The organism is Yimella radicis, assembly GCF_054778255.1.
This window is the reverse complement of sequence record NZ_BAAGZR010000006.1, coordinates 1-57,476: the sequence shown is the minus strand read 5'-3', so window position 1 is coordinate 57,476 and position 57,476 is coordinate 1. Positions and strand designations below refer to the sequence as shown.

Here is a 57,476-nt window from a genome sequence, read left to right as displayed (position 1 = left end):
CTGCATCTCGACACGCAGTCCAGCTGTCGAGATGCAGCGAGGACTGACGATGACACGCCTTGAAGATTGACCAAATTGCATCGTCTCACTCGGCCCAGCCAATCTGGCTCTTCGCCGTTGAGCGTGGGTCATAGGTTCAGCCCGCCGCCGATGAGGAGCATGCGCAGGCGGTAGTTGTCGCGGTTGCGGAAGCCGCGGGCGATACGGCGGTGGAGTTCGATGAGCTCGTTCATGGCTTCGGTGCCGCCGTTGCTCGCGCCACCGGTGTCGAAGTAGCCGAGGAACTCGGTACGCCACTGCTTGAGGGTGCGGCCCAGGCGGGCGACCTCACCGATCGGGCAGGTGGCGAACGTGTCCAGTACTTGTTCGGCGATCTTGCGGCCGGCCGCGTGCGTGGGCTGGTGGTACACGGATCGGACCTGCTGCGCGCACTGCCACGCGAGTTCAACCTCGACGTGCGCCTCGTGCGCGGTGAACGCCGCGGCGAGACGTGCGCGTTGCCGGTCGGTCAGGTTCTCCTGCCCGGCGCGCAGGATGTTCCGGATCCGGTACAACGGGTCGTCACGACGGCCTCGGTGCCCGTGGAGTTGCTGCTGAACCCGGCGGCGGACCTCATCGACCATGTGGGTGGCGAGCTTGACGACGTGGAACGCGTCCAGCACCGCGCGGGCGTCCTCGCGACGATCATCGATCGCGTTCTTGTACCCGTGGAACGGGTCCAACGTCGCGACCTGCACTCGGTCACGAAAGTCTTCGCCGCGGTCGGTGAGCCAGTCGGTGTACACCTTCCCGGACCGCCCCGGGACGAGGTCGAGCAGGCGAGTTCGGTTGTGCCCGTTGGCATCCGGGGTCAGGTCGACCATCCCGGTCAGTTCTTTCGGGCCACGGCCGCCGTGCTCGACTGGCTTGGTGCTGACGTGGTGCCAGACATGTTCGTCAACACCCAGGATCGTGACGCCGGAGGTACGCGTCCGCGTCCTGACGGCCTATCGCGCGATCGCGTGGCGCAGCCGCGACCTGACCCGACCGGTGCCGGAGGGGCTGGACGACGCGGAGCTCACGGCGGGGTCGGACCTCACGACCGATCCGGTCGAGTGCGTCGATCTGGTCGCGCGTGACGTAGAGCAGATCCTCGGCCTCGCCAAGGACGTCATGACGTACGGCGACCACGAGGCGCGCCTGGCCGCGCACACCGTGCTCGGCCTGATCTCCTATTACGTCACCCGAGCGGACTCCGCCGGGTGGCAGGAGCTGCTCGAGCTGGCGCTGAGCCGACTGCCGGAGGACGCCGAGACCGAGCGCATCTGCCTGCGGCTCGACCTCGCGCTGTTCCACGCCGTCCGCGGACAGGTCGACCGGACGACCGCGCACACCGCCGAGGTCACCCGGCTGGCCCGCGCGAAGGGGCGCGCGGCGGCGGAGGCCGCGGCGCACTCCGCCAACGCGATCGCCTGGCGACACGTCGGCGAGCTCGGCGAGGCCGAGCGCAGCTGCGGGCTGGCGCTCGAGGCCGCGCAGCGGGGTGGCGACGAACGCGCGATGGCGGCGGCGTACCGCGACCTGGGGCTGGTGCGCTCCCGCAACGGACAACCCGACGCCGGGCTGGACGCCGAGGAGGAGTCGCTGCGGCTGTACCGCCGGCTCGACGTCCCGCGCGGGGTCGCGATGGCGCTCGTCAACGTCGGCGTCATGCTGCGCGATCGCGGGCGGATGGCCGAGGCGCGTGCGCACCTGGAGGAGGCGGTGGAGGTCGCCCATCGTGTCACCGACCGGGCGCTGGAGGCGGAGGCCCTGGACGAGCTCGGCTACTGGCACGTGCTCGCGGGCGAACCGGGCCGCGGGCTGCAGGTGCTGACCGACGGGCTCGCCCTCGTCGACGTCCGCGGCGGCGGGCACGGCGAGGCGAGCATCCGGCACCGGCTCGGGCTCGCGCTCGACGGGCTCGGTCGGTCCGCGGAGGCCGACACCCACTGGCAGATGGCGCTCCGGCTGCACGAGCAGCGGGGGGAGCACGAGGCCGCCGACGAGCTGCGCCGCTCGCTCGGCGGTCGGCTCGCCGGGTCGTGAGGGGCCGCGCCGGCCCCGAGTGACGGGAAACCGGGGCCGACGCGGACCGGGACACCTGGACGTCCAGGCAGCTGCGGGATCAGCTGCGCAAGAGGTACGACCAGGTGACCTGACCGACCACTCCGTCCGCGACCAGCGCGGTCGCGCGCTGGAACTCCTTCACGGCGGTGGCCGTGACGCCGCCGAACACTCCGTCGACCAGGAGGTTCTTGCCGCGTCCGTTCAGGGCGACCTGAGCGGCGCGTACGGCCTCGCCGCGCGCCTCTTCGCGCAGCGTGACCGCGAGCGGCGACTCCCAGGTGAGGCGACCGATGACGCCGTCGGCGACCAGGCCCTTGGAGGTCTGGAACGCCTTGACCTTCGGCGTCATCGCGTCGTCGTACGTGCCGTCGGCGGTGACGCTCTGGCCGGCTTCGCGCAGCAGGTGCTGGGCGGACGTGACCCGGAACCCGCTCGCGCCCGGCCGCACGGTCGGCCACGGCTTCTCCCCGCTCAGTCGTGCCGCGACGTCCTTGCGCAGCTGCGGCAGCCTCGCGTAGAAGGCATCGCCGGGGCACGCGGTGGCTCTGAACTGGCGATGGCCGTAGAGCGCGTTCGCGCTCAGCCGGTACGTCTGGCACAGATAGGCGCACAAGCCGACGAGGGCGTTCCACTGCGCGCTGGTGGGCAGCGCGGTCGTGTAGATGCCCTGGTTCTCGATCCCGAGCGAGGTGTCGTTCTCGCCGGTGCAGTGCGCGCCGCGCGGGAACTGCCCCTGCCCGCCGGTCATGCCCTCGAGGGTGCGGTGCCGGCCCTCGAGGACGTACCCGCCCCGGCTGACGGTGAAGTGCTGGCCGGTGTCGGCCCAACCGCGCCCGAAGTGCCAGGTCTGGATGTCGCGGGCGATGGCGTACGCAGCGTCACGCGAGTAGTCCGTCACGTTCGCCGAGGCGGTGTGATGAATGAGGATCTTGGTCGGCGGCCCCACCATGGTGATGGTGTTGCGGGCCGGGGCGGCGCCCCAGGACGCGCAGCTGATCACCGACGGCCGCGCCACCGCCGCCGCGGCCGGACGGGCACCGGCCACGCCGAGACCGGCGGCCGCGGCCGTGCCCGCGAGGAGGGTACGGCGGCTGAGGACGGGCGTCATGGCGACTCCTGGGCGGTGTGGCCCGGCCGGGGCGACGTGGACGGTCTCGCCCCGGCCGGAGGTCGGTCAGCGGTAACGGATGTGCAGGTGGTTGTCGTGATTCTGGAGCGGCCTGGTCAGGCCCTCGTCGATCAGGGTCTTGTCGTTGAAGTAGATGAGCACCACCTGGCCGGGCGCCGCGGCGCGGATCGCCTTGACCAGCTGTCGCGTCGCGGCCCGGTCGTACGTCGACGACCTCCAGGTGATGCGCCCCGCCGAGCACTGAGCGCTGTCGGTGCGAATCGGCCACACGTCGACATCGACGCCCTTCTCGTGGCTCGCGTGACCGTCGATGTCGCCGCCGTGCTCATGGCTGATGTCGCCGAGCGGGAGCCTGCCCTGGCCGGTCGTGCGGAACCGGGCGGCGGCGGCCTCCAGCTGGCCGATCGTCGAACCGGTGCCCCAGTTGGCGGCGCCGTTCTGGTCCGGGTCCTGGTCGCAGATGTTGCTCCACGACGGTGCCGCGTAGTGCCATGCCAGGTTGCGCCAGGTCGTGGCGCCGACGACACCGTCGGCCGTGATGCCGGCGTGGCGCTGGAACGTCACGACCGCGGACTTGGTGCCCGAGCCGTACACGCCGTCGACCGTGAGGCCGCTGCCACGCTTGGTGTTGAGCAGGGTCTGGATCGCCTTGACCGCCGCTCCGCGGTCGCCCGGTCGGATCGTCGGAGTGAGCGCACCCCAGGTCTTGGCTCCGACCTTGCCGTCGGCGTCGAGGCCCGTGCTGCGCTGGAAGGCGACGACGGCGTCGCGAGTCCCGCTGCCGAAGACGCCGTCGGCGGTCAGGGAGTGACCGCGGGCCTGCAGCAGGTACTGGACGGCTCGCGCGTCGACGCCCCGGTTGCCTTGGGAGAGCAGCGGATAGGCGGCCTGGCTGAAGGCGTGCGCCGAGGGGGTCGTGGCTCCGATCGCGCCGACGCCGAACGCCAGGCCGACGGTGAGAACGAGCGCGGTGCGTCGCATCGGGGTCTTCTCGCTCAGAAGCACTGGGAGGCCGACCACCTGATGTAGGACCGGGTGTCGACGTGCACGTGGTTGCTGTGCCCCGGGTAGCCCGGGCCGAAGATGCCACCGAACCCGGCGGAGCGCGCGCCGCGGGCGATCCCGCACATCGTGTTGCCGGACAGCGGCGCCAGGTCGATCGCCTGACCGGTCAGGTGCCGGCTGGACGACGCGCCGTCGACCGAGGCGTTGCACGCCTTGTCGCGGTAGCCGGACGTCACGTTGAGGGGATGGCTGCCGAGCTGCTTGCGCAGAGCCTCGGCCTGCCAGAGCGCTCGCCGCAGGTTGGCCTTCTCGCTCGCGCCCCCGGTGAATCCCTTGCCGCAGTTGTTGCTGGCCTCGGCATAGGAGAAGTGGACCGGTGTGCAGTCCGGGTCGGTGAGGGAGCGCAGCTTGGCGAACGTGTTGCTGCCGGCGACGCCGTCGGCGGTGAGGCCGTACGCCTTCTGGAAGCGGGCGACGGCGGCCTTGGTCTGCTCGCCGTACACGCCGTCGGTGGCCATGACCGTGCCGGACTTGACCCAGCCGGCGACGCGAATCTGCAGCTCGGTGACCGCGCCGCCGCGGCTGCCGACCTTGAGCGTCGACGACCAGCTGTCACACCCGGCAGCCGACGCGCTGCCGGAGGCGGACAGGCCGACGCCCAGGGCGGCGGTGGTGGCGACCGCGGTCGCGGCGGCGAGGCGGGTGAGCCGGTGGAGAACCATGGGAGCCTCCTTCATCGGGAGTGGTGGCTCCCACCGTGGCGGCCCCGGCGTCGCGCGACCACGAACAAACCGGCAGTCCGGGCATTGTCCGGGTTGTCCGGGTCGGTGCGGCGGACGACGCGATGCGCCGGACGCAGTCAGGCGGCCGGCCCGGCTCCTTCGACGTCGGCCGCCGCGGACGCCGACGCTCCCTCGACGAGGCGTACGGCCGCCGCGAGGTTGTCGACCTCGCGCACCGTCATGCCGCGCGGCGTCGGCTCGTTGCCGAGCGAACCGGTCGGCACGATGGCCCGCACGAACCCGATGCGCGCGGCCTCCGCCAGACGGCGGGGGATGCCGCCCACACTGCGCAGCTCGCCCGCCAGGCCGATCTCACCGATCGCGATGCAGCCGGGCGGCAGCGGCTGGCCGGAGCCCGCGCTGACCAGGGCGAGCGCGATCGCCAGATCGGTCGAGGGCTCGGCCATGCGGACGCCGCCGACGGTGGAGACGTAGCAGTCGTGGTCGCGCACCCTGGCGCCCTCCCGCTGATCGAGCACCGCGAGGATCATCGCGGCGCGCGAGGAGTCGATCCCGCTCGTGGTCCGCCGGGGCGACCCGCCGCCGGACGGCGCGAGCAGGGCCTGCACCTCCGCGACGAGCGGACGCCGGCCCTCCAGGCTCACCGTCACGCAGGTGCCGCTCACCGGCTGGTCGCGGCGCGACAGGAACAGCCCGCTCGGGTCGGGCAGGCCGACGATGCCGACCTCGGACAGGTCGAAGCAGCCCACCTCGTCGGTGGGCCCGAACCGGTTCTTGAGGGCGCGCACCAGGCGGAGCCGGGAGTGCCGCTCGCCCTCGAACTGGATCACCACGTCGACGAGGTGCTCCAGCACCCGGGGCCCGGCGATCGCGCCGTCCTTGGTGACGTGACCGACCAGCATGACCGCGATGTTGCGCGCCTTGGCGTGCTGGATCACCGACGCCGCGACCTCGCGGACCTGCGCGACGTTGCCTGCGGCGCCTTCGATCTCGGCGCTCGCGATGGTCTGCACGGAGTCGATGACGACCAGGTCCGGCTCCACCTGGTCGATCTGGGCCAGCACGGTGGCGAGGTCGGTCTCACTGGCGAGGTAGAGGGTGCGGGCCAGAGCCTCGATCCGCTCGGCGCGCATGCGCACCTGGGCGGCGGATTCCTCGCCGCTGACGTAGAGCACGTCACGCGACTCCCGGGCCGCGCGGGCGGCGACGTCGAGCAGCAGCGTCGACTTGCCGATCCCGGGCTCGCCCGCCACCAGCACCACCGCGCCGGGCACCAGCCCCCCGCCCAGCACCCGGTCGAACTCTCCGACGCCCGTCGACCGCGCCTCGGACCGGGTCACGTCGATCTCGCCGATCGGCTGCGCCGGCCGCTCGATCACCCGCGCGGGCGCGGTGCGCACCGGGGCCGAGCCGGCTTCGGTCACCGTGCCCCACGCCTGGCACTCGCCGCAGCGGCCGACCCACTTGACGGTGGTCCAGCCGCAGTCGGAGCACTTGTAGGTGGCGCGGGAGCGGGACTTCGAAGCCATGGCGAGAACGCTAGGCGAGGGCACCGACACTCGTGCCAGGACGTGCCCGACCGGGTGGCAGTTCAGACGCGCTCAAGACCCGAATCCGCGGCGTTCCGGTGGTGGGTGTCCACGCTGAGCTCGAACTGCCACCCCGTCGGGCTCGCTCGACGGACGGGCGGAGCAGGCCCCAGCATCTCGCTCACGGGTCAGTACTTCCGCCAGCGCAGCGCGACGGCGTAGTCGACGGCGGTCCCCGGGTGCTCGCGCAGGATCGCGCGGGCCAGCCGCGGGGCGAACTCGATCCGCACCACCCGCTTGAAGTCGGCGCGGGAGGCCATCTGCCAGCGGATCAGCAGCGGGACGGTGGCGAACCCCTGATCGTCCCAGAACCGTTGCACGGCAACGGGATCGTACGAAGGCAGCGCCCGCCGGAACCACCCGCCGAAGGTGGAGCGCGTCGCGTCGTTGTCGATGAGGAACGCGACTCCGCCGGGCGCCATGACCCGCTCCAGCTCGGCCAGCCCGGGCTCGCAGCCGGGCCCGAAGAAGTACGCCCACCGCGCGTGCGCGACGTCGACTGAGCCGTCGGCGACGGGCAGCTCCTGGGCGAGCCCGTGCCGGACCTCGACGTTCGGCACCGGGCCGACGCGGCGCCGCGCCGCCGCGACCAGGGGTGGGTGCGGCTCGACTCCGACCACCGACGCGGCGGTGCGGGAGAAGGAGGGGAGGTGGAAGCCGCTCCCGCAGCCGATGTCGAGCACCCGCAGCCCCGCCCAGTCGCGGACCGCCCGCATCGCGACGTCGAGCACCCCGTCCGGGTCGACCGAGCGGTTCTCCAGCTCGTACGCCTCAGGGTGCTCCCAGATGTTGGGAGAGGGGATGACCCCTCCCTCTCGCCGCGCCGCCACCGGAATCCGTCAGGTTTCGCGAGATCGACGGTGGGCCCGGGCCATGGGCCATACACTAAGGGTCCTGGCATCGGTCAGGATCGTCGCGGGGCGGGGAGCTCGGCGACGGGGGGAGTCGGCGGGGGCCGACCTGGACGAAGGACAACAGCATGTCGAGAGGGTTGCGTACGCGCATCACGCGTCGTGGGGTCAGGGCCATGGCTGGGGTGGGGGCGACGGCGATGCTGCTGTCCGCATGTTCCGGGGGCAGTGATGAGGCTGGGTCGTCAGGGACGACGGCGAGCCCTGGCACGACGAGCACCTCCTCGTCCGCGGCGGACAGCCCCACGTCGTCGGCGCCGACGACCGCGGCCGATCCGAGTGGGTCGGGCGCGTCCACCGCGGGATCGGTCGATGCGTGCAGCCTGCTCACCGACGCACAGGTCAATGCGGCCTCCAGCAAGCCGGCGACCTCGCACCGGGCGGGCATGATGGACAAGCCGGGCGAGGCCACCTGCTACTGGAACGCCGGCGGCTCCACGATGGTGTCGGTCACCGTGATCACCGACCCGGCGAAGGCCAAGGCCAAGCATGCCGAGCTGAAGCAAGGCCTCTTCTTCAACGACAAGGTGCCTGGTCCGGCGATCGGGAGCGGTTCCTACTGGAGGCTCGCCGGCCCGGCGCGGGGTCCCGAGCTTGTCTTCCTGCACGGCACCACTCTCGTCCGAGTGGACAACGACAACCCCAAGGGCGGCGACCTGTCCTCGGCCGACGAGGCGCGGCTGCGTACGAAGGTCGAGGCCCTCGGTCGCGCCATCGACGGCAAGCTGCCCTGAGCCTTCTCGGTCAGGCGAACCGGCGGCGGTTCTGCTTCTCCGCCGCGGCGGTCGCGGGATGCACGAGGAGCGGCAACAGCTTCCGCCCGCCGGGCCGTCGCGCCGCCCGGACCGCCGCGAGGTGTGCCTCGCAGTGCTCGACGAGCAGCGCGTACGCGTGCTCACCCATCAGGTGCACCAGCTCGCCGCGGTTGGAGGCGTAGACCGGATCCTTGCCGACGTGCGCCTCCGGGTTGCTGGAGCAGTACCAGTCGAGGTCGTGGCCGCCGGGTCCCCACCCGCGGCGGTCGTACTCGCCGATCGAGATCTCCAGGTAGGAGGAGTCGTCGGGAAACTCGACCGTGCGGAAGGTGCGCCGGATCGGCAGCTGCCAGCACACGTCCGGCTTCATCGTGTGGGGCTCGACCCCTTCGGCGAGTGCGTGCTGGTGCAGCGCGCAGCCGGCGCCGGCCGGAAACCCGGGCCGGTTGTGGAAGATGCAGGCGCCGTCGACGACCCGCGTCTTGGTCTCGCCGTCCTCCTTCTCCCGCCATCCGTCCGGGCCGTGGCCCTCGTCGTAGTACTGCCACTCGTCCGGCCCGAGCTCGGCGACGACCCGTTTGACGTTCTTGACGTCGGCCTTGTCACTGAAGTGGGCGCCGAGGGTGCAGCACCCGAAGTCGGGCGCGTCGGCGTAGATCCCCCGGCACCCGGCGCCGAAGATGCACGTCCAGCTGGAGGTCAGCCAGGTGAGGTCGCAGCGGAACCGCTCACCCGGGTCGTCCGGGTTGGTGAACTCCGCCCACGTCCGCGGGCCGTCGTACGGCATCTCGGTCACCTCCGCGAGGGTAGTTCCCTCGGCGTGGCGCCGCCGGTTCGGTCGCGGCGCGGCGCGCGGCGGTCGCTACTGTGAATCCATGCGCCTTGGGGTCATCGACGTCGGATCCAACACGGTGCACCTCCTGGTGGTCGATGCCCATCGCGGGGCGCGCCCGTTCCCGGCGTCGTCACACAAGATCGCGCTGCGCCTGTCCGAGCACACCGAGCCCGACGGCAGCATCGACGAGCACGCCGCCAAGAACCTCGTGGCGTTCGTCGGCGAGTGCCTGACGATTGCCGAGGACGAGGGCATCGAGGACCTTCTTGCCTTTGCCACCAGCGCGATTCGCGAGGCGCCGAACGGCGACACCGTGTTGCGTCAGGTGCGGGAGGAGACCGGCGTCGACCTCCAGGTGCTCTCCGGCGCCGACGAGGCGCGCCTGACGTTCCTCGCCGCGCGACGGTGGTACGGCTGGTCCAGCGGCCGGTTGCTCTGCCTCGACATCGGCGGTGGCAGCCTCGAGCTGGCGACGGGGATCGACGAGGAGCCGGACGCCGCGATCAGCCTCCCGCTCGGGGCCGGCCGGGTGTCGCGGCTGCTGCCGGGCGACCCTCCGGCCGCCGACGTCGTGCGCCGGGTGCGGCGCAGGGGCCGGATCGATTCCCACACGGTGCGCCACCCCGTGCGCCACCCGGTGCCGAGCTGCCGGCGGATCCCGTTGACACTGGCGTGCTCACGTCGGATCTGAGCGATCGCCCACCAACACGCACGCGTGGTCAGCTTGGCCCGTGGCGCCGCAACCCGGTCGTCCTGTTCGACGAACACCGTGCGGGGACAGGAAGGTTCCAGGCATCGCCAGCGTCGCTTACGCCACCGCACTCGGACCGGTCGCCCGAAACAGGGTGCGTCGACCAAGGTCACCACGTCCCGGCCGTGCCCGATCGCGACCACCCCGCATGCCGGGCACCCGACCGGTCCTGGTGCTGACTCGACCGTCACGACCACCCGGCCGGCGGTGTCGTGCTCAACGCCGATCACGTGCAACCCGGGCAGATCAACGAGCAGGTCACACCGGTCGCAGTAGCCGCCGGCAGCGCCGCAGCAGAACGTAGGCTCATCCATGTCGAGGTCCTTGCGGTCAGGGAGGTAGAAGTCCTCTGATCCTCAAGGACCTCGACCCACACCCACCGCACCCCACTCGGCGCGCCGCCTACTCACCCACGCTCAACGGCGAAGAGCCAGTTGTGCCTCGATCACGAGGCACCGAAAGGGGATTCACGATGTCCGACCAGACCGCCGCACCCGCCCGCCGACGCGGTGCTCTCCCGACCCCGCGGCACGTGCTCGCCGCCGCCCGGGCGTTCGCGCCGCCGGTGGCCGCGCCGCTGCAGTTCCTCACTGTGCCGGCCCAGATTTCCATGTGGGGCAACGATGTTCACGGCGACTGCGTGACCGCCGAGGAGGCGTTCGCCAGGGCATGCCACAACCCGGAGATCTTCATCACCGACGCCGAGGTGATCGGCTGGGCGACCTCGCACGGTGTGCTCGAGGGTGCGTACCTGCCCGACGTACTCACCTGGATGCAGCACGACGGTTTCCGTCGCGGCAGCACCGTCTACGACGACGGCGCTCACCTCGCGGTCGACTGGACGAACGCGTCAGCGCTGCGCGGCGCGATCACCCAGGGCCCGGTGAAGATCGGTGTCGCGGCCGACCAGCTCGACACCGCCTGGCCGACCACCGGCGGCAGCAACGGGTGGTTCGGCACGGGCTTCCAGCCCGACTCGAACGAGGACCACTGCGTGTCGCTGTTCGGCTACGGCACGACCGGTTGGCTCGCGTCGCAGTTGCACGTGGCCGTGCCCGCAGGTGTCGACCCGAACGCACCCGCGTACGCGTTGTTCACCTGGAACTCGATCGGCATCATCGACCACCCGTCGATGGTCAACATCACCCACGAGGCGTGGGTGCGGCAGCCGACGACGGTGGTCCCGAGCAACCTGCAGCCGTGGCCCGTGCTGCGCCGCGGCGCGAACGGTCATCCTGTGCCGACGCTGCAGCATCTGCTCAACGCGCACGGTGCGACCTTGACCGCCGACGGCTCGTTCGGTGCGCTGACCGACGCAGCGGTGCGGCACTTCCAGCAGGGTGCCGGCCTCACCGTCGACGGCATCGTCGGCCCGATCACCTGGTCGCACGTGATCATCACGTGCCGGTCTGGCAGCCGCGGCTCGGCCGTCAAGGGAGTGCAGGTGGAGATAAACTTCCGCAACCTGTCGGGCAACCCGGCCACCGAACTCGCGGTCGACGGGCAGTACGGCCCACTCACGCAGAGCGCGGTGCGGGCCTTCCAGCAGGCGGTGCACGCCGACGTCCCGAACATCACGGCGGACGGCGTGTGCGGCACCCTCACCTGGCAGGCGCTGGTCAGCGGAATGCTGGCGGGCTGATCGCTTGTGGCGCAACGGGGCCTCGGGGCCGTGCCGGCTCCGAGCCCTAGGCCTGCCACTGCGGGTCGCGCCCGGCCCGCGCGAGCACCCGGTCCAACTCGGTGGCGTCGTCGCCGACCTCCACCGCCGGACCGAAGATGCCCGGCGTGCCGCCGGTGTCGAAGCCCTGCACGTAGCCCGACAGGACGGCGAGCGTCGCGTCGTCGACGTCGAAGTTCTGGCCGGTGGCCTTGGCGAGATCCCACCCGTGCAGCGTCACTTCACCGAGGGCGACCAATCCCATGACCTCGGCGGGCAACTCGACTCCGCCGGCCCTGGTCATGCCGTCCCATGCGTCGGGCGCGACCCAGGCCTGCGCGAGGGCGTCGGCGCGGGCCGGGATCTGCTCGCGCCAGCCGGACGGCGCCTCGGGCCAGCCGCCCGCGTCCGGGTTGGTGTCGGTGAGCGGACCGAAGTCCTTGTCGGCGGCGGCACGGAAAGCCGCGGTGAGGCCGTCGATGTGGGCGAGCAACTGGGAGACGGTGCGCCCTTCGCACGGCGTGGGCCGCGCGAGGTGATCATCGGTGACTCCGTCGAGCAGACCGGTGAGGCGGTGGGCGGACGGGAGCAGGTCGGGCCGAGTGTCCATGACGCCCACGCTCCCACAGCGAGCACGATCGCAACAGGCCTCGCGGTTCAGCCGCCGACGCCGATCTCGTTGCCGTCGGGGTCGCGGTAGATGGTCTTGCGCACCCCGTTGTCGTACATCTCCTGCGACTCCGGCTCGACACCGCGCGCGGTTGCTTCCTGCACGAACCGGTCGAGGTCGTCGACGAACAGGGTGACCATCGAGTGCCCCGCCTGCTCGGGGCGGACGTCGACGTAGAGGTGCCTGTGTTCGGCGATGGTCCAGACCCATTCGTCGCTGTTCGGCTCGAACGACTCGACCTCGCCCAGCAACCGGTCGAACCACTCGACGGCACGGTCGCGGTCACTCACGGCGACACCGGCGAAGAGGTCGGCTTCCATCCGTCGATGCTCCCACCGTCGACCGGCGCGCGGTCAGCCGACGCATCCTCGAATCCGCGCGGCCGGAGCGACTCGGATGCCCTCGGCGCGCATCGCCGCCAGCGCACGATCGTGATCGCGGAGGGTCGACGACGCGCACGCATCACCCACCACGGTCACGTCGTAACCGAGTCGATGAGCCGAGATTGCGGCGACGAAAACGCCGTGGCCGGTGAGCAGTCCGTCGATGACGACATTGCGGACGGCGCGCAGTTGCAGGTTGGCATGCAGGTCAGGGTTGTCAAACGCGTTGCGCGTCGCCTTGCTGAGCACGATGTCGCCGGGCTCGGGCGCCAGCGCCGGGTCGAACGCGGCGTCGCGACTCGTCGGATCGGCCCTCGGTCCGTCACCAGCATCGAGGTAGCGCAGGCAGAACACCGACGCGCCCTGTGCTCGCCAATGGTCCCTGGTGGCTCTTGCCCGTTTCGTCACTGTGCGGTCGTGCGCGAGGTCGACGATCCAGCCTTGGAAGTCGACCTCGAGCAGCGCCGTAGCGCCCATCAGTAGCGCGATCCCGTTGCTGCCGGCAGGTTGTCCAGCGACTGCAGGTCTTGCTCCGTCAGGTCGATCGCGGCCGCGGCCAGGTTTTCGTCGAGTCGGCCGAGCTTCGTCGTGCCGGGGATCGGGATCACGTGTTCGCCCTGCGCCAACACCCACGCGAGCGCGATCGTCGCCGGGCTGCAGGAGTGCCGGCGCGCGACGTCCCGTACGACCTCGACGATGCGCTCGTTCTGGCGCGCGCTGTCACCCGAGAAGCGCGGCAGACCTGCTCGAAAATCGTTGTCGGGCAACGTATTCACGTCGAGCTTGCCCGTGAGGAAGCCGCGTCCGAGTGGGGAGAACGGCACGAAGACAGCGTCGTGATCGGCACACCACGAGACGACATCGCCGCTGCTCGCGCCGTCGGAGTTCGTGCCCTCACCCAGCGCGTCGCGGGTCCAGAGCGACAGCTCCGACTGGACCGCCGCCACCGGGTGGAGCCGATGGGCCAGGTCGGCCTGCTCGACCGTGACCTCGCTCAGACCGATCGCCGCCACCTTCCCGGACGCCACCGCGTCGGCAAGAGCACCCCAGCTCTCCTCGAGCGGAACGGAGGGGTCGACCCGGTGCAGGTAATAGAGGTCGATCCGGTCGACGCCGAGGCGCTCCAGGCTGGCATCGATCGCGGCGCGCAGATGGTCGGGTCGGCCGTTGCGCTCGAGGTGCGGCTTGCCCTCGACGTAACTGGAGACGAGCCCACCCTTGGTCGCGACGATCGCCTCGTCGCGGCGTCCGGCGATTGCTTGCCCGACGAGTTGCTCGTTGTGGCCGGCCGCGTAGGCGTCGCTGGTGTCGAGCAGGGTGATCCCGCGGTCGAGCGCGCCGTGGATCACGACGGCGGCCGCGCGCGGGTCGGCCGACTCGGGCGTGTTGTAGGCCCACGACATGCCCATGCAGCCGAGACCGATCGCAGCCGTGTCGCGACTCAAGGCGGGAATTCGCCTGGTGTTCAAGAGATCTCCTTGGTGAGTGTGCGGTCGGTGGAGCGTTGGAGTCGGCGCACCGACGCCGCAACGGGACGGTTGTCGCAGTCGAGGCCGGCGTCGATCAGCTGCCGATAGTGGTCGACCTTGGCGTCGAGAGCGGCCAGCGCTTCGTCGATCTCGCGGCGGCGCGATTCCAGGCGTTCGCGCGACTCCTGCAGGACGTCGATGCGACGGCCGTGACTCGCAGCGCCCTCGGCGATCAACGCGACGAACTCCTTCATCAGCGAGGTCGGCATACCGGTCGCACGCAGTGCGGCCAGCAACCGGACGAGGTCACGGTCACGACCGCTGTAGGCGCGCCGTCCGTCGACGCCGCGACCGACCGGCGGCAGCATGCCTTCCTTCTCGTACCAGCGCAGCGTGTCCGGGGTCAGACCCGACATCTGCGCCATCTCCGCGATGCCGATCTCTCGGTCTTCGGTTGCCTCGACGAGCTCCATGCGTCGAACGTACGTGCTGGAGTGCACTCCAGCGCAAGTAACCTGCAGCGCCCACACCCTGGATTCGGCGCGACAGGTGGCCGCTTGTGCCCGGCGCAAACGACCATCTGTCGCGCGGATTCGGTGAGGAGGGCGGGCGGGCGGGTCAGGGCAGGCGCAGGTCGGTCCACCCCACCACGTCGCACCGGCCGTCATCTCTGCAGCCGGCCGCGAGCGCGATGCCGTCGCTGCGCCGGCCGATGGTGTGCTGCGATCCGGCGGCGATCGCGACGATGCCGGTCCAGTCGCCGACGTCGCACTGCCCGGCGCTGTTGTCACCGGCCGCGACGACGCGTCCGGACGATGTGAGTGCGACGCAGTGGTGGCTGCCGGCTGCGATCGCGGTGACGTCGCGCCACTCGTGCACCTCGCGCAAACCGGCCGACGGAGCGCCCGCGGCCACCACGCGACCGGCTCGAGTGAGTCCGAGGGTGTGCAGGTAGCCGGCTGCCACTGCGGCCAGGTCGCGCCACGTCTCGACCGCGCACTGTCCGCGGCGGTCGGCGCCGACGGCGACCGCCGAGCCGTCGGACCGTAGCCCCACCGAATGCCAGTCGCCGCACGACGCAGCCACGATGTCGGCCCAGTCGTCGACATCGCATGCGCCTTCGTCGCGGCGTCCGGTGGCTCGGACGGTGCCGTCGGCCAGCACCGCGAGCGTGCGCCGCCATCCGGCCGCGACACCGACGACGTTCGACCAGAAACCCACATCGCACTGGCCGTCGCCGTTCCAACCGGTGGCGCGCACCGTGCCGTCGGCGATCAGCCCGACGGTGTGCGACCGCCCGGTGTTGCGGAAGGTGTGCACGTTGCCGGCGGCGACGGCTTGCACGGTGGTCCAGTCGCCGACGTCGAGCTCACCGGCTCCCCCGTGCCCGACGGCCAGCACGGTTCCGTCGCGGCGCACGCCGACCGAGTGGCGGCATCCGGCGGCGATGGTGGTCACCACTCGATCCTGTCAGCCGGCCGCAGCCACCCCTCGAATCGGCGCGACAGATGGTCGCTTTCGACCGGCGCAAACGACCATCTGTCGCGCGGATTCGGTCAGGAGGGCAGCGGTCGAGGTCGGCGAGTGTCAGACCGAGCCGCTCGGTGCGATCCACCCGGCGGTCACGCCCTGCACGCGGCTGCCGTCGAGGTCGGCGAGCGAGATGCCGGCGAACCGTTCGGCGGCCTCGGAGGTCTGCCAGCGGAAGCGGTAGGTGTCGGAGGTCGCGGCGTCGGCGATGGCGCGTCCGGCGTCGGCGGCCTGCTGTGCGGCGGCGAACGACACCTTGGTGCGGGCCAGGTAGGCGTCGAGCAGCGCGGCGTACGGCCCCTCGCTCGACGCTCCGGTGACGACTGCGGTGGTGGTCATGCGAACTCCTCGAGCCGGGCGGGTGCGGACTCCGATCAACCTAGTGCCGCGCGGCCGCCTCCGGCTGGTGCTTCTGGGGCGCCGTCGAGCCGGGGCGCAGGTCGAGCCTGCGCAGCAGCTGAGCGTTGAGCGCGACCACGACCGTCGAGGCCGACATCAGCAATGCCCCGACCGACATCGGCATCACGAAACCGATGGGCGCGAGCACACCGGCCGCGAGCGGCACGGCGACCAGGTTGTAACCGGCGCCCCACGCGAGGTTCTGCACGCTCTTGCGGTACGTCGCACGCGACAGCTCGATCACTGACAGCACCGAGCGCGGATCGTCGGACGCCAGGATGATGCCCGCCGAACCGATCGCCACGTCGGTGCCGGCACCGATCGCGATGCCGACGTCGGCCGTGGCCAGTGCGGGCGCGTCGTTGACGCCGTCGCCGACCATGGCGACCTTCCGTCCCTCGCCCTGCAACTCGGCCACCTTCGACGCCTTGTCCTCGGGGCGGACGCCGGCGAAGACTCGGTCGATGCCGAGCTCGGCGCCCACGGAGTGCGCGACCGCCTCGGCGTCGCCGGTGATCATGACGACCTGCACACTGCGCTCGTGCAGCGCTTGCACCGCGGTGCGCGACTCTTCGCGGATCTCGTCGGCCAGGCGCAACGCACCGGCCACCGCACCGTCGACGACGACGTGCAGGATGATCGCGCCCTCCTCGCGCCAGTCGTCCGCGACGGCGAGTTCGTCGCCGCCGATCTGATCGAGCAGGGCCGGCCCACCGACGCGGACGGTGCGTCCGTCGACGTCCGCCGACACTCCGACTGCGGGGTGGGAGGTGAAACCGTCGGCCTTCGGCACGGTGAGCTCGTGCTGCTCGGCGGCCCGCACGATCGCATGGGCGAGTGGGTGTTCGGAGTCGGCCTCGGCCGCCGCAGCCAGCGCCAACAGGTCGTCGGCGGAGAGCGGTTGCAAGTCGGCGGGCTGCACAGCGGTGACCGTCGGCTGGCCCTTGGTGAGCGTGCCGGTCTTGTCGAAGAGGACGGTGTCGACCGAACGCATCGACTCCATCGCGAGGCGGTCCTTCACCAGCACGCCGGCGCGCGCGGCGCGCTCGGTGGCGATCGAGATCACCAACGGAATGGCCAGGCCGAGAGCGTGCGGGCAGGCGATGACGAGCACGGTGATCGTGCGCACGACGCCGTCTTCGGGCAGGCCAACGAGGGCCCACACCACGAAGGTGATCAGGGCCGAGCCGAGCGCGAACCAGAACAGCCAACCGGCAGCCGTGTCGGCCAGCCGCTGCGCCCGCGAACCCGACGCCTGTGCGTCGGCCACCAACTTCTGGATGCCGGCGAGCGTCGTCCGGTCGCCCGTCGCCGTCACCTCGACCCGCAGACCGGAGTCGGTCGCGATCGTGCCGGCCACCACCGCGTCGCCGACCTCGCGGCGCACGGTGCGCGACTCACCGGTGATCATCGCTTCGTCCATCGCCGCCGAACCCTGCACGACGCGTCCGTCGGCCGGCACGCTGCCGCCCGGGCGGACGACGACGATGTCGCCGGCCCGCAGGTCGGACGGCGAAACGGTGGAGATCTCGTCGCCGTCGACACGCTCGGCCTCGTCGGGCAGCAACGCCGCGAGCGAGTCGAGAGCCGACGTCGTGCGGGCCAGCGACCGCATCTCGATCCAGTGACCCAGCAGCATGATCACGACCAGCAGCGCGAGCTCCCACCAGAAGTCGAGATGGTGCGGCAGCAGCCCGAGAGTCGCGCCCCACGACGCAACGAACGCGACCGTGATCGCCAGCGCGACGAGCAGCATCATGCCGGGCTGACGCGCCTTGACCTCGCCGACGGCACCGGTCAGGAACGGCCGCCCGAACCACACATAGAGGACGGTGCCGAGCACCGGCGGGGCGGCGTCGATCAGGACGTTGTGCGGCAGGTCGTAGCCGACGAGGTCGGCGAACATCCGCGACAGGAGAACGGTGGGAATCGCAACAACGAGCGAGCCCCAGAAGAGCCTCCGGAACATCGCGACATGGTCGCCGTGACCGCCGTGGCCGCCGTGGCCGCCATGTCCGCCATGCCCAGCGTGGTCGGCATGCCCAGCGTGACCGGCGTGTTCTTGGCTCGACTGCTCGGCACTGACGGCGCCGTGGTGTTCATGGTCGGCGTTCTGCGGTTCCGTACTCATGTCATCCTCTCGCATAATACCCCCTGGGGGTATTTGGTCATGCCTCGTGCAACCAACGACCGCTCGACACCATTCCCGAGAACCATGGAGATTTCACGAAGATCGTGTGACGTGTCGATCGCTTCGGCACGGTCCTTCCCCCACGGACCCGACCGTGGTCGAGACTGGCCCGATGAAGGCGCCCCCGAATGACCACCGGACGCGGGTTCTCGTCGTTGACGACGAAAAGGCCCTGGCCGGCATGATCGCCAATTACCTCGATCGCGCAGGGCATCGGGTGCGCGTGGAACACACCGGCACCGACGCCGTCTCGGCCGCGCGCGACTGGGTGCCCGATGTCATCGTTCTCGATCTCGGGCTGCCCGGCCTGGACGGCGTCGAGGTATGTCGTCGGGTGCGCACCTTCTCGGACTGCATGGTCTTGATGGTCACCGCTCGGGACGACGAGACCGACACCCTGATCGGCCTCTCGGTGGGCGCCGACGACTACATGACCAAGCCTTTCAGCGTCCGCGAACTGGTCGCACGAGTGGGTGTGCTCCTGCGTCGTCCGCGCGGTGCATCCACACAAGTCGCGGCAACGCTGCGACTGGGCGACCTCACCGTCGACACTCACGCGCGCGAGGTACGCCTCGCCGACTCGCAGATCCAACTCACTCGCACCGAATTTGACTTGCTCGCAACGTTCTTGGGCCAACCACGACGTGCGTTCGACCGCCGAGCGCTCATCGAAGCCATCTGGGGCGTGGACTGGGTGGGCGATGAGCACCTCGTCGACACCCACATCGCGCACCTGCGTCGAAAGCTGGGCGACGACGCGTCCAATCCACGCTTCATCGAAACGGTGCGCGGCGTCGGTTACCGAGCGGGCAGCGGATCATGAGGACTGTCGGCAGCCGATCTCGAAGCCTGGTGACCTGGCTGCTGATCGCTCAGGCCGTTGTCCTGTGTGTCACTGCGGTCGTCGCCACGGTGGCCGCCGCGGTGATCGGCCCGCCCCTGTTCCATGAACATCTGCATCTCGCCGGATCCGACACCTCGGGGTCCACCTTCGACCACGTCGAGGAGGCATTCCGGTCCGCGGGGCTCCTCACCTTGGGGGCCGCACTCCTCGCAGCCATCGCTGCCGCCGGCCTGGTCACCGTCGTCCTCGGCCGACGACTGACCGGCCCACTGCAGGACCTCGCCTCAGCCGCCACGCGTGTCGCGGACGGCCACTACGGGGCGACGGTCGCGCAGCCGACCCGCCTGAGCGAGCTTGCTGCGGTCGGCACAGCGTTCAATCGAATGTCGGCCCAGCTCGCCAGCACCGAGCAGGTGCGCCAGCAGATGCTCTCCGATCTCGGCCACGAGTTACGCACACCGCTCGCCACGATTCAGGTCTACCTCGACGCGGCCGACGACGACGTGACGAGCGGTCACGAACTCACGGCCGTGCTGCGCGAACAGGTGACCCGTCTCGACCGGCTCACGAGAGATATCAACGCAATCTCGCGGGCGGACGAATCCGCGATCACCCTCGAACGCAACCCGATCGACGTCGCCGAGCTGCTCGCTTCGGTCACTGGCCCTCGCCAAGAACACCTCAGAGCGCGCGGCCTCACGCTGGACGTGTCCGCGCCGTCCGGGACGACGCTACGCGGCGATCGCCTGCGCCTGCAGCAGGTGCTGACGAACCTGCTCGACAACGCGGAGCGACACACGGGGGACGGCGGACGAATCCGGGTCACCGTCCGACCCGAGCCCCAGGCAGTGTCGATCGAGGTGGCCGACGACGGCGACGGCATCGGCGAGGAGCACCTGGCGCACGTTTTCGAACGGTTCTACCGCACCGACACCGCGCGCGACCGAGACCACGGAGGCGCGGGCATCGGCCTCGCGATCTGTCGTTCGGTGGTGCTCGCGCACGGCGGGTCGATCACGGCGCACAGCAACGGGTTCGGCACGGGCGCACGCTTTCGGATCACCCTGCCAACTCCATGAAAGCTCCATAGAACCTCGACCCGCACGTCAGATCGGTGGACGAGTCTTGTTGGTATGAAACACCTTTCGACGATCACCCTCGCCGGCGCCGCCGTGCTCGCACTCACGCTCACAGCATGCGGAAGCGACGACAGCAGCCACTCCGCGGGGCACGGATCGATGATGTCCTCGGCCGCGTCACCGGCGACTGCAGCCGGCAGGCAAGGTGACATCAGGTTCGCGCAGCAGATGATCCCGCACCACCGCCAGGCGGTGCAGATGGCCGACATGGCGCTCAACCGGCAGGGCGTCTCGGCCGACGTCACCCGCCTCGCGGCCGCCATCAAGAAGGCACAGGATCCCGAGATCAACACGATGACCGGGTGGCTGAAGTCGTGGGGCGCGACCGTGCCGACCGGCGGCGATCACTCGGGCCACGACATGAGCAGCATGAGCGGCATGAGCGGCACGGGCGACATGACCGGAATGATGTCGCAGCAGGACATGGACATGCTCGGCAAGGCGACAGGCCCGGCGTTCGACCGGATGTGGCTGACGATGATGGTCAAGCACCACCAAGGCGCGGTCACGATGTCGTCCGACGTCAAGAAGACCACCGACAACCCGGAGGTCAGCAGCCTTGCCGACTCGATCATCAAGGCTCAGAACGCCGAGATCCGCACGATGCAGGACTTGCTGAAGACCCCCGCGGCCTGAGCTCTTGCGGATGGATCCGACCAGCAGGCAACCACCTTCGTGACCTAGGCAGCCAGTCGCGCCTTGCGCTTGTCGTAGGCCCAGCCCGGCCCGCGCAGCAGGTACGACCAGCGGTCGGCCCAGTTGTCGGCGGAGCTGACATCGGCGAACATGTCGGCCCACTCGTGACCGGCGATGCGCAGCGGGTTGAAGGTGTCGATGTTGGTGGTGCCCTGACAAGTGCGTCAAGCGGCCCGGTTCTGTCGGCCCGCAAGACGGAATCCGGATCATGTTCGACACCGTCCGCCACGAGAGTTTTCAACTGATCGCCGACGTTTCTCGTCCATGCCTGGCCGGAATCGGAGAAATAGTCTTTCATTCTCGCTGTAAACTTCTTTGCCGGGTGGGTGACACCCGCGCGAAGCACAACATTGAACCGTTCAAAAATCAGTTCACCAAAATACTCCTCTACGAAAAGATCTTCCATTTCGGACTCGTTCATTCCAACAACGGAGACCACTGTGGGTCTTGGTGCCTGAATCCCGGTTCCTTCTCCAAGGCCTCCAATGCTTTGCGACCAGCCCCGTCGTTATCCAGCAATGCATGTACACGGCACACACCGTCGTAGTACAGTCGATACTGATAGGCGACATTGGGGGCGCCAGTAGTGCACTCGATCCTCAGTGTCCCATTACTCAGTGCGGATGAAATCGCCTTACTGCGACGATTCAAGAATGTCGTGATGATGCGCTTGTCACCGTACCCCTCCACCAACAACACGACATTGGCAGATTGCAGATTGTCCGCAACTCGAACACCTAGAACATCACGAATCTGAGTCAGTGATGTCGCTTGCACCGCGCGGTTCTCTTGGATGATGATGTTCCCCGAGACATCACCCCGACCGACGAGCAAAGGACTGTGCGTTGTGATGACGACCTGCTGCTCTTGCGCAATCTCATCAAGGACCTTTCGGAGCTCGTGAACGGCCTTGGGTCGGTCGGGAGTCGGCGGCGTGCTCGACGATTTCCGACCGACCGGCTGAACCGTCCCAGCAGATGCCCAGACGACCAATCCCCGTCCCCGCTCCAGTAGTCGACGACATCGACTACCCGTGCACCTACCCGTGAGCTCACAGGCTGTACGCCCGAGTAACTTTACATAACTACTGCCGCGCCGATCGCCATGTTTCTGACCTGCAGAAACATCGCGACCCCTTGTCAGCGAGAACAGTTCTCACCTCGAACAAACTTCCAAGTTATGCGATTCTCGATGCCAAAACGACCTGAAAACTGCCCCTACTTTGATCAAACCCTGATTCGACCAATGTTCGCTGCATCTCGACATCTCGACAGCAGCAAGCCACCAACTCAGAAGTTCTGCGCCATGTCCTTGAATCGCGAGTAGTGGCCCTGGAACGCCACCGTGATCGTGTCGGTCGGACCGTTACGGTGCTTGGCCACGATGACGTCCGCCTCGCCGACGCGCTCGGACTCCTTGTTCGTCTGGTCTTCACGGTGCAACAGGATGACCATGTCGGCGTCCTGCTCGATGGAGTTGTGGACGCTGATTCCGTTCGCCACGAAGTTGTGGGCGCCGAGCACGGTCGCGTCGAACGTCTCCTCCAGACCGTCGAGTTCGACCGACTTCACGGTGTCCCACATGACGTCGTTGATCGCGAACAGTTCGAGGTCTGCCGAATCCAGCACTGCCGCAACGCGGCCCAGGCGCTCGCGGCTCGGGGCGCGCTTCCACATGGTCGACCCGCAGAACTGCGAGTCCATGGCCGCGGCGAACTCACGGTGCGTCATCCCCTGATCAGACATGACCTGCTTGACGGTGTCCCAGACCTGCACCGGCACGGCGTCGACGTTGGTGTTGCTCTGCTTCTCACGAATGATCCCGAGCAGTTCGGCCGCCTGAACCGACCGCGCACCGTGCACCCCGATCTCCTGGAGGAATCGGCGCTGACTGTCCGATCCGGAGACGTCGATCGTGTACCCGTCGCGGTAGTCGCCCTTGCGGGTCGCCCGCGTACGCGTCGAGATGCCGAACCGCAGCAGCAACTGGCTCAGGTCGTCCACGAGCCGGCGCGAAGCCGAGGCGTAGTAGATGCGCCCACCCGACTTCGACTTATTGACGGTCACCGATCCGTCGGTCGCCCAGATGTGGTTGATGAACAACGCGATCTGACGCTTCGAAGCATGGAACATCGACTCGGGCACGAATTTCTCGTGGCTACGAAGCCCGAACAGTCCGAGTCCGTCGAGCCATTCGGCGATCGGGTTCCGCTTTCCATGACCGAGCCGATACGGTGCGCGAAGTCGCAAGGTCGTGCAGCGAGCAGCCGCATACTCGTCTCGCACCGAGACGATCCCAAAAGCGGACAGCGCCGCTCGAGAAACCACTTCCAGGTTTGCCTCGTCGATGGACGCGTACCGCAGCGGTTGACCCTTCACAAAGGACCCGTCGCCGATGAGATGCGCGAGCAGAATGACCCGAGCCGTGTCGTCCCACGGTTCGAACCTCTCCGGCGCCGGCACGTGCCGCGGGACGGCGACCCGGTCGCCTTCCTTGAGGTCACCCAGAGCGCGCCATCCGTCGTACGACATGAGGGGGTGGTTCTCGGTGAGCCGCAACGTTTTTCCGGACGCCAACGTCAACCGGAAGACCGGCTTCACACCGCTGCAGAACGCATGCGTCATCGTCCGAGTGACCAAACGCTGCCGGTCGTCCAGGGCCCAGACCGGGACGTCCTTCTGTCCCGATGCAGCCAACTCACCGATGGAGATCTCTGCCCCGGTGTCGGCGCGCAGAATGCGGGAGTCGGCCGTCAGACAACCCGATTCGCGAAGGTCGCTCATCTGCGGACGCTTGTCGGTGCGCTGCTCCGGTCCACGGTTCAGCTGCGAGATCGCGATGACCGGCACCTCGAGTTCCTTGGCGAGCAGCTTCAGCGCACGCGAGAACTCAGACACCTCCTGCTGACGCGACTCGACCTTCTTGCCGGACGTCATCAGTTGCAAGTAGTCGATGACGACGAGCTTGAGATTGTTGCGCTCCTTCAACCGGCGGCACTTGGACCGGATCTCCATCAGCGACATGTTCGGTGAGTCGTCGATGAACAGAGGAGCGTCGGAGATACGGCCCATCGTCTTGGCGAGCTTGGCCCAGTCCTCGTCGCGCATCGTGCCCTTGCGCATGTGCTGCAACTGAATCTCGGCCTCGGCCGACAGCAGACGCATCGAGATCTCCACCTTGCTCATCTCCAGACTGAAGATGACCGAGGTCATGTTGTTCTTGATCGACGCAGCGCGCGCGATGTCGAGACCGATTGTCGATTTGCCGACAGCCGGCCGGGCGGCGATGACAATCATCTGGCCCGGGTGCAGACCGTTGGTCAAGGTGTCGAGATCGTGGAAGCCGGTGGGCACACCGGTCATCTGACCGCCGTGCGAGGACGCGGCCTCGATCTCGTCGGCGGTCTGCTCGACCACCTCGCCCAGGCGCACGTAGTCCTCGGTGTCCTTGCCGGCGGTGACCCCGAAGATCTCCGCCTGCGCCGCATTGATGACGTCGACGACGTCTCCCCCGCCGTCGGACTGCCCCATCTGCACGATGCGGGTGCCGGCCTCGACCAGTCGGCGCAGCACCGCCCGCTCGGCGACGATCTGCGCGTAGTACCCGGCGTTCGCCGCGGTGGGCACCGACTGGATCAGCTCGTGCAGGTAGGGCTGGCCACCGACCCGCTGCAACTCGCCACGCTTGGCGAGTTCGTCGGCGACGGTGATCGCGTCGGCCGGCTCACCGCGTCCGTACAGGTCGATGACCGCTTCGTAGATCATCTCGTGTGCCGGGAAGTAGAAGTCGCGGCCGTTGACGACCTCCGCCGAGTCGGCGATGGCGTCCTTGCTGATCAGCATGCCGCCGATCACCGACTGCTCGGCGTGCCGGTCCTGCGGCGGAACGAGGCCGGGCGCGTTGCCGCCGGAGTGGTCGGAGCCACCCGAGTCGGCGTACGCCGGGTTCAGATCGTCCACGACATGCCCTGCTTCCTGCTGGTCTGATCTCCCGACACCACTGCACCAGCCACCACCGACAACTACCTCATGCGCTGTTCACCACCGGGCTGACAGGGAACCGTACGACGCGGTTCACCGACCCGCCAAACAGTCGGCTCACCGCCCTGTGCGCAACCTGGGGACAACGTGTGTGACCGGCTGTGGAGCATTGCTCACAGGCTGTGGACAACCCTGTGCATAACGTGGAGAGGCGGCACTGACCTGCAGAAACAGATTGTTCACAGCTGTACCACTGGGTGAGACACAATCCGTTCCCCCCTCTGAGGGTGCGAACACGAATCGGCCCGCACGACCGGATAGCTGGTCGTGCGGGCCTGACCCGGGGCTGGAATCAGCCGTTGGTGCTGGTGACGAAGACGCCACTGGTGTAGTTCGTGCCACGCTCCACCGAGTTCGGAAGCGAGTGCGAGCGCCAGGTGTTGCAGTCGATCAGGCCGAAGTGCAGGTGCGGACCGGAGGAGTTGCCGGTGTTACCCGACGTCGCGATGGGCTGTCCCTGCGCGATCGGCTGACCGGCCACGACGCGGTACGCCGACAGGTGGAAGTACACCTGGCACGCGCCGGAGGCGTCCTTGATCCGGACGTACATGCCGCCGCCCATCGAGGTGTACCCGGTGTCCTGCACCACGCCCGCACGCGAAGCCACGAGCGGGGTGCCGACCGGCATGCCGAAGTCGATGCCGTGGCGGTTGTAGGAGGTGTGATGCGACCAGGATCCACCGGGACCCTGGGTGATCTTGAACGTGCCGCCTTTGGCCCACGGCATGCGGTACGGACCGCTCGGGTCACCGACGGGCCGGGTGACCGGTCCGGTCGTGTCGGTGGTCGTGGTGCCGGGGGTGGTCGTCGTTCCGGTCCCGGTCGTCGGACCGCCGGTACCCACACACGGGAAGCCGTCGAGTGCACGCCAGGTGGCCGAGTCCACGGTGCCGGTCACAGGGAGTGACTTGGACGCCTGGTATGCACGCACCCGGGCCAGCGTGGCGGGACCGAACGAACCGTCGACGGTCAGCCCACCCAGGCGCTGCTGCGCGGTACGAACCAGATCGCCCGTGCTGCCGAAACGCAGCGTGGAGACACGGCAGACCTTGCCCTCGCCGGCCTTGCCCGGAAAACCACCGAGCGCCGCCCACGTAACCGGGCCGACGCGTCCGTCCACATACAAATTCTTGGACGCCTGGTAGGACATCAGACGGCTCTGCGTCGCCGGTCCGAACGATCCGTCGACGACCAGTCCGCCCAGGCGCTGCTGCAGCGTCTTGACCAGCTCACCCTCCGAACCGATCGACAGCCAGACGACGTTCTGCGCCGCAGGCGTGCGAACCACCGACGGTGCTGCCTTGGGTGCTGCCGCGGGTGCAGCGGTCGGAGCGGCCGCTTCTGCTGCTGGCGCCAGCACCGTCGCCGCACCGGTCGGGACGGTGACGGCGACACCGACTCCGGCCATCAGGCGGGGCGAGGTGATGGCACCGGCCGCCGGGTTGGGGCGTCGCTTCAGGTGGCGGGGTGCGGGGGAAGTGCGGAGCAAGATGTTCAGCCTTTCGGGGGTCGGGCGCGACGGTTCGCAGTCGGGGGGCTCGTCAGCTGACGAAGCGGCCGAAACCGGTGGGGGTGTTGTAGATCGGCTGCAGACGAACGACCTGGCCCGGGTACGGAGCCGCGATCATCTTTCCTTCGGACACCCAGATACCGACGTGGTAAGCAGGCGAACCGAAGAAGACGAGGTCACCCGGCTGCGGCGTGCTGACCTTGGTCAGGAAGCGCTGCTGCGCGCTGGCCACGCGCGGGATCGACAGACCGACCTTGGCATACACGTACTGCGTCAGGCCCGAGCAGTCGAAACCGCCGGAAGGAGTCGCTCCGCCCCACACGTACGGGATGCCGAGGTACTGCTTGGCGGTGTCGATGATGCGCTGGCCCACCGTGCCGCCGGCCGGCGGTTCGGGGGTGGTCGGGGGGTGTGCGATGTCGCAGGGGAATCCACCGATGGCCGCCCAGGTCGCGTCGTCGACGACTCCGGTGACCGGCAGACCCTCGGACGTCTGCAGCGCACGGACCGAGGCCAACGTTGCCGGGCCGAAGACACCGTCGGCAAGAACGTTCCCACCCAGGCGCCTTTGCAGTTCGACGACCACGGCACCGGTCGAGCCGAAGCGGACGGTCGTAACATCGCAGGCCGCAGGAGGCGTGACCGGGGGCGGGGTCACCGGGGGAACGGGCGGCTCCGGGGTGGTCGGCGGCTCCGCAGTGACGGAGGTGGGGAAGCCACCCAGTGCCTGCCAGGTGACCGGACCGACGACACCATCGACATACAGGTTCTTCTGCGTCTGGAAAGCACGCACCGCACGCAGTGTGGCCGGGCCGAAGTCGCCGTCCACCACGATGTTCAACCGCTGCTGGACGACCTTCACTAACGCACCGGACGAGCCGTAGCGCAGGCTCACCACGTTCGTCGGAGCCGTAGGAGCCGTCTTGACCGGCGTCGCGGCGATCGGCGTCGCGGCCGGTCGCGCTGCCTGAACCGGCGCAGCGGCTTGCGCCGGGGCTGTCATCGTGCCGACAGCCGTCGCGGGGACGGCGAGGGCCGTTCCACCGAGAACGAGGGACTTGCGGGCGGCAACCTTGCCCAGGAGACCCGGGCGCTGCTTCTGGTGCCGAGGCGTGGTGATCGTCATCGGGCCCTCTCGATACGTAGTCCGTCGTACGTGTCTTCGGTCAGCCGCTCGCTCCTGATCGGTCAGGGGTGACGACGTCCCGGTGGACCGGGGACGGGCTGCCGGAAGGACTATGCCCGCTCTGGGAGTTCTGGGGTAGTCGTGAGTGATGTAAAGCGGCGTGTCAGTTCTTGCACATGGGATTCATGTGACGTATGTGGCAACAGTGGCAACCCGGAAGACGGTGGTTGAACGTGCACATTTTCGCGCCATCATTGACATCTGGCGCCGCACGCGTACCAGGGGCGCCGAACGGACGAATCGAACGACACGCCGAAACACGGGTTTCTTGTAATTATCTCGCATCTTGAGATACCGGACGTCACGGCGACGTCGACCGTCGACGAAGTAGCATGTGCGCAGCAATTTCCGCCGGCCCTGCGTGCGTCCCGATCACGGCCAACTCGGTTGTCGCACAGCCGACTTGGCCACCACGCCTGAGCGTACAAACGCGCCGATGTCGAACGACGTCCCGGCACACGATTCGGTTGGTCAAGCGTGCATCACGACTTCCCGACACAGCGCGAGGGCTGGCCTTCGTCGCCCGAAAACGCAGCTTGCCCCGCACCGATCAGGTGCGGGGCAAGCTGAGATGTCGAGCAGGGGCTGACGATCAGTAGCGACCGTAGTTCTTGTAGCCCCAGATCTTCTTGGTGACGATGGAGGTACCGGGCATACGCGCGGACACCTCGTAGCCGTTGCCGGCGTAGATCGACACGTGGTACGCCGGGAAACCGGAGAAGACCAGGTCGCCGGGCACCGGGCTGTAGACGCGGCGTGCGCCGGCCTGCTGGGCACTGGCGGTACGCGGGATGCTCTTGCCGGCCTTGCGGTAGACGTACTGCGTTAAGCCGGAGCAGTCGAAGCCGTTCGGCGTGGTGCCGCCCCAGACGTAGGGAACACCGTGGTACTGCTGCGCGATGCGAACGATGGACGAGCCGCTGGTGCTCGTGCGCGGTGCGCTACGCGAGACGTACCCGCCGCCGGGCACACCACCGAGGGCACGCCAGGTGGAGTCACCGACATAACCGTTGGCATAGATGCCGGCGCGGCGCTGAACCGCCTTGACCGCCCAGAGGGTCTGCGGACCGTACGAACGGTCCTTCGCGATGGCGTAGCCCTTGCGCTGCAGGCGGTACTGGAGCAGTTCGACCCAGTAGCCACGTGCGCCGTAGCTCACGTTGTAGGCACCGGCGGCCTTGATCGGAGCGGCCTTGGCCGGCGATGCGACCGCGGCGGGAGCCGGAGCTGCGCTGGCGGACTCGGACAGAGCGACCGGAACCACGGTTGCGGTGGCGGCTGCGACAGCCAGACCGCGGCGGCTCACGATGGAGGAGACGACGCTCTGCTCCTGCTTGAGATGGCGAGGCTTGTAGGAACCCATTTGCGGGGAAGACCCTTCGGCACTTGACGACGTGTTGACAAAGCTGAGCGGTCGACCGGAAGTGGTCGATCGCGGTACTGCTGAGCGCTTCTACTTCCCCCAAGTCAGCGTGGCGCCCGCACTACTGTGCACGAAACTCGGTTCGGTTCCGAACCGGAGGCAAAATTTTCGTCAAGGCTGCCCACAGGGCCTCCACCGGGGCCCTCGACGAGGAGTCGTTCAACGGTCATCCACCCGGCCGTGACCATTCCGTGATTATCCGCGCCATTGCAGGCATGTCGGACTTCGGCTCAACCGCCCGAACAGCCCCCCTCCGCACCCCTCTCGCAGCGACCACATCATGGGATACTTGTATCCCAATATTCGAGATGGCATCCAGCCCGGTGGGCCGGTAGCGTGTCCCACATGCGCGATTCCGCTACACAGGCGCCACCTATTTCACTTCTGTACCGTCGACCTCGGGCCGGCAGCGGCCTGTGAACCGCGACTCATCCGCGATGGACGTCGCCCCGGTCGATCCACGCGACGTCCTCCGTCTTGCCGTACCGGCTTTCCTCACGCTCATTGCCGAACCGTTGTTCCTACTCACCGACAGTGCGATCGTGGGTCACCTCGGCACCGTGCCGTTGGCTGCTCTCGGAGTTGCGTCCGCCGTCCTGCTCACTGCCGCCGGCGTATTCGTCTTCCTGGCCTACGCGACGACCTCGGTGGTGGCTCGTCGTATCGGTTCCGGGCGACGGACGGCAGCCCTCGAGGCCGGGGTGGACGGTATGTGGTTGGCGATTCTGCTCGGCGTCCCCACCGCTGCCGGGGTTGCGGTCTTCGCCGAGCCGTTGTGCCGGGTCATGGGAGCGGACGGCGCCGTCCTCGATCCGGCAGTCACCTACCTGCGGATCGCCGCACTCGGCATCCCGTCCCTGCTTGTCATGTCGGCCGCCACCGGAGTCCTGCGGGGCTTCCAGGACACCCGCACTCCCCTGGTCATCGCCACCGCGGGCTTCACCGCCAACGCGATCCTCAACTATCTCCTGGTGTATCCGCTCGACCTCGGTATCGTCGGGTCGGCGATCGGCACGGTGATCGCGCAGAGCGGCGCCGCGGCGGCCTTCGCGTTCCTGGTGTTGCGCCGGGCAGGTGCGGCGGGTGCCCGTCTCGCCTTCCACCCCGGGGAAGTCCTGGCCGCGGCCCGTGTCGGCGCCCCGCTGCTGGTCCGCACCATCGCCCTGCGTGCGGCGTTCCTGCTCACCACCTGGGTGGCAGCCGCCCTCGGAGTGATCCCGCTGGCTGCTCACCAGGTCGCGATGAACGTGTTCAGCCTCCTCGCCTTCGCCCTCGACGCCCTGGCCATCGCCGCGCAGGCACTCATCGGTACCGGCCTGGGCGCCGGAGACGCGTCCTACGCGCGGCGCGCCACGTCCTTGATGACCCGCTGGGGCTGGCTCGGCGGACTCGGGTTGGGCGTGATCACCGCCGCGTCCGCTTGGATCCTTCCCCCGCTGTTCACCTCCGACCCGCAAGTGCGCTCGACTCTCACGGTCGCGCTCCTGGTGCTGGCGGTCACGCAGCCGATCTCCGGAGCAGTGTTCGTGCTCGACGGCGTGCTGATGGGCGCCGGAGACAACAGGGCTCTCGCCTGGCTGTCGATCGCCACCCTGGCCGCGTACGTGCCCGTGCTGCTGCTCGCGCGCGAGTTGGGCACTTCGAAGTCACCGCAGGTCGGCATCGCCCTGCTGTGGGGAGCGCTGGCCTGGTTCATGGCGGCGCGCTGGTTCGCGTTACGGCAACGCGCGCGTTCGGACGCGTGGCTGGTGGTCGGTGCGCGCTGAAACCGGGACAGAAATGACTGCGACCCCGCTCGTGACGAGCGGGGCCGCAGCCGTGACTGCCGGGTCGAGCCTTACTTGGCGGCGACCACGTTCAGCTTGAGGGTGGCAGCGACCTCGGGGTGCAGGCGCACCTCGACCTCGTGCTCACCGAGCGAACGGATCGGCTGCTTGACCTGGATGGTGCGACGGTCGACGTTGCCAGCACCGGCGTCCTTGACCGCGTCGGCGATTTCGGCGGTGGTGACTGCACCGAACAGGCGGCCGGACTGACCGGAGCGTGCCTGCAGGTTGACCTTCGCGTTCTCCAGCGAGCCCTTGAGCGCCTTGGCGTCGTCGAGCGACTTCACAGCGCGGACCTCGCGGGCCTTGGTGATCGACTCGACCTGCTTCTGGCCGCCCTTGGTCCACGGGGTGGCCAGGCTGCGGGGAAGCAGGTAGTTGCGGGCGTAGCCGTCCTTGACGTCGACGACGTCACCGGCGGAACCGAGGCCGTGGACCTCGTGGGTCAGGATGATCTTCATGTCTGTGTCCTTTCCTACGCCGGGGCTCAGCGAGCCGACGACGAGTACGGCAACAGGGCCATCTCGCGCGCGTTCTTGACGGCGTTGGCGATCAGGCGCTGTTCCTGCACGGACACACCGGTCACGCGGCGGGCGCGGATCTTGCCGCGGTCGCTGATGAACTTGCGCAGCGTTGCGACGTCCTTGTAGTCGATCTTCTCGACCTTCGCCGCCTTCAGCGGGTTGGCCTTCTTCTTGGGCTTACGCACAACGGGCTTGGCCATCGTGGTGCTCTCCTTCTACTTCAGGGAGCCCGAGCGAACTCGGGATGGTGATGTTGATGAGTGGTGCGGGGTTCTCGCCCGCACCGGTTGAGTCAGGACTCGATCAGCGGTGGATCAGAATGGCGGTTCGTCGTAGCCGGGGCCGGCGTTCCATCCGCCGCCCTGCTGGCCACCACCGGAGTTGCCCCCGGAATTTCCCCCGGAGTTGCCCCCGCCGTAGTTGTTCGAACCACCGGTGGCCCACGGGTCCTCCTGCGGCGCACCGCCGCCGAAGTTGCCGCCCTGGCCGGAGCCGCCCTGCTGTCCGCCACCGAAGTTGCCGCCGCCACCGCGCTGGGTCTTGTTGACCTTTGCGGTTGCGTAGCGCAGCGAGGGGCCGACTTCGTCGACGTCCATCTCGACCACGGTGCGCTTCTCGCCTTCCTTGGTCTCGAACGAACGCGACTTCAGGCGACCCGACACGATCACCCGCGAGCCGCGGTTGAGCGACTCGGCGACGTTCTCGGCGGCATCACGCCACACCGAGCAGCGCATGAACAGCGTTTCGCCGTCCTTCCACTCGTTGGTCTGACGGTCGAACTGCCGCGGCGTGGACGCCACGGTGAAGTTCGCGACAGCGGCTCCGGACGGCGTGAACCGCAGTTCCGGATCCTGAGTGAGGTTGCCGATGATGGTGATGACGGTGTCGCCGGCGGCCATGGTGTTGTCCTAACTCGTGACGAAGAGGAATCAGGCGTCGGCGCGCAGCAGCTTGGTGCGCAGGATGGACTCGTTGAGACCCAGCTGGCGGTCAAGCTCCTTGGCGGTTGCCGACTCCGCGGTCATGTTGACCACGGCGTAGATACCCTCGGACTTCTTCTTGATGTCGTAAGCCAGGCGACGGCGGCCCCACAGGTCGATGTTGTCGACGGTGCCACCATCCTTGGTCACGACTGCGAGCATCTTGTCCAGCGAGGGCTGGACCGTGCGCTCGTCAAGCTCGGGGTCGAGGATGATCATGAGTTCGTACTGACGCATGCGTAAACCCACCTCCTTCGGTCTTGAGCGGTCACGTCGATCTGACGTGACAGGAGGTTTACTGCGTGTCCTGCGTCCCGGTAGCGGCGCCGACGGCGTCGTTCGAGGTGAGCAGAACGTCGGTCAGTCTAGAGGCGCTCGCTGACAATCAGCGAATCGCGGCCGTCGCCTGTGGGGAAGCCGGTCCCTTCGTCCGCGGCTGTGGACGACTGCCGTGTCGTCCATTCCTCGTGCCGCGCGGCACCGTCCGGGTCATGGAAGTCCTGAAGTTCCTCGGCCGTCTCCCAACTGATCCAAGTGATCGCGCCCCAGGCGATCAACCGGATGAGAGCGAACACCAGGTACAGGGCTGCCGGGACGCCCTTGTCGACGTCGGAACGTGAGGCGATGTAGAGCATCGTCAACACGAAGTACGCGACCTCGACCCCGGCCCACAGCAAGTGTTCACGCCAACGGACGGCGGTGAGCGCGAGCAAGGGAAGGATCCACAGCGCCTGCTGCACCGGGAAGGTCTTGCCGGTGGCCATCACGATGACCAGCATCGTGAGCGCAAGGGGAGGCAGTGGCGTCAGGTGCCTGGGACGACGCACCAGGTACACGCCCACCAGCAGCGCCAGCACCCAGCCGGCGACCGCCAGCCAGGTCGCGGTGGACGCGGCGACCGGAACCTTCAGCAGGGTCAGCACGAACCACGGTGAGCCGTAGCCGGGTGCTGCCGCGTTCCAGGTGCGGTACACAGTGAAGGGATCGCCACCGGCGAGATGAGCGACCCCGAAACAGACGACGACCACGGCCGTACCTGCGGCGAGCAGACGGGTCAGGTCGGCCGTGCGCCGGTCGCGCAGAGCGACCAGCACAATGGCCGCCACGATGATCAACGGATACGTGCGCGCCATGACCGCCGCCCCGAGCAGCACACCGGCGGCCAGCGAATTGTCCCGGAGCCAGAGGACCAGGCCGATGGTCGCGAGCGCGACACCGAACGCGTCGAAGGAGACGAGCGAGGAGGTGATCAGCACCGGGCTGAGCGCCAGGTGAGCGGCGAGCCAGGGGGTGTCACGCAGGGCGCCGGCCAGCGCGATCACTGCGCCCGCCACCGACAACGCGATCACGACTGCCCCGAACGCGAAGTAGTACTGCTGGACCGCGAGCGTCGAGCCGTCCGGCGTGATCTGTCGGATCACCCAGTGCAGGACAGCGGTCAGCACCGGCTGGTTGTCCCCCGCCGACCCCTTGGCCCACGGCCCACCTTCGGTGGTGAGCCCGACGGCCAGGTCGGAGTAACAGGTCCGCCACAAGGAGTCGGGCGCTCCCCAACCGTTGCTGATGCAATACGTCTTGCTCAACGCGCCGAGCGCGACCATCACAGACGCGAGCGCACTGAGCACTGTCACCGAGTAGGAGATGCCCCGTCGCCCGACTGCGGCGTAGCGCCCGACGGGTCCGCCGATCACCTGACTGCTCCAACCGGCGACCCCCTCCCCGCGGCTGGGGACGGTGAGGCGCAGGTCGTCGTTCGCGGGCCCGGTCACGCTGCGCAGGATACGACGGTCACGACGGACGAAGCGATCAGGGAGCCGGGACCGATGCCGGTGCGGACGCCGGGGCGGCCGGTGCGGTGGGTTGGGCGGCGGGTGCGGTCGGCTGCGGCACCGTCGTGGTGGCCGGCGGACGCGCAGTGCTGGTCGGGACCGGCGGCTGCGTCGTGCTCGGCGGTGCGGACGTCGTCGTCGGTGCCGTGGTGGTGGACGTGCTGCTCGACGTCGTGGTCGAGGGCGGCGTCGAGGTCGGGCTCGAGGTCGGGCTCGAGGTCGACGACGACGTGGTCGTCGTGGTCGTCGTGGTTGTCGCGGGCGGCGCCGGCCTCGATGACGTCGCCGTCGGGCGACGGGTCGTCGCGGGCGGCGGCACGTACTTGGTGGCAGGCTGCTTGCCCTTCACGTTGCCGGGCTCCGGCAGCTTGGCAACCGGTTGCCCCTTCAGTGCCACGTTCATGTATTCGGCCCAGATCGTCGCCGGCACGGCACCACCGTAGAACTCGGCTCCGGCGGCTTCTCGCAAGGAATCGGTACCGTCACCGGCGTACATACCGACCGACGTGGTGAGCTGGTTCGGGGTGAAGCCGGAGTACCAGGCGGCCTTGAACTCGTCGGTCGTGCCGGTCTTACCTCCCGAGGGACGCGTGAATCCGGCACCCTGCAGCGACGGGTAACCGGTGCCTCCTGCCTCGTTGACGCCGGCCATCGCGTTGACGACGTCAGCGGCGACGTCCTTGTCGATGGTCTGTTCGGTCTTCGGCTCGGCCGCGTAGGAGTAGTCACCGGTGACGCTGGCGACCTTGCTGATGAAGTACGGGGTCGCACGCTTCCCCTCGCTGCTGATCGTGCTGTAGGCGCGAGCCATGTCGATGACGCGCGTCGAGGCGGTACCGAGGACGTTCGTGGTGTCGTCGGCCAGACCGGGGCTGGTCTGCGGAATGCCGGCCTTGATCGCCGCGGCACGGGTCTTGGCCGGACCCATCTCCATGTTGAGGCGAAGGAATGCCGTGTTGACCGACTTCTTCATCATGAACGACAGATCGACCGAACCGTAGGACACACCGAGGTTGTTCTGCAGCGGCTTGTCGAGACCGGGCAGCTTGACCGGACTGTTGCCGTCGAAGCGGCTGTTCAGGCTGTAGCCGTTCTCCAATGCACCGACCAGGCCGAAGGCCTTATAGCTCGATCCTCCCTGCGGAGCGGCTTGGGTCGCGGAGTTGTAGTTGTTCTTGCGGTAGTCCTTGCCGCCGTACATCGCGACCACGGAGCCGTCCGGCTTCTGCGAGACCAGTCCGGCACGCAGCGGGATCGACGAGACCGCGGGGACGTTGTCCTCGACGGCCCGGACGGCAGCGTCCTGCGCGTTCTTGTCGATCGTCGTCGTGATCCGCAGACCACCGCGGTCGATGTCCTCGTCGCTGAGCTTCAGCGTGCTCTTCAACTCGTTGCGCACCGAGGCGGTGATGTAGCCGGTCGGCCCGCTGCCGTACGTCGGCGCCTTGCGCGGCTGCACCGCCGGGAAGCGGATCTGGTCCTTGGCCTGCTGAGTCATCCAGCCCATGTCCACCATGCCGTTGAGGACGTAGTCCATGCGTCCACGGACGGCGGTCTTCGCGCGCTCGCCGTTGGCCGGGTCGTAGATGCCCGGGGCGTTGATCACCGACGCGAGGAATGCACCTTCGGCCGGGGTCAGCTTGGAGACGTCCTTGTCGAAGTAGACCTTCGAGGCCGACTGGATGCCGTAGGAGTTACGCCCGAAGAAGATGTTGTTCAGGTAGTTCTTGAGGATCTCGTCCTTGGTGTACTTGCGGTCGATCTTGATCGAGATCATGACCTCTTTCAGCTTGCGGCTGACGGTCCTGTCCTGGGTCAGGAAGTAGTTCTTGACGTACTGCTGAGTGATCGTCGAACCACCCTGCTGCTGACCGCCGCGCAGGTTCGTCCAGAACGCACGCACGATGCCGGTCGCACTGACCCCGTTGTTGGTGTAGAACTTGCGGTCCTCGGCGGCCAGGAACGCCCGCTGGACGTGCAGCGGCACCTTGGCGAGTTCGACGTCCTCGCGGTTGACCGAGCTGAACCGGTCGAGCTCGGTCTTCCCGTCGTTGTAGTAGACGATCGAGACCTGCTTGGCGGCGTCGGCGTTCGGTTGCGGGATTTCGGTGCGCATGTAGACGAACACGAGGGCGGCGAAGCCGAGCAGGCCGAGGATGACGAAACCGAGCATCGTGCGCAGCGCAACCTTGAGCCACAGCGGCTGGTTCCTGCGTCCGGAGCGCCTTCCCTCGCCACGTCGACCGCCGACGGCACGGCGACTGCTGCGCTGTGCGGGGCGGGATTCCTGCGAGTCATCGGTGTCTGCCACCGAAAGAGCGTAACGCCAGATTCGGACAACCCCGGTCCGTGCGTTATCAGGTGACTCGGACGCGAGTGTTCGCGGGTGACCGGCGACACGCCGATGTATCGACTCGATACATCGCATGAGCTATCGTCGTGCAGACAAAGTAGTTCCATGTCAGCTCTCACGAACATTGCGCGTGTTTGTTTCTCGAAAGGTGGTCCCATGTCTCGCCGTGGCGCCACCCTCGAGTTGGCTGTCCTCGGGCTGCTGCACGAACAGCCGATGCACGGGTACGAACTGCGAAAGCGCCTGGGCGGAATCCTCGGAGCCTTCCGGGTGGTGTCGTTCGGATCCCTGTATCCGTGCCTGAAGTCACTGGTGTCCCGCGGATGGATCACCGAGCACACCGATTCGGCGGCCTCCAAGCGTGCCCGGATCAGCTACGAACTCACCGCCGAGGGCAAGGAGCAGTTCCAGACACTCATGGAACAAGCCGGCCCGGCGACGTGGGAGGACGACAGTTTCGATGTCCACTTCGCCTTCTTCGGTCGAGCCGACCGCGAGGTGCGACTGCGCATCCTCGAGGGCCGGCGCACCCGGCTCGAGGAGCGACTCGACACCGCACGCGAGCAGGCCAGGATCCGGCGCGAACGCAGCGACCGCTACACCGCCGAGCTGCACCGACATGGTCTGGAGTCGACCGAGCGCGAGGTGCGCTGGCTGACCGAACTGATCGAAACCGAGCGCAATTCATCACCCGACCCCTCCGGGTCACCGCACAAGCCCTGACAACAAGGAGATTCACTCATGGGTTCCATTCGCGTCGCCATCGTCGGCGTCGGTAACTGCGCCAGCTCGTTGGTGCAGGGTGTCGAGTACTACAAGGACGCGGACGCCACCGCGACCGTCCCCGGTCTGATGCACGTCAAGTTCGGCGAATACCACGTCAACGACGTGGAGTTCGTCGCTGCGTTCGACGTCGACGACAAGAAGGTCGGCAAGGACCTCGCCGAGGCGATCAACTCCTCGGAGAACAACACGATCAAGATCTGTGACGTTCCGACCTCCGGCGTCGAGGTGCAGCGCGGCCACACCCTCGACGGCCTGGGCAAGTACTACCGCCTGACCATCGACGAGTCCGCCGCCGAGCCGGTCGACGTGGTCAAGGCGCTCAAGGACGCCGAGGTCGATGTCCTCGTGTCTTACCTGCCGGTGGGTTCGGAAGAGGCCGACAAGTTCTACGCCCAGTGCGCGATCGACGCCGGCGTCGCCTTCGTCAACGCGCTCCCGGTCTTCATCGCCTCCGATCCGGAGTGGGCGGCGAAGTTCGAGGCTGCAGGCGTGCCGATCATCGGCGACGACATCAAGAGCCAGGTCGGCGCGACCATCACCCACCGCGTGATGGCCAAGCTGTTCGAGGACCGCGGCGTCGCGCTCGACCGCACCTACCAACTCAATGTCGGCGGCAACATGGACTTCAAGAACATGCTCGAGCGCGAGCGCCTTGAGTCCAAGAAGGTCTCCAAGACCCAGGCCGTCACCTCCAACCTGCACGGGTCCCTCGCCGGCGTCGGTGCCGACGACCGCAACGTGCACATCGGGCCCTCGGACTACGTCGCCTGGCTGGACGACCGCAAGTGGGCGTACGTGCGCCTGGAGGGTCGCGCCTTCGGTGACGTGCCGCTGAACCTGGAGTACAAGCTCGAGGTCTGGGACTCCCCCAACTCGGCCGGCATCATCATCGACGCCATCCGTGCGGCGAAGATCGCCAAGGACCGCGGCATCGGCGGCGCTCTGTTGTCGGCGTCGTCGTACCTGATGAAGAGCCCGCCCGAGCAGCGCGAGGACACCGAGGGCCGCACCAAGCTCGAGGCATTCATCAAGGGCACAGAAGAACGCTGACGAAGGAAGCGTGCTTCGTGGGTGCCCGCAGGTTGAGTAAGCCCTGCGGCTGAGGGACGAAGCCGCAACGGGCGCATCGAAACCCGGGCACAGAAGAACGCTGACGAAGCAAGCGTGCTTCGTGGGTGCCCGCAGGTTGAGTAAGTCCTGCGGCTGAGGGACGAAGCCGCAACGGGCGCATCGAAACCCGGGCACAGAAGAACGCTGACGAAGCAAGCGTGCTTCGTGGGTGCCCGCAGGTTGAGTAAGTCCTGCGGCTGACACCCAGCACATGAGGAAGGCCCCGGCGTGATGCCGGGGCCTTCTCATGCGTGCTCACAACTGCAGTTCGGACGTCTTCTGCTGGGCGAACTTCTGGCTGACGAAGGCGTGGCTGGCCAGGATCTGCTCGGCTCCGAGTTCCTCGGCCCGCTCCATCACCGCGTGGACGCCGTCGGACAACAGGTCGAGTTGCTCGTTGAGAAGGTCCTGACCGGTGCGTCCGTCGCGCAGCGGGCTGGTGTCGGCCCGAGCGGGCGACAACGCGAGGTAGGCCCCGATCGCCTCGACCGCGAAGTCGTGCTGGATCTGCTCGACCTCGAAGCGCAGCTTGTCGCCGGCCGAGCCGCGCTCGTCGATGTAGGCGAGCGCCTCGAAACATTGCAGGTTGAGCGCCTTGGCGCGTTTGGCACTGTCGGACGGCAACCGCGGGTGCTGCGAGAGCACGGTGAGGTTCTGCGGCTGCGGCCTCGGCTGGGCGCCCATGTGGGAGAACGCCTGCGGCACCGGCTGCGTGACCGGCCAGGCCAGCGGTGGGGGCCAGCTGTTGGCGACGGCCTTGCCCTTCGGCTTGGTGGATTTCGAGCCGTTCATCAGCGAGATCGCCGTCGCGACCACGAGCGGGATGAAGACCCACCCCGCCCCGAAGACACCGAAGGCGGCGGCCGTTGCCAGCACCCGCAGACCGTGGTTGCTGTGCTTCTTCAGGATGTTGCCGCCGGCGAACGCGAAGCAGGCCGCGAGTGTGATTCCTGCCGCCGGGTGCACCACCCAGCCCGCGCCGAGGACGGTCAGCATCAGCATCAGTACGGCGAGGATGATCGCGCGCCGGTTGCCGTCGGGGCCCTTCTGCCAGACCACGCCCGCGTACATCACGAGCAGCAGACCGGCGATCGGGTGGACGATCCACATGACAGCTCCCTTCGAAGCGGGCTCACCTGTCGTTTCAGAGTACGTCGCGTGGACGGGGTTGGACAGGTGCCGACAACTACTGTCGGGTCAACGCCCGGACGGCCTGTCGGGTTTCCCCGAACCTCGGCAGGGCCTCGGTGAAGGCGTTGAGGTCCTTGGTAGTGCTGACGAGCGCCCCGGCAGCACCGAACACCGACGGGTCGAAACTGTTCAGCGGGTAGGTCTGTTGCCGGCGAACGCGGTACCGACCAGGAACGGACCCTTCGTGCCGGCGGTCGTCGGGTAGCTGGTCTGATTCATCCCGGCCGGCTTGAACACACGGCGCTCGAGCAGTTGCGGGAGCTTCTGCGGCTCCGGCTGATCTGGCGACATTGACGTTCTCGGATCGGCCGCGCCGGCGGACCCGGCGGCATAGGCTCACCACAGTCATCTGGTCACCTGTTTGGTCACATCCGGAACGAGGAACACCGTGCGCACCGACACCTTCCTGCTCGACACCGCCGATGAGACGCCGGTCTTCGTCCACTGCTGGTCGCCGGAGGGCACTCCGCGCGCCGCCGTCCAGCTCGCGCACGGGATGGCCGAGCACGGCGCCCGTTACGAGCGGTTCGCCCAGGCACTGACCGACGCCGGGTATGTGGTCTACGCCGGTGACCACCGCGGCCACGGCAAGACGGTCCGCGACCCGAACGACGTCGGTTACTTCAAGGACGAGGGAGGTTTCGACGCCGTCGTCGACGACATGTCCGTGCTCACCCAGCGGATCAAGGCCGACCACCCGGGCCTGCCGGTGTTCCTGTTCGGCCACTCGATGGGATCGTTCCTCTCGCGGATGTACGTCACGAAGTACGGATCCGAACTCGCCGGCCTGGTGCTCTCGGGCACCGGTGGATCGGCCGGCCCGCTCGGCAAGGTGGGCCGCGGAATCGCCGGCGCACAGGCGAAGGTGAAGGGTCGCCGGCACCCATCCGGCCTGATGAACAAACTCACCTTCGGCCAGTACAACGCCGCCTTCAAACCGGCACGCACCGACTTCGACTGGCTCTCGCGCGACGAGGCCGAGGTCGACAGGTACATCGCCGATCCCAAGTGCGGCGAGCTGTTCACGGTCGGGTTCTACGCCGACCTGCTGCACGGACTGGAGCGGGTCAACGACGACAAGGTCGTTTCGGCGACCCCGGACGATCTGCCGATCCTGCTGGTGTCCGGCAGCAATGATCCGGTCGGCGGCAAGGAGGCCAAGGGCGTGCGCGAGGTGGCGGCACAGTTGCGCACGACGGGCGTCCGCGAGGTCACGACGACGATCTATCCCGAGGCTCGTCACGAACTGCTCAATGAGACAAACCGCGACGAGGTGACCGCCGACCTGCTCGCCTGGTTCGACGCACATCTTCCCCAGCAGGGGACCAGCGCATGATGGACGCGACCACGCTGCGCAGCAACACGGTGTCGGACGTCGTCCGCCGAAGTGCCGCGCGATTCGGCGACCGGGAGGCCGTGCGCTTCGGCGACCGCACCTGGAGCTACCGCGAGTTGGACGACGCGGTCACCCGGGTCGCGCACCACCTGGCCGGTCTTGGACTCGAACCGAAAGCGCGCATCGCAACCCTCGGCAAGAACTCCGACGCCTACCTGATCGCGTTCCTGGCCTGCGCACGCGCCGGGTTCATCCATGTGCCGCTTAACTACAACCTGCTCGGCCGCGAGCTCGACCACCTGATCAACAACAGCGCAAGCACGCTCGTCCTGGTCGATCCCGCGTTCGCCGCCCGCCTCGACGACATCGAGCACCAGCCGTCCGCCGTCATTACGCTCCGCGACGCCGGCGACTCCATTCTCGCTGTGGCACAGGGTGATTCAACACCCGACTTCGAGGAGCGCGGCCGGGACACCGACACCGTTCAGTTGCTCTACACCTCCGGCACGACATCGGCTCCGAAGGGCGCGATCATGTCGCACCGGGCGCTGGTCAGCGAGTACGTGTCGTGCATCCACGCGCTCGACCTGCACCCGGACGACAACCCGTTGCACGTGATGCCGCTGTACCACTCGGCGCAGATGCACGTGTTCGTACTGCCGGGGCTGATGATCGGTCAGACGAACACGATCCTCGAAGTGCCCGAAGCAGCGGACGTCCTGAACCGGCTGGCGAACGACGGTCACCGTTCGTTCTTCGCAGCACCGACACTGTGGGTGGGCATGGCGAATCACCCTGATTTCGAACGACTTTCGTTCGGCGGGCTGACCAAGGCCTACTACGGGGCGTCGATCATGCCGGTGCCGGTGCTGCAGAAGTGGCAGGCGAAGGCGCCGACGGTCGGTTTCTACAACTGCTTCGGTCAGAGCGAGGTCGCACCACTGACGACGGTGCTGCGACCGGAGGAGCACGAGGCGCGTCCGGACAGCGCGGGCAAGCCGGTTCTGTTCGTCGAGGCACGGGTCGTCGACGCGTCCGGCGACGACGTCCCGACCGGCGAATCCGGTGAGATCGTCTACCGCTCACCGCAGTTGTGCGACGGCTACTGGAACAATTTCAAGGCCACCGAAGAAGCGTTCGCCGATGGCTGGTTCCACTCCGGCGACTTGGTGCGCCAGGACGAGGAAGGCTACATCTTCGTCGTCGACCGCATCAAGGACGTCATCAACACCGGTGGTGTGCTCGTCGCGTCCCGCGAGGTCGAGGACGCTCTTTACACCCACCCCGGCGTCGCCGAGGTCGCGGTCGTCGGGGTGCCCGACGAGAAGTGGGTGGAGAAGATCGTGGCGTTCGTCGTACGCCGGCCCGAAGCGTCCGACCTGGACGTCGAGACGCTCACCGAGCACGCGCGCACGCAGGTGGCGTCCTTCAAGGTGCCCAAGCAGATCGAGTTCATCGACGATCTGCCGCGCAACGCATCCGGCAAGATCCTCAAGCGCGAACTTCGCGGCTGACGAACGAGCCCGCCCCACCGCGACGGGGGTTCGCGGTGGGGCGGGGGCTTGGTTTGCGGTCAGGCCGCGGGCGGATCAGGCCTGACGAATCGCGGAAATCTCGAACTCCAGGGTGACCTTGTCGGAGACCAGGACGCCGCCGGTCTCGAGGGCTGCGTTCCAGGTCAGACCGTACTCCGCGCGGTTGACGACGGTCTTGCCCTCGAAGCCGACACGCTGGTTGCCGAACGGGTCGGTGGCCCCACCCTCGTACTCGAACTCGATGGTGATCGACTTGGTGAGGTCCTTGATGGTCAGGTCGCCGGTGACGACGAGGTCATCGCCCTTGGCCTGGACGTCGGTGCTCTTGAAGGTGATCGTCGGGTACTTCTCGACGTCGAAGAAGTCGGCGCTCTTCAGGTGCCCGTCACGGTCGGCGTTGCGGGTGTCGACCGACGCGGTGTCGATCGTGACGTCGATGGACGCATCCTGCAGGTTCTCACCGGTGACGGCCTTGCCGTCGACCTCGTTGAACGAGCCGCGGACCTTGGTGACCATCGCGTGGCGGACCACGAAGCCGATGCGGGTGTGCGACGGGTCGATAACGTAGGTGCCGTTCAGCGTGTCGATACCGGACATATGTAGTGCTCCTTGTTGAATGCGGTGCGGCCGAGCCGACGCCGCAGCTGTTGTTGACGTGTCACCAACTATAGGGTGCTATTCTTGACATGTCAACTATGCCGAGGGGAGCCCGGAAATGAGCGGGAACGAGACACCCGAGCCGCGTTGGCTCGACGACCGACAGCAGCAGGTCTGGCGCCAATGGCTGCTCGCACATCGCGAGTTGAACGCGCTGATCGCGCGGCAGTTGCAGGCCGACGGCGGACTCTCACTCCCCGACTTCGAGGTGTTGGTCGCACTGAGCGAGGCACCTGACCGCCGGTTGCGCGCCACCGTGCTGGCCGACGGGATGTTCTGGGAGCGCAGCCGACTGTCGCATCAGGTCAAGCGGATGGAAGCACGCGGACTGGTCAGCCGTATCGACTGTGAGCAGGACCGCCGCGGTGCCTGGATCGGGATCACGGCCGAGGGTCAGGCCGCGCTCAAGAAGGTCGCACCCGGCCACGTCGAGACGGTGCGCCGTCACCTGTTCGATCGCCTGGATGAATCATCGCTGGAGGCCCTGGGCCGCGCGACCAGCACGGTCCTGGACGGCATCGACGGGCCGGAGGTCACCTACCCGAACACGAAGGTTTCCTGATCCGAGAAGGTTTTCTCCTTCTCGGAAGGTGATCGAACCTTCTCAGCGGTAGAGAACCTTCTCCGTCCGACCGGCGACCGTCCCTCTGGTTTGACAGGATCGACCCATGCTCAAGGGCCACCTCTTCCTGCTGCACGCCGACCTGGCCGATGTCGCGTACGACGCGATCGTCCTTCCCACTGACTCCACCTTCTCGGTGCGTGAGGAATGGAAGAAGCTCGGCGTCGACACCAGCAAGCCCGCACGCTTCGACGAACAGCACTTCGGCGGGACCGGTCGCACCTGGTGGGTCGACGTCACCGACGGCGGACGCTCGGACGCTGACGCGCTCGTCGCGCACCTCGCCGCTTGTCTGGACGATGTCGCCGCGACACTGAACACCCGCCTGGCGCGGGTCGCCGTCCCGGTGCTCGGTGTCGGCGGTGGCGGGCTCGACGACGAATCCGGCTCTGTCCAGGGCCGATTGCTCGACGTACTGGTGAAAGCCGCCGAGCATCACGTGCTCGACATCCTGCTCACGACCATCGACGAGCGTCGTTTCCAGGCACTTCAGGACGCCCGACTCGGAGATCCGACGCGATGGTTCCCGGGGTTCGCACAGTCCGGGCGTCCGGACGAGCCCGCGCTCTCCCTGGCGCAGACCCTCGGCACCCGCGCCCGCAAGGGTGAACTGTCGCTCTTCCTCGGCGCAGGCGTGAGCGTCGGTGCCGGACTTCCGGCTTGGCGAACCCTCGTTGCCCGGATCGTGGCGGCCGCGAAGCTGCCGGACACGATCACGCCCCAGTCGTTCGGCGAACTGTCGCTGCTGGATCAGGCCGAGTTGCTGCAGCGGCGCGACCCGAAGTTCGCCTCGGCGGTCGTCGATCAGGTCAAGACGGTCAAGCGTCCCGGGCTGTCGCATCTGCTGCTCGCCGCGCTACGGGTTCAGCAGTCGGCCACCACCAACTACGACGATCTCTACGAACGTGCGGTGAGTTCCGCCGACCACCGCATACGCCTGGCGGTGCTGCCGTACGAACGGCGCACCGACGGACGGCCCTGGCTGCTGAAGATGCACGGCGATGTGCAGCATCCGGACGACATCGTGCTCACCCGCTCACAGTTCGCGGCGTACGACGCACGGCACCGCCCGGCCGGTGCACTGTTCCAGTCGATGTTGTTGACCTCGCACCTACTGGTCATCGGAGCATCGCTGACCGACGACAACGTCCTGCGACTGGTGCACCAGGTGCGCGACTACCTGCGGCCGACAGCCGGCCCCGCGAACTTCGGCACCGTACTGAGTCTTCATCCCGACCCGGCGCGGGCGGCGCTCTGGCAGGACGAACTCGACTGGATCAGCGTCGACCGGGAGGGTGACGACCCCGGACGCGTGCTCGAGATCTTCCTGGACGCCGTCGCCATGCATGCCTGGTCGGCATCGACCAGCGTCCTGGACGAACGCTTCGATAATCAGCTGACCATCGACGAGCGCGACCTTGCGCAACGAGTGCGCGAGATTGCCGGCGAGGTCGAGAGACAGACCGGCCACGCCTGGCAGGGACTCAAAGGCGCCCTGCGACTCTGATCGCTCAGAGTGCGTCGATCGCTTCCTCGATCACGTCGAGGCCTTCGTCCAGTTCTCCGTCGCTGATGATCAACGGCGGGAGCAGGCGGATGACGTTGCCGAAAGTGCCGCAGGTCAACGTCAACACGCCCTGCGAATTGGCTTGAGCAGCAACCTTCTTGGCTGCATCCGCATTCGGGGTGATGCCGTCGTCGGTGACGAACTCGATCGCGAGCATCGCTCCACGACCGCGCGCCTCACCGACGTACGGGGACGACTGCACGAAGCTTTCCAGCCGCGGCATCGCCACCGCTTCGATCTGTTTCGCACGACCGACCAGGTCATCGCTCTCGATGACCTCGATCGCCGCGAGCGCAGCAGCACAGGCCACTGGGTTCCCGGCGTACGTACCGCCGATGCCACCGACCGGCGCCGCGTTCATGATCTCGGCCCGCCCGGTGACCGCGGAGATCGGCATTCCACCACCGAGCGCCTTGGCGGTGGTGATGAGGTCGGGCTCGATGTTCTCGAACTCGGAGGCGAAAAGCGTTCCGGTACGGGCGAATCCGGTCTGAATCTCGTCGGCGACGAACACGATGCCGTGCTCACGCGCGAAGTCCTGCACACCCTTGAGGAAGCCGGGCTCGGGAGCGATGAAACCGCCCTCCCCCGCGATCGGCTCGGCCACGATGCAGGCGACGTTGCCGGCACCGATCTGGGTCAGCACCATCTCCTTCAGCATCGCCAGCGCCTCGGACGCAGCGTTCTCGCGCCCGTTCGGCCAGCGGAAGCCGTACGCGGTCGGCGTCCGGTACACCTCGGTCGCGAACGGACCGAATCCCTGCTTGTAGGGCACGTTCTTCGCGGTCATCGACATCGTCATGTGCGTGCGCCCGTGGTACGCGTGATCGAGGACGACGACTGCCGGGCGACCGGTGTAGGCGCGGGCGATCTTCACGGCGTTCTCGATCGCCTCCGCACCACTGGTGAACAGCGCGCTGCGCTTGTCGAAGTCGCCCGGCGTCAACTCGTTCAGCTTCGCGCAGACGTCGACGAAGCCTTGGTACTCGGTCACCATGAAGCAGGTGTGGATCGCCGACTTCGCTTGTGCAGCAACGGCTTCAGCGACCTTCGGGTTCGCCGCACCGACACTGGTCACTGCGATACCGGACGCGAAGTCGATCAGCTTGTTGTCGTCGACGTCGACCAGCATCGAACCCTCGACATGGTCGATGAAGATCGGCGAGGTGATACCGAATCCGCTGGAGACGGCCTTCTCGCGAGCAGCGTGCAGTTCACGGGACTTCGGCCCCGGGATCTGCGTGCGCAACTGACGGATCGACGCGACGGTCGCTGACTGTGACTCGGACATTGTGACGGCTCCCGAACGTGGTGACATTTCGAAGTCGAACTCTTGAGCCCGACCTGGCCAACGGTATGCCCTCGTCCGCGACTTGTCTCCCGGGACTGTCAGACCGTGCTCCTACAGTGGTGCCATGACCTCGACGACTCCCCCCGAACCGCTTCCGGTCGAGGTGAGTCGCCGCTTTCCAAACAATTACGCGGTGCTCGACGTCGAGACCAGCGGACTCGACCCGCGCCACCACCGCGTCCTGCAGGTCGCGGTCACCCAACTCGATGCATCCGGGTCGATCGAGCGACGCTGGAGCACGTTGGTCGATCCAGGCGTCGATCCGGGTCCCGTCGACCTCCACGGCATCACTTCCGAGCGCCTGGCCGGAGCGCCCACGTTCGCCCAGATCGCGCCGACCGTCGCCGACCTCGTCCGTGATCGTGTCGTCGTGGCACACAACGCACGTTTCGACTGGGCCTTCCTCGCCGCCGAGGCCAAACGCGTCGGCTTGACGTTGCCCACTCGCGAGCGCCTGTGCACGATCGAGCTGACCCGCGCGCTGAAGACTCCTGCGGCCACGTTCTCCCTCGAATCCCTGTGCACTTACTGGAACGTCCCACAGGCCAGACCGCACGACGCCGAGGACGACGTCCGGGTGCTCGTCGAGGTGCTGCGCCACGCACTCACCGACGCCCACACCCAGCGCATCGCGCTTCCGATTCGTGATCCTTACGCCCGGATTCCGTTGCGTCGCAAGCTTCGTCGTCGTTACCGTCGTCTTCGGTGGAAGCTGCGCCGCCGCTGGAACAACATCCGCGCTCACGCACACGGTGTGCCGCACAACCCCCAGGCATAACTGCAGGGTGCCGGTAAAGCGCACCCCACCTCATCGGTAAGGAAACGGTCAGCGCGAGGACGTCTCCGATCAAGGTTTCGTCTTGCCTTGGTCAAGCTTTGTCAAAGCCGCTGTCCTACTAACGGACGCAGGGAGCACCCTCAGCGAACGGCGTGTCACCCCGCACGCCGTTCCCTTTCCCGCTCCGTAGGAGGAGTACATGAAGCGCACAGCGCTCGGCCTCGTGGCCCTCGGTTCCGTTGCCGCCCTCACGCTCGGCACACCTGCCGACGCGGCGAACGTCGCCGCCCCCAAGGCCGCTGCCCCCGCGGCCGCCATGTCGGTCACCCCGGCCACCTACGCCGGTCAGATGGCGGCGGCCGGTAAGGCCGCCGGCGACACCGCGAAGTCCCTCGGCCTCGGCGCCAAGGAGAAGCTGGTCGTCAAGTCGGTCATCACCGACCCGGACGGCTCCACGCACACCCGCTACGACCGCACCTACGCCGGGATGGAGGTCATCGGCGGCGACCTCATCGTCAAGCGTGACGCGGGCGGCAAGATCGTCGACACCATCTGGAACGTCGAGGCAAAGGTCTCGCTGCCGTCCGGTACCGCGAAGGTCACCGACGCCGGCGCCCGCCAGAAAGCGGTCGGCCACAGCGCCAAGCGCACCAAGGACGGCGCGCTCAAGCAGGTCAAGGCGACGAAGTCCGAGCAGGCCGTCATCCTCCACGCCGACGGCACCGCGAGCCTCGTCCGCGCCGTCACCACCGAAGGCGTCGCGCACAACCAGACCCCGAGCCGCCAGGTCGTGATGGTCGACGCGTCGACCGGCGCCGTGGTCTCTTCGAGCGAGACCATCCACGCCGGCACCGGTCGCGGCGTGTTCGTCGGCAGCGTGAACCTGTCGACCACGTACTCGGGTGGCGCCTACCAGTTGCGCAACCCGAGCACCGGCAATTACACGACGGACATGAACAACGGCACCTCCGGCACCGGCACCCAGTTCACCGACTCCGACGATGCCTGGGGCACCGGTTCCACCAGCAGCCGTCAGTCGGCGGCCGTCGATGCACAGTTCGGAGCCGACACCACGTTCGCCTACTTCAAGAACGTGCTCGGCCGTAACGGCATCTGGAACAACGGTACCGGCGCTCGTAGCCGCGTCCACTACGGCAACAGCTACGTCAACGCCTTCTGGGACGGTACCCAGATGACCTACGGCGACGGCCGCAACAACGCTGCCCCGCTGACCGAACTCGATGTCGCCTCGCACGAGATGACCCACGGCGTCACCGAGAACACCGCGAACCTCGACTACGGCAACCCGGGCGCCGGCCGCTACGTGGAGTCGGGTGGCCTCAACGAGGCGACCTCGGACATCTTCGGCGTCGCCGTCGAGTTCCACGCTGCTCTCCCCGCCGACAACCCCGACTACTACATGGGCGAGCTGATCAACCTCAACGGCAACGGCACGCCGCTGCGTTACATGGACAAGCCGAGCAAGGACGGCGTCAGCCTGGACTGCTACTCCTCCAGCACGATCACCGTCGACCCGCACTACTCCTCCGGCCCGTTGAACCACTGGTTCTACATGGCTGCCGAAGGGTCGGGTTCGAAGACGATCAACGGGGTCTCCTACAACTCGCCGACTTGTGGTGGCGCACCGGCGGTCACAGGCGCAGGACGGACCAACATCGAGAAGGTCTGGTACCGCACCCTGTCCACCAAGCTCACCACGAGCTCGAACTACCGGGCAGCTCGTGAAGGTGCGATCAAGTCGGCGATCGAGCTGTACGGCTCGAGCAGCGCGGTCTGCACCGCGGTCGAGAAGGCGTTCAACGCGATCACCGTTCCCAAGGGCACGGCGGCCTGCTCCGGCACCACCGACCCCGGCCCGACCGACCCGACGCCGACCGGCAGCGAGCGTGTCACCAACGGTAGCTTCGAATCCGGTAGCACCGGTTGGACCGGCACCAGCGGACCGATCACGAACAACATCGGCCGCACCGCGCACAGCGGCAGCTGGAAGATGTGGCTCGGCGGAAACGGTACGACCTCCTCGGAGTACGAGCAGCAGACGGTGACCATCCCGTCGACGTCCACCTCGGCCACCCTCACCTACTGGGTGTCCGTGGACTCGTCCGAGACCACCTCGTACACCGCGTACGACAAGGCATCGGTGACGGTGACCCCGTCCGGCGGCACGGCCCGCACGGTTGCTTCGTACTCGAACCTGACCAAGGGTGCGTGGAAGCAGGTCACGGTCGACCTGTCCGCCTACAAGGGCCAGTCGGTCACGTTGAAGTTCTCGGCCACCGAGGACTCCTCCGCCCAGACGAGCTTCGTCTTCGACGACGTCTCGATCAAGGCTTGATCGAACGCGTCTGCTGAACGTGAAGTGGCCGGGTCCGCGGGGGACCCGGCCACTTCGCCATTTTCTTTGCCTGTCAGACCAATTCCCGATCCGGCACGTGCTGCAACCTGCTCGGCCACCAGATCTTCGCTCCGACGTCCAGGTTCAGCGCAGTGACCAGCACGCCCCAGACGATGACGGTCTTTCCCCTCGGTCTGCGTTGACGAACCCAACCCTCCTCCCCAGGGGTGGGCAGCACATTCCCGTCCACTGGCGGTTTCGAGGTCGGGCCAACCCGACACGGCGGACGACCCGCCTCGTTAGGGTCGGGTCATGAGCCGGTCCTATTGCGCCCTGTACGTCGATGCCGGATACCTGTTGGCGGCCACCGCCACCTGCGTCTCGGGGAGTTCGTTGCGTGCCGGTGTGGTCGTGGACCACCAGCGTTTGATCGAGCAGCTCATCGCGCAGGCGGAACGGTTGAGCGGACTGCCGTTGCTGCGCGTCAACTGGTACGACTCCGGCGGACAGCGTGGTGGCAACCCGGACGAACTGCAGGAACGCATCGGCATGCTGCCGCGCGTGAAACTGCGCTTGGGACGCCTGTCGTACGGCGGCGAGCAGAAGGGTGTCGACCTGCGCATCGGGCTCGACCTCGCTACCCACAGCCGCAACCGGATCGTCGACATCATCTATCTGCTCAGCGGCGACGACGATCTCACCGAAGCAGTGGAAGAAGCTCAGCACCTCGGCGCCCAGGTGATCGTGTTGGCCGTGCCGGACAAGGACGGGAACCCCAACGGTGTCTCCAAGCACCTGTGGCGCGAGGCCGACGACGTCCAACTCGTCGATCCGTCGATCATCGACGACACCGTGTTCGTGCGCACCACGCCGGCTCCCGCCCCCGAGCAGCCTTCGGCCACCGAAACCGCTGAACCGCAAGTAGATGCGGCGCCTACTCCCACGAGTATCGGCGCTCGCCCGAGCCCGAAACAGATGCCCGCCAAGCGGGTCGACCGACCGGCGCCAATTCCGGTACCGATCGACCTCGACCGGGTCGACCCGGCGATGTTGGTCACCGCCGACGAGGAGGCCGCGATCACCGCGGTCAGCAAGGCCGTCGTGTCGTCGTGGATGCGTTCGGCGTCGCCGAGCGCGCGCGCTCACCTGCTGGAGCGCAAGCCGTCGATCCCGCCGGAACTCGACCGGGCGCTGCTGGTCGACCTGTCCGGTCGCCTCGGTGTCTACGAGATCAGCGAGCCCACCCGTTTTCGGCTCCGTACCCGATTCTGGGACGTCGCCGAGGAATTCGCCGAGTAGCGGGAGCAAACGAAAAGTGGCCGCAGGAACGGCCACTTTCGTTGACTACCGGTGTAGGTCACTCGGCGTCGTCGAAGTCCTTGGCGACGCGGCGGTGGGCTTCCCAGATCTCCTGCGGCAAACGCTCGAACGCCTTGAGGTGCTCCTCGCGGTAGCCCATCTCTTCGCGCCAGCGCGGCACGTCGATCGACAGGATCCTGTCGAGGTCGGCCTGCGGCATCTCCAGGCCTTCGAGGTTGAGTTCCTCCTGCTTGGGGATGATGCCGGCCGGCGTCTTGACGCCGTCGACCTCGCCGTTCTTCAGCGCCATCAGCCACAGCAGCGGACGCAGGTTCTCGCGGTAGCCGGGCCACAGGTAGTGACCGTCCTCCTGGCTGCGCTGGAACCAGTTCACGTGCGCGAAGATCGGCTTGTCCTTGACGGCGCCGACGATGTCGAGCCAGTGCTGGGCGTAATCGCCCTCGCCGTATGACATGAACGGGCGCATCGACATCGGGTCGTAACGCAGCACGCCCTCCTTGCCGTCGGCCGCAGCGGTTGCCTCGGCGCCGAGCGTCAGACCGTCGTACACACCTTCGGCGAGGTCGTCGATCGCGCGGATCAGCGGTTCACGGTCGCGGGTGCGGCCACCGAAGATGATGCCGTCGATCGGCACACCCTTGGGGTCCTCGAAGTCCTGCGCGACGTTCGGCACATTGGCCAGCGTCGTGGTGAAGCGGCTGTTCGGGTGCGCCCACGGGGCGCTCTTCTCGTCATCGCTGCGCTCGGAGATGAGGCGACCGCGCCAGTCACGCCAGCCCTCGACGTCCGAGGGGGTGTTCGGGGTCTTGCCCTCCCACCACACCTCGTGGGTCTTCTCGTTGTAGGCGACGTTGGTGAAGATCGTGCCGGTGCCGGGTGCCACGGACGCGAGCGCCGTCGGGTTGGTCTTCTCGTTGGTGTCCTTGGCGACACCGAACGCACCGAACTCGGGGTTCATGCCGTAGAGCTTGCCGTCGTCGCCGACCCACAGCCAGGCAATGTCGTCGCCGTAGAAGGAGACTTCGTAACGGTCGCCCAGGGCGTCCGGCGGGAGCATCATGGCCAGGTTGGTCTTGCCCGAGGCACTCGGGAAGCCACCACAGATGTGGTACTCCTTGCCGGTTTCCTTGTCCTTGATGCCGATCAGCATGAACTGCTCGGACAGGAACTCCTTGGAGGCCCATCCGTCGTACGCCGCCTGGCGCAGACCGTGGGCGATCTTGCCCAGCAAGGCGTTGCCGCCGTAGCTGGAACCGAAGTGCAGGATGGTGCGCTCGTCGGCGACGGTGACGAAGTAACGCTGGTCGTCGTCGGTGCCCTGGCCGAGGTTCTCGAGGTCGCCGGTGACGTGCACGGCGCGTACGAAGTGGTCGGGCTCGGCGAGCTTGTTGATGTAGTCGGCGCCGACGCGGGCCATGCGGATCATGTGCAGGACGACGGTGCGCGAGTCGGTGAGTTCGACGCCGGCGGCGTACTTCTCCAGCGGAGCGCCGGGGGGCGACATCAGGTAGGGGACGACGTACATCGTCTTGCCCTTCGAGGCGCCGGTCATGCGCTCGACCTGGACCTGCTTCATCTCCTGCGCCGGGCGCCAGTTGTTGTAGACACCCTTGTCGCTCTCACGGTTCGTGGCGACGATGGTGCGCTCCTCCGAGCGCGCGGTGTCCTTCTCGTAGCTGCGCGAGTAGTACAGGCCCTCCCCGGCCGGCTCGAGCTCGCCCGCGTCCAGGCATTCCTGGATCAGTCGCGCGTCATCCTCGGCGCCGACCACTTCGACGCGGTCCGCGCCGGTGATCTTCGCCCAGTGTTCGACGTACTCGCGAACATGGGGATTCGTCAGGCCACCGGCTTCGAGCGCCGCCGCCACATCAACCATCGGTTCACTTCCCTCTCAACGGGTGCGAGGCATGACGTCGCGGTCGGACGTCATTGTCCTAGCTACTACCCAGAATAGTACTTCTTCTTGGGGTTGGCCGTACTGGGGTCAAATCTGCCATGGCCGACAGCGGCGGTGTGATGCGGGTCCTATTTACTTACCCGGCGGTAACATCTTGGCTCGCGCAGGACAAAGCCCGATCTTTGTCAGCAGTTGCTGTCACTCAGGTGGTCGACCCGAGTTCGACCTCACTCAACACACCCTCGGTCCGTAGGTCACCCAGTCGATCGACCAGCCGCTCGCGCAACGTCCACGGGTCGATGGTGTTGACGAACACCCCTGTGCCGCCTTCGAATCCGGCCGGGTTGTTGATCCGCCACTTGATGACCGCCCGCAGCGGCATGCGCACGTCCGGCACGGACGGCGGCTGGTGGTGCCACTCCTCGTTCGTGGGTACGAGCACGCCGGTCGCGGCATGACAGGCGTGGACCAGATCGGACCAGCCGCGCAGCACCTCGTCCCCCAACTCCCACGGCAGCCCGTCGGCCTTGGTGAACACGTCGATGCCCGGGTAGCGGTGCCCGACGCCGGCGAATGCGATCGCGTGCTCGTTCTCGGCGATGACCAGACCGTGCGTGCGCGCGAGGTCGGGCCCGAACCGGCGGTAGATCTCCGGGTCCTTGCGCCACTTGGCGATCTCGCCGCGCAGTCGACCACCGATGCGGTCGATCGCGACCAGTTGCTTGTGCAGATGCTCGAACGACGCCCCGGCGGGCGCGAGCCAGTTCTGGAAGATCGAGACGTACTGCGCGTGCGGGTTGCCCTCGTACAACCGCCGTGCACTGCTGACCGTCGCCCGGACGAAAGCGGTGTGCTCGTGCGGGCTGAGCGTGCCGGACGACGCGAGCTGGTCGGTGCGCGTCGCGCCGTCGACGTAGTGCCGGCGGGCGACGATCACGTCATGGCAGCCGGCGAAGAAGCCGCGTGACTCGTTCTGCAGCAGGTCGTCGGCCAGGTCGGCGGATTCCTCACCCTTGGCCTTCAACCGGGTGCGGACGAGGTCGCGAACGTGCCGGCGACCCAGTTCCGTCGACAGGTAGTGCTCCTCGCGTTCGAGTGCCGCCGGACCACCGTCGTACCCGTGGTTGAGGTGCCAGTAGTCGTAGGAGAGGATCTCGAAAAGGTTTGGTATCCGGCGGAACTCGGCCGGCGCCGCAATCACCTCGTCCGCCGTGAGGCCACTTGTCTCGACCCAGCCGGACTCGACCCGGGTCCAACGAGTGCGCTCCGGCGTCGTCTCCAGGTAGCGCCCTTCACAGAACGCGCACCGGTTGCGGATCTCGTGTTCGGTGAGCGAGTGCACGTCGTCCAGCACCGACGGCAGCGGACGGTTGCCGCGGCCGGGCACCGTCCACACCTCCGTGCCGGAAAACGGGTTGATCTGCTTCACGGTGCCGTCGGGCAGTCGCAGCAACGGCTCCATGCACTCAACCCTAGGCCGCGGGGGATACTCGGGTCAGACCTCGCCACCGCCTTGACACCGCCTTGCCACCGTCCCGCTAGGAGCACCCCATGGCCCTCACCCTCGGGTACAAAGCGTCAGCCGAGCAGTTCGGCCCGCGCGAACTCGTCGACCTCGGCGTCGCCGCCGAGCAACACGGAATGCAGTCGGCCTTCGTCAGCGACCATTTCCAGCCCTGGCGCCACGACGGCGGGCACGCACCGTTCGCGATCTCGTGGATGTCGGCCGTGGGCGCGCAGACCAGCGACATCACGCTCGGCACGTCCGTCACGACTCCGACCTTCCGTTACAACCCCGCGGTCGTCGCGCAGGCGTTCGCAACGATGGGCTGCCTGTTCCCGGGACGGGTCGTGCTCGGCGTCGGCACCGGCGAAGCCCTGAACGAGATCGCCACCGGGTTCGAGGGCGAGTGGCCGCCGTTCAAGGAGCGCTTCGCCCGTCTACGTGAGGCCGTCCGACTGATGCGACAACTGTGGAAGGGCGACGAGGTCACCTTCGAGGGCGACTACTACCGCACCGACTCAGCGTCGATCTACGACGTGCCCGACGGCGGGATCCCGGTGTACGTCGCGGCCGGCGGCCCGACCGTCGCCAAGTACGCCGGACGCATGGGTGACGGGTTCATCTGCACCTCCGGCAAGGGCATGTCGCTCTACACCGACGAACTGCTGCCCGCGGTGAAGGAGGGCGCTGAGCTGGGCAAGGGTTCTTACGAGGCCCTCGACAAGATGATCGAGATCAAGTTGTCGTACGACACCGACCCGGCGAATGCCCTTGAGAACACTCGCTTCTGGGCTCCCCTGTCACTCACTCCCGAGCAGAAGCACTCGGTCGATTCACCGCGCGAGATGGAGCGCCTGGCCGACGAACTCCCGATTGAGCAGGTCGCCAAGCGGTGGATCGTCGCCTCGAACCCGGACGAGGTGCTCGAGCAGGTCAAGCCGTACGTCGACGCCGGATTCGACCATCTGGTCTTCCACGCGCCCGGCCACGACCAGCGCCGCTTCCTGGAGCAGTTCGAGCGCGACCTGGCCGACCCCCTGCGCTCCCTCGGCTGACCAGCAGAATCCGCGTGAGTTTGTGCCCTTCGCCGAGTCGGGCGAAGGGCACAAACTCACGCCGATTTCAGCACTGTCTGCGCAAGCATGGCCAACGCGGTGGACGGTCTGTACCCGCCCTTCCCCGAGAAAGTGCGTCCGCTCGTGCCGTGCGACCGCGCTGCGTTCGACGCGTTCTGCGAACTTTCGTGGGTGAGTGTCCGGGGTACTGTGGGGGTCGCGCGTTCACGCGCCCTGCTCCGCTGCCAGGCCGGTCGGAGCCGAACGACACAGCCGCCGATGCCAGGCCGATCGGCTGGAGAACTGTCATGCCTGTAGAGATCAGTCCCGAGCGGATCGCCGAACTCACCGAGATCGAGGCGGCCAAGCTCGACAAGAAGACCCAGAAGTCCAAGGAGATGTACGCCCGGGCGCAGAAGCACCTCGCCGGCGGCGTCGCGTCGTCCTACCAGCTGCGCGACCCGTGGCCGATCTACCTGGAGGGTGGTTCGGGCCCGCGCGTGTGGGACGTCGACGGCAACGAGATGTGGGACTTCCACAACGGCTTCGGCTCGATGGTGCAGGGTCACGCGAACCCGATCATCGGCAAGGCGATCGCCGACCGTTACCCCAAGGGCACGCACTTCGCGGCACCCACCGAGGACGCCATCGTCGTCGGTGACCAGCTCGCCCGCCGCTGGAACCTACCGAAGTGGCGTTTCACGAACTCCGGTTCGGAGTCGACGATGGACGCCATCCGCATCGCCCGTGCATACGCCGGTCGCGACACCGTGATGAAGATCTTCGGGTCGTACCACGGCCACCATGACACCGTCATGGTCTCGATCGGTGTGCCCTACGGCGAGATCGGCGACAAGGACAACCTTAAGTCGCTGCCCTACGGCGCCGGCATCCCGGACGCCACGGTGCAGATGACAGTCGCGGTGCCGTTCAACGACGCCGAGGCGATGGAGCGCCGCATCATCGCCCTCGACAAGGAGGGCCGCAAACCCGCCTGCGTGATCATGGAAGCCGCCATGATGAACCTCGGTGTCGTGCTCCCCGAGCCCGGCTACCTCGAGGCCGTCCGCGAGATCACCAAGAAGCACGGCATCGTGCTGATCTTCGACGAGGTCAAGACCGGTCTGCAGGTCGCCGCCGGTGGCGCCACCGAGCGCTTCGGCGTGCTGCCCGACATGGTCACCCTCGCCAAGGGTCTCGGCGCCGGTCTGCCCACCGGCGCGATCGGTGGCTCCGAGGAGGTCATGTCGGTCGTCGAGGACGGCACCGTCTACCAGGTCGGCACCTACAACGGGAACCCGCTGGGTGTCGCCGCCATGCGCGCGAACCTGCTCGAGGTGCTGACCCCGGACGCCTACAGGCACCTCGGCCACCTCAACGACCGCATCGTCGGTGGCTGCCAGGACGTCGTCGACAAGTACGACCTGCCCGGGTACGCCGTCGGCATCGGCTCGAAGGGTTGCGTGACGTTCGCGCCGGAGAAGGTCGTCGACTACGCCAGCTACAAAGAGCACCAGAACGGCCCGCTGGCCGACCTGGCGTGGCTCTACAACATGAACCGCGGCATCTTCATGACCCCGGGTCGTGAAGAGGAGTGGACGCTGTCGATCACCCACACCGACGAGGCGATCGACGCGTACGTCTCGGTGTTCGACGAGATGGCCCGCGACCTCACCGTCGGCTGACCAGCCGTTGTTCAGAGTGGTCCCGTCCTCGTTTGGTGACGGGATCTCTCTCCAACAGCGGTAGACGCGCGCGTCTACCCGCCCCGTTTCATCTCTTGCCGCGGATCTGCAGAACGGTGCACCTGCTCCACATGGGTCCGCCCCTTACTGGCTCTCCGCATTTGAGCGGGGCGTGTGCTGATTTCATGCTGCTGGTCTCTGCCCTCGGGTGAGGGCGATGTGGACCATGATGCGCCTTCGGTAGTTGTCCATGTTGGTGAAGCCGCAT

Annotated in this window: 49 protein-coding genes and 3 pseudogenes; 19 read left to right on the top strand and 33 right to left on the bottom strand. The window is 67.6% G+C overall.

Annotated elements, in window-relative coordinates; genetic code table 11:
- Positions 1-128: 128 nt before the first annotated feature.
- Positions 129-971, bottom strand: a pseudogene (locus ACYU8W_RS04005) (ISL3 family transposase); the annotation flags it as partial.
- A 181-nt stretch (positions 972-1,152) separates the two neighbouring features.
- On the opposite strand from ACYU8W_RS04005, the gene ACYU8W_RS04000 reads away from it, so the two are divergent.
- On the top strand, positions 1,153-2,067 hold the full coding sequence (locus tag ACYU8W_RS04000; RefSeq protein WP_499467016.1) for a tetratricopeptide repeat protein: 915 nt from the start codon (positions 1,153-1,155) through the stop codon (positions 2,065-2,067).
- A gap of 79 nt (positions 2,068-2,146) precedes the next feature.
- On the opposite strand, the gene ACYU8W_RS03995 is transcribed toward ACYU8W_RS04000, so the two are convergent.
- The 5 genes from ACYU8W_RS03995 to ACYU8W_RS03975 all read right to left on the bottom strand — a co-directional run bounded on the left by ACYU8W_RS03995 (position 2,147) and on the right by ACYU8W_RS03975 (position 7,384).
- A complete protein-coding gene (locus tag ACYU8W_RS03995) occupies positions 2,147-3,196 on the bottom strand; it encodes a peptidoglycan recognition protein family protein (RefSeq protein WP_499466830.1) in 1,050 nt (349 codons plus the stop codon).
- A gap of 66 nt (positions 3,197-3,262) precedes the next feature.
- Positions 3,263-4,198, bottom strand: a complete 936-nt coding sequence (locus tag ACYU8W_RS03990) for a penicillin-insensitive murein endopeptidase (protein ID WP_499466828.1) — start codon at positions 4,196-4,198, stop codon at positions 3,263-3,265.
- Positions 4,199-4,212: 14 nt separating this feature from the next.
- The gene (locus ACYU8W_RS03985; protein ID WP_499466826.1) at positions 4,213-4,944 is read right to left on the bottom strand and encodes a D-Ala-D-Ala carboxypeptidase family metallohydrolase; all 732 of its coding nucleotides are present in this window, start codon (positions 4,942-4,944) and stop codon (positions 4,213-4,215) included.
- 137 nt (positions 4,945-5,081) lie between these two features.
- Positions 5,082-6,494, bottom strand: a complete 1,413-nt coding sequence (radA, locus tag ACYU8W_RS03980; RefSeq protein ID WP_499466824.1) for a DNA repair protein RadA — start codon at positions 6,492-6,494, stop codon at positions 5,082-5,084.
- A 188-nt stretch (positions 6,495-6,682) separates the two neighbouring features.
- Complete coding sequence (locus tag ACYU8W_RS03975; protein WP_499466822.1) at positions 6,683-7,384, bottom strand: class I SAM-dependent methyltransferase; 702 nt, start codon at positions 7,382-7,384, stop codon at positions 6,683-6,685.
- A 197-nt stretch (positions 7,385-7,581) separates the two neighbouring features.
- Here ACYU8W_RS03975 and ACYU8W_RS03970 point away from each other — a divergent pair, with 197 nt between their 5' ends.
- Positions 7,582-8,199 (top strand): DUF3558 domain-containing protein, encoded by a 618-nt coding sequence (locus tag ACYU8W_RS03970; protein WP_344910784.1) that lies wholly within the window; start codon positions 7,582-7,584, stop codon positions 8,197-8,199.
- Between the two features lie 10 nt (positions 8,200-8,209).
- On the opposite strand, the gene ACYU8W_RS03965 is transcribed toward ACYU8W_RS03970, so the two are convergent.
- Positions 8,210-9,016 (bottom strand): DUF3109 family protein, encoded by an 807-nt coding sequence (locus ACYU8W_RS03965; RefSeq protein ID WP_344910781.1) that lies wholly within the window; start codon positions 9,014-9,016, stop codon positions 8,210-8,212.
- 79 nt (positions 9,017-9,095) lie between these two features.
- Here ACYU8W_RS03965 and ACYU8W_RS03960 point away from each other — a divergent pair.
- A pseudogene (locus tag ACYU8W_RS03960) lies at positions 9,096-9,653 on the top strand (Ppx/GppA phosphatase family protein); the annotation flags it as partial.
- A 200-nt stretch (positions 9,654-9,853) separates the two neighbouring features.
- Here ACYU8W_RS03960 and ACYU8W_RS03955 read toward each other — a convergent pair.
- Positions 9,854-10,120 (bottom strand): annotated as a pseudogene (locus tag ACYU8W_RS03955) (transposase family protein); the annotation flags it as partial.
- Positions 10,121-10,278: 158 nt separating this feature from the next.
- Between ACYU8W_RS03955 and ACYU8W_RS03950 the strand changes: the two are divergent.
- Positions 10,279-11,448, top strand: a complete 1,170-nt coding sequence (locus ACYU8W_RS03950; protein WP_499466819.1) for a peptidoglycan-binding domain-containing protein — start codon at positions 10,279-10,281, stop codon at positions 11,446-11,448.
- A gap of 46 nt (positions 11,449-11,494) precedes the next feature.
- Here ACYU8W_RS03950 and ACYU8W_RS03945 read toward each other — a convergent pair whose 3' ends face one another.
- From ACYU8W_RS03945 to ACYU8W_RS03910, 8 genes are all read right to left on the bottom strand, one after another.
- Positions 11,495-12,076, bottom strand: coding sequence for a TIGR03086 family metal-binding protein (locus tag ACYU8W_RS03945; protein ID WP_129627157.1), 582 nt, complete (start codon positions 12,074-12,076; stop codon positions 11,495-11,497).
- A gap of 47 nt (positions 12,077-12,123) precedes the next feature.
- Positions 12,124-12,456 carry a VOC family protein gene (locus ACYU8W_RS03940; RefSeq protein WP_129627154.1) on the bottom strand — a complete coding sequence of 111 codons (333 nt, stop codon included), beginning with the start codon at positions 12,454-12,456 and terminating at the stop codon, positions 12,124-12,126.
- A 33-nt stretch (positions 12,457-12,489) separates the two neighbouring features.
- On the bottom strand, positions 12,490-12,996 hold the full coding sequence (locus ACYU8W_RS03935) for a cysteine hydrolase family protein (protein ID WP_499466816.1): 507 nt from the start codon (positions 12,994-12,996) through the stop codon (positions 12,490-12,492).
- Positions 12,996-13,988: an aldo/keto reductase gene (locus ACYU8W_RS03930; RefSeq protein WP_499466815.1), complete on the bottom strand. Its 993-nt coding sequence runs from the start codon at positions 13,986-13,988 to the stop codon at positions 12,996-12,998. The genes ACYU8W_RS03935 and ACYU8W_RS03930 overlap by 1 nt, the downstream gene beginning before the upstream one ends.
- Positions 13,985-14,461, bottom strand: coding sequence for a MerR family transcriptional regulator (locus ACYU8W_RS03925; RefSeq protein WP_205744797.1), 477 nt, complete (start codon positions 14,459-14,461; stop codon positions 13,985-13,987). Before ACYU8W_RS03925 ends, ACYU8W_RS03930 begins: the two co-directional genes overlap by 4 nt.
- A 145-nt stretch (positions 14,462-14,606) precedes the next feature.
- Positions 14,607-15,446, bottom strand: a complete 840-nt coding sequence (locus ACYU8W_RS03920; protein WP_499466812.1) for an RCC1 domain-containing protein — start codon at positions 15,444-15,446, stop codon at positions 14,607-14,609.
- Between the two features lie 129 nt (positions 15,447-15,575).
- The gene (locus tag ACYU8W_RS03915) at positions 15,576-15,857 is read right to left on the bottom strand and encodes a hypothetical protein (protein WP_499466810.1); all 282 of its coding nucleotides are present in this window, start codon (positions 15,855-15,857) and stop codon (positions 15,576-15,578) included.
- Between the two features lie 40 nt (positions 15,858-15,897).
- Positions 15,898-18,063, bottom strand: a complete 2,166-nt coding sequence (locus ACYU8W_RS03910; protein ID WP_499466808.1) for a heavy metal translocating P-type ATPase — start codon at positions 18,061-18,063, stop codon at positions 15,898-15,900.
- 157 nt (positions 18,064-18,220) lie between these two features.
- Between ACYU8W_RS03910 and ACYU8W_RS03905 the strand changes: the two genes are divergently transcribed.
- The 3 genes from ACYU8W_RS03905 to ACYU8W_RS03895 are packed head-to-tail and all read left to right on the top strand — an operon-like array spanning position 18,221 to position 20,727.
- Positions 18,221-18,931 (top strand): winged helix-turn-helix domain-containing protein, encoded by a 711-nt coding sequence (locus ACYU8W_RS03905; protein WP_141927172.1) that lies wholly within the window; start codon positions 18,221-18,223, stop codon positions 18,929-18,931.
- Positions 18,928-20,031: a HAMP domain-containing sensor histidine kinase gene (locus tag ACYU8W_RS03900; RefSeq protein WP_499466806.1), complete on the top strand. Its 1,104-nt coding sequence runs from the start codon at positions 18,928-18,930 to the stop codon at positions 20,029-20,031. Before ACYU8W_RS03905 ends, ACYU8W_RS03900 begins: the two co-directional genes overlap by 4 nt.
- A gap of 54 nt (positions 20,032-20,085) precedes the next feature.
- Positions 20,086-20,727: a DUF305 domain-containing protein gene (locus ACYU8W_RS03895; protein ID WP_115921506.1), complete on the top strand. Its 642-nt coding sequence runs from the start codon at positions 20,086-20,088 to the stop codon at positions 20,725-20,727.
- Between the two features lie 477 nt (positions 20,728-21,204).
- Here ACYU8W_RS03895 and ACYU8W_RS03890 read toward each other — a convergent pair whose 3' ends face one another.
- The 5 genes from ACYU8W_RS03890 to ACYU8W_RS03870 form a co-directional block, all read right to left on the bottom strand.
- Complete coding sequence (locus ACYU8W_RS03890; protein WP_499466805.1) at positions 21,205-21,780, bottom strand: OLD family protein; 576 nt, start codon at positions 21,778-21,780, stop codon at positions 21,205-21,207.
- A 296-nt stretch (positions 21,781-22,076) separates the two neighbouring features.
- On the bottom strand, positions 22,077-24,746 hold the full coding sequence (locus ACYU8W_RS03885; RefSeq protein ID WP_499466804.1) for a replicative DNA helicase: 2,670 nt from the start codon (positions 24,744-24,746) through the stop codon (positions 22,077-22,079).
- A gap of 373 nt (positions 24,747-25,119) precedes the next feature.
- Positions 25,120-26,316, bottom strand: coding sequence for a peptidoglycan DD-metalloendopeptidase family protein (locus ACYU8W_RS03880; RefSeq protein WP_499466802.1), 1,197 nt, complete (start codon positions 26,314-26,316; stop codon positions 25,120-25,122).
- Positions 26,317-26,368: 52 nt separating this feature from the next.
- The gene (locus ACYU8W_RS03875) at positions 26,369-27,463 is read right to left on the bottom strand and encodes a C40 family peptidase (RefSeq protein ID WP_499466800.1); all 1,095 of its coding nucleotides are present in this window, start codon (positions 27,461-27,463) and stop codon (positions 26,369-26,371) included.
- Positions 27,464-28,115: 652 nt separating this feature from the next.
- Positions 28,116-28,886 (bottom strand): C40 family peptidase, encoded by a 771-nt coding sequence (locus ACYU8W_RS03870; protein ID WP_499466798.1) that lies wholly within the window; start codon positions 28,884-28,886, stop codon positions 28,116-28,118.
- A gap of 476 nt (positions 28,887-29,362) precedes the next feature.
- On the opposite strand from ACYU8W_RS03870, the gene ACYU8W_RS03865 reads away from it, so the two are divergent.
- The gene (locus ACYU8W_RS03865; protein ID WP_499466796.1) at positions 29,363-30,712 is read left to right on the top strand and encodes an MATE family efflux transporter; all 1,350 of its coding nucleotides are present in this window, start codon (positions 29,363-29,365) and stop codon (positions 30,710-30,712) included.
- A gap of 71 nt (positions 30,713-30,783) precedes the next feature.
- Here ACYU8W_RS03865 and rplI read toward each other — a convergent pair whose 3' ends face one another.
- The 6 genes from rplI to ACYU8W_RS03835 all read right to left on the bottom strand — a co-directional run bounded on the left by rplI (position 30,784) and on the right by ACYU8W_RS03835 (position 36,416).
- The gene (gene rplI, locus ACYU8W_RS03860) at positions 30,784-31,233 is read right to left on the bottom strand and encodes a 50S ribosomal protein L9 (protein ID WP_129626473.1); all 450 of its coding nucleotides are present in this window, start codon (positions 31,231-31,233) and stop codon (positions 30,784-30,786) included.
- A 26-nt stretch (positions 31,234-31,259) separates the two neighbouring features.
- On the bottom strand, positions 31,260-31,496 hold the full coding sequence (gene rpsR / locus ACYU8W_RS03855) for a 30S ribosomal protein S18 (RefSeq protein ID WP_115921520.1): 237 nt from the start codon (positions 31,494-31,496) through the stop codon (positions 31,260-31,262).
- 114 nt (positions 31,497-31,610) lie between these two features.
- A complete protein-coding gene (locus ACYU8W_RS03850) occupies positions 31,611-32,195 on the bottom strand; it encodes a single-stranded DNA-binding protein (RefSeq protein ID WP_499466794.1) in 585 nt (194 codons plus the stop codon).
- 30 nt (positions 32,196-32,225) lie between these two features.
- Positions 32,226-32,513 carry a 30S ribosomal protein S6 gene (rpsF, locus tag ACYU8W_RS03845; protein ID WP_129626477.1) on the bottom strand — a complete coding sequence of 96 codons (288 nt, stop codon included), beginning with the start codon at positions 32,511-32,513 and terminating at the stop codon, positions 32,226-32,228.
- Positions 32,514-32,641: 128 nt separating this feature from the next.
- Positions 32,642-34,045 carry a hypothetical protein gene (locus tag ACYU8W_RS03840; RefSeq protein WP_499466791.1) on the bottom strand — a complete coding sequence of 468 codons (1,404 nt, stop codon included), beginning with the start codon at positions 34,043-34,045 and terminating at the stop codon, positions 32,642-32,644.
- A gap of 37 nt (positions 34,046-34,082) precedes the next feature.
- A complete protein-coding gene (locus tag ACYU8W_RS03835; protein WP_499466789.1) occupies positions 34,083-36,416 on the bottom strand; it encodes a transglycosylase domain-containing protein in 2,334 nt (777 codons plus the stop codon).
- 198 nt (positions 36,417-36,614) lie between these two features.
- Between ACYU8W_RS03835 and ACYU8W_RS03830 the strand changes: the two genes are divergently transcribed.
- Positions 36,615-37,181: a PadR family transcriptional regulator gene (locus ACYU8W_RS03830; RefSeq protein WP_499466787.1), complete on the top strand. Its 567-nt coding sequence runs from the start codon at positions 36,615-36,617 to the stop codon at positions 37,179-37,181.
- Between the two features lie 18 nt (positions 37,182-37,199).
- A complete protein-coding gene (locus tag ACYU8W_RS03825) occupies positions 37,200-38,294 on the top strand; it encodes an inositol-3-phosphate synthase (RefSeq protein WP_141927186.1) in 1,095 nt (364 codons plus the stop codon).
- A 315-nt stretch (positions 38,295-38,609) separates the two neighbouring features.
- Here the strand turns inward: ACYU8W_RS03825 and ACYU8W_RS03820 are convergent, their stop codons facing one another.
- Together ACYU8W_RS03820 and ACYU8W_RS03815 are read right to left on the bottom strand one after the other, a co-directional pair.
- Positions 38,610-39,464, bottom strand: a complete 855-nt coding sequence (locus tag ACYU8W_RS03820; protein WP_499466785.1) for a hypothetical protein — start codon at positions 39,462-39,464, stop codon at positions 38,610-38,612.
- Positions 39,465-39,674: 210 nt separating this feature from the next.
- On the bottom strand, positions 39,675-39,836 hold the full coding sequence (locus ACYU8W_RS03815; protein WP_499466783.1) for a hypothetical protein: 162 nt from the start codon (positions 39,834-39,836) through the stop codon (positions 39,675-39,677).
- Positions 39,837-39,933: 97 nt separating this feature from the next.
- On the opposite strand from ACYU8W_RS03815, the gene ACYU8W_RS03810 reads away from it, so the two are divergent.
- Together ACYU8W_RS03810 and ACYU8W_RS03805 are read left to right on the top strand one after the other, a co-directional pair.
- Positions 39,934-40,881, top strand: coding sequence for an alpha/beta hydrolase (locus ACYU8W_RS03810; protein WP_499466782.1), 948 nt, complete (start codon positions 39,934-39,936; stop codon positions 40,879-40,881).
- Positions 40,878-42,395: a fatty acyl-CoA synthetase gene (locus ACYU8W_RS03805; protein WP_499466780.1), complete on the top strand. Its 1,518-nt coding sequence runs from the start codon at positions 40,878-40,880 to the stop codon at positions 42,393-42,395. The genes ACYU8W_RS03810 and ACYU8W_RS03805 overlap by 4 nt, the downstream gene beginning before the upstream one ends.
- A 75-nt stretch (positions 42,396-42,470) precedes the next feature.
- On the opposite strand, the gene ACYU8W_RS03800 is transcribed toward ACYU8W_RS03805, so the two are convergent.
- Positions 42,471-43,013 (bottom strand): YceI family protein, encoded by a 543-nt coding sequence (locus ACYU8W_RS03800; protein ID WP_129626493.1) that lies wholly within the window; start codon positions 43,011-43,013, stop codon positions 42,471-42,473.
- 118 nt (positions 43,014-43,131) lie between these two features.
- Between ACYU8W_RS03800 and ACYU8W_RS03795 the strand changes: the two genes are divergently transcribed.
- Together ACYU8W_RS03795 and ACYU8W_RS03790 are read left to right on the top strand one after the other, a co-directional pair.
- Positions 43,132-43,635: a MarR family winged helix-turn-helix transcriptional regulator gene (locus tag ACYU8W_RS03795; protein WP_499466778.1), complete on the top strand. Its 504-nt coding sequence runs from the start codon at positions 43,132-43,134 to the stop codon at positions 43,633-43,635.
- A gap of 106 nt (positions 43,636-43,741) precedes the next feature.
- Positions 43,742-45,202, top strand: a complete 1,461-nt coding sequence (locus tag ACYU8W_RS03790) for an SIR2 family protein (RefSeq protein ID WP_499466776.1) — start codon at positions 43,742-43,744, stop codon at positions 45,200-45,202.
- A gap of 4 nt (positions 45,203-45,206) precedes the next feature.
- Here ACYU8W_RS03790 and gabT read toward each other — a convergent pair whose 3' ends face one another.
- Positions 45,207-46,553, bottom strand: coding sequence for a 4-aminobutyrate--2-oxoglutarate transaminase (gabT, locus tag ACYU8W_RS03785; RefSeq protein WP_499466774.1), 1,347 nt, complete (start codon positions 46,551-46,553; stop codon positions 45,207-45,209).
- Positions 46,554-46,677: 124 nt separating this feature from the next.
- On the opposite strand from gabT, the gene ACYU8W_RS03780 reads away from it, so the two are divergent.
- The 3 genes from ACYU8W_RS03780 to ACYU8W_RS03770 all read left to right on the top strand — a co-directional run bounded on the left by ACYU8W_RS03780 (position 46,678) and on the right by ACYU8W_RS03770 (position 51,046).
- On the top strand, positions 46,678-47,391 hold the full coding sequence (locus ACYU8W_RS03780) for an exonuclease domain-containing protein (RefSeq protein ID WP_499466772.1): 714 nt from the start codon (positions 46,678-46,680) through the stop codon (positions 47,389-47,391).
- Positions 47,392-47,590: 199 nt separating this feature from the next.
- Complete coding sequence (locus tag ACYU8W_RS03775; protein ID WP_499466770.1) at positions 47,591-49,747, top strand: M4 family metallopeptidase; 2,157 nt, start codon at positions 47,591-47,593, stop codon at positions 49,745-49,747.
- A gap of 312 nt (positions 49,748-50,059) precedes the next feature.
- Positions 50,060-51,046 carry an NYN domain-containing protein gene (locus tag ACYU8W_RS03770; protein ID WP_499466768.1) on the top strand — a complete coding sequence of 329 codons (987 nt, stop codon included), beginning with the start codon at positions 50,060-50,062 and terminating at the stop codon, positions 51,044-51,046.
- 58 nt (positions 51,047-51,104) lie between these two features.
- Here the strand turns inward: ACYU8W_RS03770 and ACYU8W_RS03765 are convergent, their stop codons facing one another.
- Complete coding sequence (locus tag ACYU8W_RS03765) at positions 51,105-52,943, bottom strand: phosphoenolpyruvate carboxykinase (GTP) (RefSeq protein WP_499466767.1); 1,839 nt, start codon at positions 52,941-52,943, stop codon at positions 51,105-51,107.
- Positions 52,944-53,166: 223 nt separating this feature from the next.
- Positions 53,167-54,426: a DUF4921 family protein gene (locus tag ACYU8W_RS03760; protein WP_499466765.1), complete on the bottom strand. Its 1,260-nt coding sequence runs from the start codon at positions 54,424-54,426 to the stop codon at positions 53,167-53,169.
- A gap of 89 nt (positions 54,427-54,515) precedes the next feature.
- Here ACYU8W_RS03760 and fgd point away from each other — a divergent pair, with 89 nt between their 5' ends.
- A complete protein-coding gene (gene fgd / locus ACYU8W_RS03755; RefSeq protein ID WP_499466763.1) occupies positions 54,516-55,523 on the top strand; it encodes a glucose-6-phosphate dehydrogenase (coenzyme-F420) in 1,008 nt (335 codons plus the stop codon).
- Between the two features lie 308 nt (positions 55,524-55,831).
- Complete coding sequence (locus tag ACYU8W_RS03750; protein WP_499466762.1) at positions 55,832-57,208, top strand: aspartate aminotransferase family protein; 1,377 nt, start codon at positions 55,832-55,834, stop codon at positions 57,206-57,208.
- Positions 57,209-57,476 lie beyond the last annotated feature (268 nt).

Coding starts and splice junctions, on each gene's coding strand:
- ACYU8W_RS04000 (WP_499467016.1), top strand. CDS start 1,153: ATGACGTACGGCGACCACGAGGCGCGCCTGGCCGCGCACACCGTGCTC.
- ACYU8W_RS03995 (WP_499466830.1), bottom strand. CDS start 3,196: ATGACGCCCGTCCTCAGCCGCCGTACCCTCCTCGCGGGCACGGCCGCG.
- ACYU8W_RS03990 (WP_499466828.1), bottom strand. CDS start 4,198: ATGCGACGCACCGCGCTCGTTCTCACCGTCGGCCTGGCGTTCGGCGTC.
- ACYU8W_RS03985 (WP_499466826.1), bottom strand. CDS start 4,944: ATGGTTCTCCACCGGCTCACCCGCCTCGCCGCCGCGACCGCGGTCGCC.
- radA (WP_499466824.1), bottom strand. CDS start 6,494: ATGGCTTCGAAGTCCCGCTCCCGCGCCACCTACAAGTGCTCCGACTGC.
- ACYU8W_RS03970 (WP_344910784.1), top strand. CDS start 7,582: ATGGCTGGGGTGGGGGCGACGGCGATGCTGCTGTCCGCATGTTCCGGG.
- ACYU8W_RS03950 (WP_499466819.1), top strand. CDS start 10,279: ATGTCCGACCAGACCGCCGCACCCGCCCGCCGACGCGGTGCTCTCCCG.
- ACYU8W_RS03945 (WP_129627157.1), bottom strand. CDS start 12,076: ATGGACACTCGGCCCGACCTGCTCCCGTCCGCCCACCGCCTCACCGGT.
- ACYU8W_RS03940 (WP_129627154.1), bottom strand. CDS start 12,456: ATGGAAGCCGACCTCTTCGCCGGTGTCGCCGTGAGTGACCGCGACCGT.
- ACYU8W_RS03935 (WP_499466816.1), bottom strand. CDS start 12,996: ATGGGCGCTACGGCGCTGCTCGAGGTCGACTTCCAAGGCTGGATCGTC.
- ACYU8W_RS03925 (WP_205744797.1), bottom strand. CDS start 14,461: ATGGAGCTCGTCGAGGCAACCGAAGACCGAGAGATCGGCATCGCGGAG.
- ACYU8W_RS03915 (WP_499466810.1), bottom strand. CDS start 15,857: ATGACCACCACCGCAGTCGTCACCGGAGCGTCGAGCGAGGGGCCGTAC.
- ACYU8W_RS03910 (WP_499466808.1), bottom strand. CDS start 18,063: ATGCGAGAGGATGACATGAGTACGGAACCGCAGAACGCCGACCATGAA.
- ACYU8W_RS03905 (WP_141927172.1), top strand. CDS start 18,221: ATGAAGGCGCCCCCGAATGACCACCGGACGCGGGTTCTCGTCGTTGAC.
- ACYU8W_RS03900 (WP_499466806.1), top strand. CDS start 18,928: ATGAGGACTGTCGGCAGCCGATCTCGAAGCCTGGTGACCTGGCTGCTG.
- ACYU8W_RS03895 (WP_115921506.1), top strand. CDS start 20,086: ATGAAACACCTTTCGACGATCACCCTCGCCGGCGCCGCCGTGCTCGCA.
- ACYU8W_RS03875 (WP_499466800.1), bottom strand. CDS start 27,463: ATGACGATCACCACGCCTCGGCACCAGAAGCAGCGCCCGGGTCTCCTG.
- ACYU8W_RS03870 (WP_499466798.1), bottom strand. CDS start 28,886: ATGGGTTCCTACAAGCCTCGCCATCTCAAGCAGGAGCAGAGCGTCGTC.
- rplI (WP_129626473.1), bottom strand. CDS start 31,233: ATGAAGATCATCCTGACCCACGAGGTCCACGGCCTCGGTTCCGCCGGT.
- rpsR (WP_115921520.1), bottom strand. CDS start 31,496: ATGGCCAAGCCCGTTGTGCGTAAGCCCAAGAAGAAGGCCAACCCGCTG.
- ACYU8W_RS03850 (WP_499466794.1), bottom strand. CDS start 32,195: ATGGCCGCCGGCGACACCGTCATCACCATCATCGGCAACCTCACTCAG.
- rpsF (WP_129626477.1), bottom strand. CDS start 32,513: ATGCGTCAGTACGAACTCATGATCATCCTCGACCCCGAGCTTGACGAG.
- ACYU8W_RS03830 (WP_499466787.1), top strand. CDS start 36,615: ATGTCTCGCCGTGGCGCCACCCTCGAGTTGGCTGTCCTCGGGCTGCTG.
- ACYU8W_RS03825 (WP_141927186.1), top strand. CDS start 37,200: ATGGGTTCCATTCGCGTCGCCATCGTCGGCGTCGGTAACTGCGCCAGC.
- ACYU8W_RS03820 (WP_499466785.1), bottom strand. CDS start 39,464: ATGTGGATCGTCCACCCGATCGCCGGTCTGCTGCTCGTGATGTACGCG.
- ACYU8W_RS03815 (WP_499466783.1), bottom strand. CDS start 39,836: ATGTCGCCAGATCAGCCGGAGCCGCAGAAGCTCCCGCAACTGCTCGAG.
- ACYU8W_RS03805 (WP_499466780.1), top strand. CDS start 40,878: ATGATGGACGCGACCACGCTGCGCAGCAACACGGTGTCGGACGTCGTC.
- ACYU8W_RS03800 (WP_129626493.1), bottom strand. CDS start 43,013: ATGTCCGGTATCGACACGCTGAACGGCACCTACGTTATCGACCCGTCG.
- ACYU8W_RS03795 (WP_499466778.1), top strand. CDS start 43,132: ATGAGCGGGAACGAGACACCCGAGCCGCGTTGGCTCGACGACCGACAG.
- ACYU8W_RS03790 (WP_499466776.1), top strand. CDS start 43,742: ATGCTCAAGGGCCACCTCTTCCTGCTGCACGCCGACCTGGCCGATGTC.
- gabT (WP_499466774.1), bottom strand. CDS start 46,553: ATGTCCGAGTCACAGTCAGCGACCGTCGCGTCGATCCGTCAGTTGCGC.
- ACYU8W_RS03780 (WP_499466772.1), top strand. CDS start 46,678: ATGACCTCGACGACTCCCCCCGAACCGCTTCCGGTCGAGGTGAGTCGC.
- ACYU8W_RS03775 (WP_499466770.1), top strand. CDS start 47,591: ATGAAGCGCACAGCGCTCGGCCTCGTGGCCCTCGGTTCCGTTGCCGCC.
- ACYU8W_RS03770 (WP_499466768.1), top strand. CDS start 50,060: ATGAGCCGGTCCTATTGCGCCCTGTACGTCGATGCCGGATACCTGTTG.
- ACYU8W_RS03765 (WP_499466767.1), bottom strand. CDS start 52,943: ATGGTTGATGTGGCGGCGGCGCTCGAAGCCGGTGGCCTGACGAATCCC.
- ACYU8W_RS03760 (WP_499466765.1), bottom strand. CDS start 54,426: ATGGAGCCGTTGCTGCGACTGCCCGACGGCACCGTGAAGCAGATCAAC.
- fgd (WP_499466763.1), top strand. CDS start 54,516: ATGGCCCTCACCCTCGGGTACAAAGCGTCAGCCGAGCAGTTCGGCCCG.
- ACYU8W_RS03750 (WP_499466762.1), top strand. CDS start 55,832: ATGCCTGTAGAGATCAGTCCCGAGCGGATCGCCGAACTCACCGAGATC.